This window comes from Streptomyces sp. NPDC086766 (assembly GCF_044746005.1).
Lineage (GTDB): Bacteria > Actinomycetota > Actinomycetes > Streptomycetales > Streptomycetaceae > Streptomyces.
The window spans coordinates 1-56,828 of the sequence record NZ_JBIVBI010000016.1 but is presented as its reverse complement, the minus strand read 5'-3'; the positions used below and the strand labels follow the sequence as shown (position 1 = coordinate 56,828).

The following is a 56,828-nucleotide window of genomic DNA, read 5'->3' as shown; positions in this document are numbered from 1 at the left end:
CGGGCGGTGGCCGGGCTGCAGCCGCTGGACTCCGGCCGGGTGCTGCTCGACGGACGGGACCAGGCCGGAGTGCCCGCACACCGGCGCGAGGTCGGGCTGATGTTCCAGGACCACCAGCTCTTCCCGCAGCGGGACGTAGGCGGCAACGTCGCGTTCGGGCTGCGGATGCGCGGCGCGGAGAAGAGCGAACGGGCCGCACGTGTGGGGGAGTTGCTGGAGCTGGTCGGGCTGCCCGGCGCCGGGTCGCGGGCCGTGTCCGCGCTCTCCGGCGGGGAGCAGCAGCGGGTGGCGCTGGCCCGGGCGCTCGCGCCCCGGCCCCGGCTGCTCATGCTCGACGAACCGCTCGGACAGCTCGACCGCTCGCTGCGGGAGCGGCTCGTCGTCGAACTGCGCGAGCTGTTCGGCCGGTTGGGCACTACCGTGCTCGCCGTCACCCACGACCAGGGCGAGGCCTTCGCGCTCGCCGACCGGGTGGTGGTGATGCGGGACGGGCGGATCGCCCAGTCCGGCACGCCGCTCGAGGTGTGGCAGCGGCCGACGGACGCGTTCGTGGCGCGCTTCCTCGGCTTCGACAACGTGGCCGACGCGACCGTCGGCGGCCAGGCCGCGGTCACCCCGTGGGGCAAGGTGCCCGTGCCCGAGGGCGCGCCGCAGGGCGTACGCACCCTCCTGATTCGGCCCGCCGGGGTCCGTCTCGTCCCGGCCGACCAGGGCCTGCGCTGCACGGTCGCCGCCCGCGCCTTCCGGGGCACCCATGTCGCGGTGCACCTCCAGCCCGGCGACGCGCCCAGGCTGGAGGCGGCCTGCGCGCTGCGGCACGCGCCGGAGGTCGGGGACGAGGTCGGCGTGGAGTTCGACGCGGCCGAAATCGTGGTGCTCGGCTGATCGACCGCCCGTAGGGTGCGGCCCATGACACGACTCGCACACGACCGCTACTGCGACGAGATCGGCCGTCAGGTCGAACTGCTGAGAACCGTGGTGACCTCCGGCGCGGACCTGGCGGCCACCGTGCCGACCTGCCCGGAATGGTCTCTGGAGTACCTGGTGCGGCACATGGGCGGCGCGCTGCGCTGGGTCGAGGCGCTGGTGCGGACCCGCGCCCGGGAGGACATCCCGGAGGAGCGGATCCCGCTCGTGCGGGGGCCCGAGGAGCAGGGCGATCCGGCGGCCCTGGACGCCTGGCTGGCGGAGAGCGGCCGGATGGTCGTCGACGCGCTCCGCGAGGCGGGACCGGAGGCGCGGGTGTGGTCGTGGGCCGGGGAGCCCGACGCGGGTTTCTGGGCCCGCCGCATGACCCATGAGATCACCGTCCACCGCGCCGACGCGACGCTTGCCGCCGGGCTGCCCTACGAAGTGGCTCCCGAAGTGGCCGCCGACGCGCTCGACGAGTGGCTGGAGATCGTGGAGTGGGTGCAGCGGACGAAGCCGGACAAGGACTCCGAGGAACTGCGCGGACCGGGCCGCAGCATCCATCTGCACGCCGTCGACACCGATCCCGGGCTGAACGCCGAGTGGATCGTCGAACTCACCGAGAAGGGCGTCGCCTGGCGGCGCGGCCACGAGAAGGCGACGGTCGCCCTGCGCGGACCGCTCACCTCCGTGCTGCTCGCCTTCTACAGCCGGCTGCCGCTGGACAGTCCCGAGCTGGAGGTGGCCGGGGACCGCGCCCTGCTGGAGTTCTGGCTCGAGCGGGCCACCTTCGGGTGAGGGGGAACGCCGGTGGCCCGTCCCCTCCTCGACCGAGGGGGCGGGCCACCGGCGGTGTGCGGGCGGGCGACGCGTCCGCCGCCCGCCGGGTGCGCCGGGCGTCAGCGTCCGCCGTTCGCCCCGCGACGGCGCAGGCCGAGGAAGACGGCACCGCCGCCGACGACGACCAGGGCCACCGCGATCCCGGCGATCAGGCCGGTGTTCGAACTCGCTCCGGTCTCGGCGAGGTTGGAGTCACCGGCCGCGGGCGACGGAGCGTTGCTCGCGGTGCCGGCCGGAGCGGTGCTGCTCTGCGAACCGGACGGCGTCGTGGCGCCGGCCGCGGGCGCGGACTTGGTCGGGGAGGGCGGCCTGCTCGTGGGCGTCGAGGGGGTCGGGGACTTGCTCTCCTGCGTCGTGCAGGCCGTGGACGGCGTGGTCAGGTTCGGCGCGATGTCCGCGTCGACCAGCGCCTTCTTCTTGCCCTTGCCCTTGCCGGCCGTGACGTGGACGCGGTAGATGGCGTTCGGCTGCCAGTCCTCCGTGAAGGTGACCGCGGTGCCCTTGAGCGAACCGGTGACCCGCTTCTGGCCGACCTTCCTCGCGTCCGCGCCGTTGTTCTCGAGGAACACGGAGACGACCGCCGGAGTGCCGGTGGGGTCCTTGTCGGTGACGACGACGACGCCCTTGCCGCCCTCGCACTTGGCCTCGGCGGAGAACTCGGTGATGTCGCAGGCGAGCGCGCTGCCCGCCGCGCCGAGCGCGAGGGCGGCGGACGCGGAGGCGACACCGAGGGCGCGCAGGGTGCGCGCGCTGCGTCGGGATATGGACAAGATGGCCACTTTGCCCTTCGGGGGATGTGCAATTGAGGGGGGTTGAAGGGGAGTTGAGGCGGCCGTTAGGTGACGCCCCGGCATCCCCAGGAGCTCACTTGTGTATTGGTGGGCCCCATCCAGTGTCAATGCATATGCGCCCCGGGCGTGTTGACTTTGCCTGCTTATTAACCACCCCCATGTTTCAACGCCTTGTGGACCTCAACTCTGCACGGCCGCCGGGTCCATCCACATGACCTCCCAGGTGTGGCCGTCGAGGTCGTCGAAGGCACGGCCGTACATGAAGCCGTGGTCCTGCGTCCGGCCCGTCGCCCGACCGCCGGCCGCGACCGCCCGGTCGACCAGCTCGTCCACCTTCTCGCGGCTCTCGGCGCTCAGGCAGAGCAGCACCTCGCTGGCCTTCGACGAGTCGACGATCTCCTTCTGGGTGAAGGTCGCGTAGTGCTCCCTGCTGAGCAGCATCGCGACGATGGTGTCGCTGATCACGACACAGGCGCACGCGTCGGTGCTGAACTGCGGGTTGATCGTGTAGCCGAGCTCCGTGAAGAACCTCCCGGACGCCTCGACGTCGTCGGTGGCCAGGTTCACGAAGATCATCTGCTGGTACATGCGAGGGCTCCCATCGGGTCCGTGCCGTTCGGTGGGGTAGACCGGAGACGTGCACGGAACTCATCGGCGGCCGCCGACTCTTCTCGCGCCGCGTCTCCGAACCGTCTCCGGACCATCTCCGTGCCGCCGCCGACCGTTCGCCGCGTGCCGCCCTCCGCGACGGCTCAGGGGGCCAGCGGCAGGGCGGCGAGGTCGGCGACGGCCAGGGTCAGCGGGCCGAACAAACCCAGCAGGGCGGCGGCGCGCAGGGCGGCGGCCGCGCGCAGGGTCGTGGCGGGCGCGCCGAGCCGCAGCAGCGCGGCTGTGGTGCCGGCGCGGGCCTGCCGCGCCTCGACGGCCGCGATCAGCAGGGTGGCCACCGAGCAGCCCGTCACGAGCAGCGTGCCGAGCAGGGTGAGCGGTCCGAAGGCCGGTGCGCCTTCGCGGTACAGCACGATCATGGCGTACGTTCCCGAGGCCACCGCGCAGACGACGCCCAGTGGGCGGCCGATGCGGCCCGCCTCCTCCATCAGGACCCGGCCGGCCAGCAGGCGCACGGCACCGGGACGCACCGCCTGGAGCAGCCGCCCGATCAGATGGGTCAGGCCGGGGCCCGCCAGGGCGAGGCCCAGGGCGGTCAGCAGCCAGCCGACGAGGGTGGGCGCGGTGCCCGCGACGAGACCGCCGGGCAGGGTGGGCCCCGAAGCGGCCGGCCCGTCGCCGGGCCGCGCGGGGCCGGACAGGGGGACGAACCGGTTCGCGTACGCCTCCACGGCCAGGCCGGCCGCGAGGACGGCGATGCCCCAGGGGAGGCCGGCGGGGGGCCGGCGCGGGGCCGGGGGGCGGTGCGGGTCCGGGTCGTCGTGCTCCGCATCGGCGAGCGCGCCGGCCCGGTCGTCCGCCGCCGCGGGGGAGCCGTCGGCCGTGGGGGAGCCCTCCGCGGCGGTGGGCAGGCCGGCCGCACGGCCCTCGGCCGCCGGAGCGCCCACCGCCGCGACGACCCGCGCCGCCTTGCCCGTACGACCGTCCGTGGACGGCGCGGAGGGGGTGGAGGGCGCGGCCGGGTCGGCGCTCGTCGCGGCTCCGGACGCGCCCGTGCCACCCCTCAGCCGGGACCCGAACCGTCCGTAGGCCCCGAACGTCTCCCGCGCCCCCGCCCGCCCGTACGCCCCGAACCGGCCGAACCCACGGGCCGCGCCCCGTGCCCCGGCCGCCCGCCCGCGCTCGCGCGGCCGCAGCACCAGGGCCGCCGCCACCGACGCGAGGGCGGGAACGAGCATCAGCAGGGTGAGCACGGCCGGCACCGGCAGCGGCTGGTGCGCGGCGAGAACCTCCTGGACCGCGCCGTGGAAGGGCAGCGTGGTGAGGTCGCCGCGCAGGAGCACGAAGGCGAGCAGCGCGAGCAGCGAGCCGAGCGTGCAGGACAGGGCCGTCGTGACCGCCGAGACGGCCATCAGACGGCCGGGGCCGAGTCCGAGCGCGGACAGGCCGGGGCGGGGCCGGGTGCCCGGGTCGGTGCGGGCGACCGCCACCGCGAGGTGGACCGTGGCGGCCAGCGGCACCGCGCACCAGGACAGCCGCAGCGCGGCGGCGGCGGAGTGCTCGGGCCGGCCGAGCGCGTAGCCGAGGGTGCACAGCAGGAGGAAGCCCGTGCCCGCAGACGCCGCCGCGACCGTCAGACGGCGCAGCTGGACGGCCGGGCGGGCGGCGCGGGTCAGACGGAGAGCGAGCACGCCGCCCTGCCCTCCGTCTCGCCGACGGGGGGCAGGTGCACGGTCCGCACGCGCCGCCCGTCGAGCAGCGCCACCGTGCGGTCGGCGAGGGCCGCGGTCTCCGTGTCGTGGGTGGCGAGCACGACCGTGATGCCGTGCGAGCGGGCCGCCGTGGTGAGCGTGCGCAGCACGTGGGCGCGGTCCGCCCGGTGCAGCGGCGCGGTGGGCTCGTCGGCGAACAGCACCGTCGGAGCGGGCGCGAGCGCGCGGGCGATGCACACGCGCTGCCGCTCGGCCTGGCGCAGCTGGTGCGGGCGCCGGCGCGTGAGCTCCCCGACGTCGAGGCGCTCCAGCCACTCCAGGGCGGCCGTCTTGGCGCGACGCCGGCTGGTGCCGCGCAGCATCAGGGGCAGCGCCGTGTTCTCCCAGACGTTCAGCTCCGGGACGAGCACGGGGGACGGGTCGATCCAGCCGAACCGGTCGCGGCGCATCCGCTCCCGGCTCAGCGGGCCCATGGTGTGCACGGGCGTGCTGTTGAACCAGACCTCGCCGCGCTGCGCGGGCACCAGCCCCGACAGGCAGCGCAGCAGGGTCGTCTTGCCGCTGCCGTTCGGGCCGCTCACGGCGAGGATCTCGCCCTGACGGACGCCGAGCGAGACACCGCTGAGCGCGGGCGAGCCGTCGTCGTGGGTGAAGTGCAGGGCGCGTGCCCAGAGCACGTCGTTGTCCGGCGGGGCCACCACCATGGCGTACACCTCGGTTCACATCGGAAATGCCGTGCGGGATCCGCGATTCCCCCGTCCGGGGGAACGAAGGCGAAGCCGGTCGGTCACTGGCACGCTAGGCAGCCGAGGGCGGGAGGCCGGACAGCACGCGGCCCCGGGCCGCCGTTTCTCACTCGAACGGGCGGCACCGGGGCCGTAGATGATCATCTGATCGGAGGTATGTGCCTCGCGTGATCGCGGGGTGGGGCGGTGGGCCCGCCCCGCGTCACACCTTGGTCCAGGCCTCCGTCAGCGTGGCGCGCAGGATCTGCTCGATCTCGTCGAAGGTCTCCTGGTTGGAGATCAGCGGGGGGGCGAGCTGGACGACCGGGTCGCCGCGGTCGTCGGCACGGCAGTACAGGCCGTTGTCGAACAGTGCCTTGGAGAGGAAGCCGTAGAGGACGCGCTCGGTCTCCTCCTCGGTGAAGGACTCCTTGGTGTCCTTGTCCTTCACCAGTTCGATGCCGTAGAAGAAGCCGTTGCCGCGGACGTCGCCGACGATCGGCAGGTCGTGCAGCTTCTCCAGGGTCGAGCGGAACGCGGCCTCGTTGTCCAGCACGTGCTGGTTCAGGCCCTCGCGCTCGAACAGGTCGAGGTTGGCCAGGCCCACCGCGGCGGAGACCGGGTGGCCGCCGAAGGTGTAGCCGTGCAGGAAGGTGTTGTCGCCCTTGTAGAACGGCTCGGCGAGGCGGTCGGAGACGATGCACGCGCCGATCGGGGAGTAGCCCGAGGTCATGCCCTTGGCGCAGGTGATCATGTCCGGGACGTAGCCGAACTTGTCGCAGGCGAACATCGTGCCGAGCCGGCCGAAGGCGCAGATGACCTCGTCCGACACCAGCAGCACGTCGTACTTGTCGCAGATCTCGCGGACCCGCTGGAAGTAGCCGGGCGGCGGCGGGAAGCAGCCGCCGGCGTTCTGCACCGGCTCCAGGAAGACCGCGGCGACCGTGTCCGGGCCCTCGAAGAGGATCTGCTGCTCTATCTGGTCGGCGGCCCAGCGGCCGAAGGCCTCCGGGTCGTCGCCGAAGATCGGCGCGCGGTAGATGTTGGTGTTCGGGACCTTGTGCGCGCCCGGCACCAGCGGCTCGAAGGGGGCCTTCAGGCCCGGCAGGCCGGTGATGGACAGCGCGCCCTGCGGGGTGCCGTGGTAGGCGACCGCGCGGGAGATCACCTTGTACTTGGTGGGCTTGCCGGTGAGCTTGAAGTACTGCTTGGCGAGCTTCCAGGCGGTCTCCACCGCCTCGCCGCCGCCGGTGGTGAAGAAGACCTTGTTCAGGTCGCCCGGCGCGTGGTGCGCGAGACGCTCGGCCAGTTCCACGGCTTTGGGGTGGGCGTAGGACCACACCGGGAAGAACGCCAGCTCCTGCGCCTGCTTGAAGGCGGTCTCGGCCAGCTCCGTGCGGCCGTGCCCGGCCTGGACCACGAACAGACCCGCGAGACCGTCCAGGTAGCGCTTGCCCTTGTCGTCGTAGATGTGCGTGCCCTCGCCGCGCACGATCGTCGGCACGGGGGAGTTCTCGTACGAGGACATGCGGGTGAAGTGCATCCACAGGTGGTCGTACGCGGTTCGGCTGAGGTCCTGGCTCACGGTTATCGGGTTCCCCACATGTAGGTCTGCTTCTTGAGCTTGAGGTAGACGAAGCTCTCGGTGGAGCGCACACCGGGCATGGTCCGGATGCGTTTGTTGATGACGTCCAGCAGGTGGTCGTCGTCCTCGCAGACGATCTCCGCGAGGATGTCGAACGAGCCCGCGGTCATCACCACGTACTCGACTTCCGACATGTCGGTCAGCGCGTCCGCGACGGCCTCCACGTCGCCCTGGACGTTGACCCCGACCATCGCCTGCCGGCGGAAGCCCACGGTGAGCGGGTCCGTGACGGCGACGATCTGCATCACGCCCTGGTCGAGCAGCTTCTGGACGCGCTGGCGCACGGCCGCCTCGGACAGGCCGACGGCCTTGCCGATCGCGGCGTACGGCCGGCGGCCGTCCTCCTGGAGCTGCTCGATGATGGCGAGGGAGACGGCGTCCAGGTGGGGGTTGCCGTTCCTGGACTCGCGGAGGTCCCTCTGGTCTGCGCTTCGACTGGCCACGACCTCACTGTGCACGACGTCTCGACACTTCCGCAAGGCCGCACCGATGAAATTCGTTGTTTACGAGACTGAGACCTGCGGATTTCGCAGCAGCGACGGGATCGGGGGTGTTGAAAACGTCGGCCTCCCCGCTAGGGTGGGCATGTCTCAGTGCGTGGACACCCCCCAGAGCCCGCCCCGAGACCTTCGTAAGCAGCCAAGACCTGACAGGAGGGCCGGCAGTGAGCACCGAGCTGCGTCGTCTGCGCAACTACATCGACGGTGAGTTCCGGGACGCCGCCGACGGACGGACCACCGAGGTGGTCAACCCCGCGACGGGCGAGGCGTACGCGAGCGCGCCGCTGTCCGGGCAGGCGGACGTGGACGCCGCCATGGCGGCCGCCGCCGCGGCCTTCCCGGCCTGGCGCGACACCACTCCCGCCGAGCGCCAGAAGGCCCTTCTGAAGATCGCGGACGCCTTCGAGGAGCGCGCCGAGGAGCTCATCGCGGCCGAGGTGGAGAACACCGGCAAGCCGATCGGGCTGACGCGGGACGAGGAGATCCCGCCGATGGTCGACCAGATCCGCTTCTTCGCGGGCGCGGCGCGCATGCTCGAGGGCCGCTCGGCCGGGGAGTACATGGAGGGGCTGACCTCCATCGTCCGCCGTGAGCCGGTCGGCGTCTGCGCCCAGGTCGCGCCGTGGAACTACCCGATGATGATGGCCGTGTGGAAGTTCGCCCCGGCGATCGCCGCGGGCAACACGGTCGTCCTGAAGCCGTCGGACACCACCCCGGCCTCCACGGTGCTGATCGCCGACATCATCGGCTCGATCCTGCCCAAGGGCGTCTTCAACGTCATCTGCGGCGACCGCGACACCGGCCGACTGATGGTCGAGCACCCGACCCCGGCGATGGCGTCCATCACCGGCTCCGTGCGCGCCGGCATGTCGGTCGCCGAGTCCGCCTCCAAGGACCTCAAGCGCGTCCACCTGGAACTGGGCGGCAAGGCCCCGGTCGTGGTGTTCGAGGACACCGACATCCCCAAGGCCGTCGAGGACATCTCGGTCGCGGGCTTCTTCAACGCCGGCCAGGACTGCACGGCGGCCACCCGCGTGCTCGTCCACGAGTCCATCCACGACGAGTTCGTCTCCGCGCTGGCCAAGGCCGCGGCCGAGACGAAGACGGGGCAGCCGGACGACGAGGACGTCCTCTTCGGCCCGCTCAACAACCCCAACCAGCTCAAGCAGGTCGCGGGCTTCATCGAGCGCCTCCCCGCGCACGCCAAGGTCGAGGCCGGCGGCCACCAGGTCGGCGACAAGGGGTACTTCTTCGCCCCTACCGTCGTCTCGGGCCTGAACCAGGACGACGAGATCGTGCAGAAGGAGGTCTTCGGCCCGGTCATCACCGTGCAGTCCTTCACCGACGAGGACCAGGCCGTCGAGTACGCCAACGGCGTCGAGTACGCGCTGGCCTCCTCGGTGTGGACCAAGGACCACGCCCGCGCCATGCGGATGTCCAAGAAGCTCGACTTCGGCTGTGTGTGGATCAACACCCACATCCCGCTGGTCGCCGAGATGCCGCACGGCGGGTTCAAGAAGTCCGGCTACGGCAAGGACCTGTCGGGCTACGGCTTCGAGGACTACACCCGCATCAAGCACGTGATGACGTCGCTGGACGCGTGACCGGCCCGGCGGGCACCGCCCGCCGGACGACCTGGCCCCGGACGGAGGACGGACCGTCCGGGGCCGTGTAGTGTCCCGGGAAACATTGCCCACGAGGTAACTAGTAGTGACGTGGGGGGCGGTTCCCTGTAACGTGCCTCGCACACTTTCGGCCTGCTGGCCGATATGCGACCAGGGACCGTGATGCAGGAACCTTTCACTCTGCCCGCACATGCCCCGCAGGAGGCGGCGGCCGTCGATACTCCGGCATGGCATGTTCCGGACATGAATGCGGCCGGATACGGCAGGGCGCTCACCCGCCCTCTGGTGCTGCTGGCGACGCTGCCCGCCGGGCTGGTCGCCGCCACCGGAGCCGTGGGCGCCGCCCTCTTGTACACCGCGGGCGTGGGCCACGTCGACCGGGCCGCCTTCTGGGGGCTGGTCACGGGCACGCTGGTGATCGTGTGCGCGATCCTCCTCGGCGCCGGGCTCTCCGCCGCCGCGAAGGCCCGGACCCTGCAACGCCGTTACGCCGAGGTGAGCGGCTTCGCGGCCCGTGGCCAGGCCGAACTGGCGCGGTTGCGCACGGAACTCCGGCGCGGCCAGGAACTGCTGGAGCGGCGGCGGCTCCAGGGCGCCCCGGTGCCGGACCGGGCGGCGGACGCGCTGGACCGGGCCGGCGAGGCGCTGGACCGGCTCGGCGGAGGGGCGGCGTCCGGACGGGCGCTGGACCCGTTCGCCGAAGAGGCCGCGTCCGGCCCGCGCGCCGCGGAGGCGACCGCGCGGGAAGCGGCACAACGGCCCGACGGCGGCGAGCACTTCGAGGTCTTCGCCAACATGGCCCGCCGGCTGGAGTCGCTGGTGCACCGCGAGATCGGGCTGCTGGACGACCTGGAGAACGAGGTCGAGGACCCGGCCCTGCTCAAGGGGCTGTTCCGGGTCGACCACCTGGCCACCCGCATCCGCCGCTACGCCGAGAACCTGGCCGTGCTCGGCGGGGCCGTCTCCCACCGCCTGTGGACCCAGCCGGTCGGCATGGCCGACGTGATGCGCTCCGCGGCCGCCGAGATCGAGCAGTACGCGCGGGTCAAGATGGTCCCCCCGGTGGAGGGGACGGTGCGCGGGCACGCCGTGGTGGACGTGGTCCACCTGCTGGCCGAACTGGTCGAGAACGCCACGGTGTTCTCCCCTCCCCACACCCAGGTGCTGCTGCGCGCCGAGCGCGTCACCGCCGGGCTCGCGATCGAGGTCGAGGACCGCGGCCTGGGCATGGACTCCGCCGAGCGCCACCGCATGAACTCCCTGCTCGGCTCGCCCGACGCGGTCACGCTCGGCGAACTGCTCACGGACGGCCGGATCGGCCTCTACGTGGTCTCCGCGCTCGCCCGGCGGCACGGCATCGCCGTACGGCTGCAGAACAACGTCTACGGCGGTACCCAGGCGGTCGTCGTGCTGCCGCACGAACTGCTGGGCGGACCGGAGGAGACGCCGGAACCGGAGCGGCAGCCGTCGGAGGCCGGCACCCCGGACCCGCACGGCCCGACGCCCCCACCCGCCCACGGCCGCGCGGCGGACGCGGCGGGCGCGGCGGAGCGGGTACGGGAGACGGTCGCGCTCGCCGCACGGACCTCGTCCTCCGCGGCGCGGGCGGAAACCCCGCGACCCGGCGCCGATCCCGCGGTCCGCGACGGCCATGAGGCCCCCGCGGACTACGGGATGCCCGAGCCGGAGGCCGCACGTCCGTCGCTGCCCAGACGCCGCCGTCAGGAGCACCTCGCCCCCGAACTGCGGCACGCCCCGCCCACCGACGCGGCGGCCGAGGAGGCCGACCACGACCCGGGCCTGATGGCCGCCTTCCGGACCGGCGTCCGCCGGGCCGAGGAAACCGAGCAGGCCGAGGACGCCGGGCCGGCGAAAGCGCCGACGGCAGCCCCGGACCCGGCCGGCTAGCAGTTACACGTCACTGAGGAGAAGTACGCGATCGTGGTGAGCGAAGACCTTTCCTGGCTGTTGACCGGCCTTCTGCAGCGTGTGCCGCACACGCGCAGCGCACTGCTGTTGTCCTCGGACGGCCTGGTGATGGCCCAGGACGGACTGGACAAGGACGCGGCGGACCACCTGGCGGCCCTGTCCAGCGGGCTCTACTCGCTGGCCCGCAGCGCCGGCAAACGCTTCGACGACGGCGGCGACGTACGGCAGATCGTCACCGAACTCAGCAACTCGCTGCTCTTCGTCTCCGCCGCCGGGCAGGGCGCCCTGCTGGCGGTGCTCGCCGGGCACGAGGCGGACGTGGCGGTGCTGGGCTACGAGATGACCATGATGGTCAAGGGCGTCCGCCGTCACCTCGGAGCCTCCCCGCGCCAGTCGGTGGGGCAGTGAGGGATGCCGGACGACCCGGGTGAAGCCCACCGGCCGCTGCTGGACGACGCCGTCGGACGGATGGTCCGGCCGTACACCGTCAGCGAGGGACGCACCCGGCCCACCTGCCACTTCGACCTGATGACCATGGTGGTGGCCACCGGCGCGACGCTCCGCGGCACCCTGGGACTGGATCACGCCCGGGTGCTGGAGCTGTGCCGGGCGCCGGTGGCGGTCGCCGAGATCGCGGGGCGCACCCGGATGCCGGCGACGGTGATCAAAGTGCTGCTGTCCGACCTGGTCGAGCGGGGCGCGGTCGTCGCGCGGCCCTTCAACCTGGCAACCGACGGGTCGACTTCGGCCCCCGATCTGGATCTATTGGAGGCCTTGCGGGATGGGCTCCTCAAACTACTCTGAGGCACCCGGCGCCGACTCCCTTCCGGCGGGGATCAAAATCCTGGTCGCCGGCGGCTTCGGGGTGGGCAAGACCACGTTCGTGGGAGCGGTCAGCGAGATCGAGCCGCTGAACACCGAGGAGCTGCTGACCGAGGTCAGCGCCGCCACGGACCGGCTGGACGGGGTGGAGTCGAAGGCCACCACCACGGTGGCCATGGACTTCGGCCGGATCACCCTCGGCCCCCGGCACGTGCTCTACCTGTTCGGCACGCCCGGTCAGGAGCGCTTCTGGTTCCTGTGGAACGAGCTGTCGGCCGGTGCGCTCGGCGCGGTCGTCCTCGCCGACACCCGCCGTCTGGAGCACTGCTTCCCGGCGGTCGACTTCTTCGAGTCACGGGGCATCCCCTTCGTCGTCGCGGTCAACGAGTTCGACGGGGCGCACCCCTACGAGCCGGAAGAGGTGCGGGCGGCGCTCGACCTCAAGCCCGAGGTGCCGGTGGTGCTGTGCGACGCCCGCCTGTCCAGCTCGGGCATCCGGGTCCTGCTTTCACTCGTGCAGCATCTGATCACTTCAAGGAGTTCCCATGGCATCGAGGGCGCCCCACACCACCTTCGGAGCGGAGACCGGGATCGCCGTGCGTCACCTGCTCCTGCCCCCGCAGGATCCTGAGGCGGCGGCCCGGGCGCGCCGGCTCCGGGAACTGGGCATCGGGGACAGACCGGTCCCGGAGTTCGACGAGTTCGCCCGGGAACTGGCCCGGCGCACCGGGGGGTGCTACGCGGGGGTCAACTTCTTCCTCGACGAGAACCGCCAGTACTTCGCGGGCCTGTACAGCGCGGCCTCGGACACCACCGTCGAGCTGGAGTCCCCGCTGCTGGAGGAGCCCGTGCCGGGCCGGGTGATGCCGCGCGACTTCGACATCGGCTTCTGCCCGCACGTGGTCCGGCGGCGCAAGGCCCTGGTGCTGGACGACGTCCGCGACTTCCCGCGCTTCGCCGGGAACCACGTCGTCGACGCCATCGGGATCCACTCCTACCTGGGCGCCCCGCTGATCGACCACACGGGCATGGTGCTGGGCACGGTCTGCGTGGTCGACCAGGACCCGCGTGCCTGGGGGCAGCAGGGCCTGGAGACCATCAAGTCGATGGCGGCCGAACTCGTGGAGCGCATCGAACGGCCGGGGCAGGGCCGCTGACGGCCGCGGGCGCGCCGTCCGGTGCCCGCGGGCACCCCGCGCCCCGCCACCCGCGCTCCGACGCCTCCGGCCGGGGCCACCCGCACTCCGAGGCGCCCCCGCTGTCGGGGACCCGCCGCGCTCCGAGGCGCCCCTGCCCGTCGGGGACCCGCCCGGGCTACGCGTCGCGGCCACGCGGCGCGCGAGTGCGACCGGCGCACCGGCTGACACCGTGGCCCGGCGCACCGGCCGGCGCCGTGGCCCGGCGCGTTCCCGCGGCCACCGCCGCATTCGGCCCGCCCGAGCCGGCCACCGTCGCTATCCTCGGCCCGTGTGACACACGCATCGAGTGATGAACGACCGGGCCCCGCCGTCACGTTGGGGCTGCTGGCGGCCTGGGCCCTGCACGACGCCGAGGAGTTGGCCCTGCTGCCGGGGTGGCTGCGCCGGAACGTGCCCGTGCTGCGGGAGCGGTTCCCGAGGGTGCCGGACGCGGTGTGGCGGCGGGCCGAGTCGCTCGAGGCGCGCGAATTCACCGTGGCCGTGGGGGTGATGGCCGCGATCGTCGCCGCCGCCTCGGCCGCGGGCCACGCGACCGGCGGGCGTTCGGCCGGCTACCAGGCCGCGCTGAACGGCTTCGGACTGCACGGCCTGGTGCACCTGGCCCAGGCGGCCGCCGTACGCGGCTACACACCGGGGTCGGCGACCTCACCCGTCCTGGTCGTCCCCTTCACCCTCTGGGCCCGCGGCCGACTGCGCCGCGCCGGTGTCCTGCGCCCGACCCGCCCGAGGGACCTGGCCGTCGGCCTGGGCCTGGCGGGCGCGGCCACGGTCGTGTCGCACGCGGTGGCGCGCAGGCTTCCGGACCGTCGGCTCCCGGGCGGGCGGGGAGATTTTTGAACGTGTTCAACCGAGGAGTACGCTCCTGCCATGAGCGACAGAGCCGCCCTCCTCAAGGGCATCCGCGCCTGGCTGGTTCTCTTCGTCGTGTGCCTGGTGCTCAGCGGGGTGACCGCCTTCCCGTTGGTCCACGAACTGCGCGGGTTCGAGAGCCTGTTGCGGTCCATGTCCGCACCGGAGCACCTGCCGGGGCTCATGGAGTGGGTCGAGCGTGTACGGCGCGGACTCGACGCCACCGACGCCGAGTACCCCTTCGTCCTGTACGGCACGGACTGGCTGGCCTTCGCGCACCTCGTCATCGCGGTCGCCTTCTACGGTCCCTACCGTGACCCGGTCCGCAACATCTGGGTCGTCGAGTTCGGGATGATCGCCTGTGCCGGGATCGTCCCGCTCGCACTCATCTGCGGGCCGATTCGCGGCATCCCCGTCTGGTGGTCGGTCGTCGACATGTCGTTCGGGGTCTTCGGGATCGTCCCGCTGCACGTCGTGCGGAAGAAGATCAAGCGGCTGGAGGCGCTGTCCGCCCCTCCGGCGGCCGCCGCTGTCGCCGTCAGCGGTTGAGGGCCGGGTAGGCGAAGCGCCGGGCGACGGCCGCGCACCGACCCCTCACGAAACAGGTGGCGTTGTCGGGGGCCGTCCCCTACAGAATCCCGCCCCTCGCCGTTCCCGTCGCCGTAGTCAGGCCGGTGGCGGGCGCCGCCGCTACCCCCGTTCCCGCCCCGCGTCGCCCTCGCGCAGGGTGCACAGCAGGTCGATGCGGTTCGTCGTGATCGAGTCGACGCCGGCGTCGAGGAGGCGGCGCAGGGAGCGGCGGGTGTCGGGGGTCCAGGCCGAGAGCAGGTAGCCGTCGCGGTGGACCCGGGCCGCGAGGGCCCGGGTCACCAGGGCGAAGCGGTAGTTCAGCCAGCGCGGCCGTACCGCGTCCAGGAGCCCGGCCCGCGGCGGGGCGACGGTCGCCCAGGTGAGGGCGATCTCCGCCGACCGGTCGGCCGCGCGGACCGCGAGCATCGCCTCGGCGCCCGCGCAGTAGTACACCCGGTCTCCCGCTCCGCACGCGCGGACCACCTCGACGATCCGCCGCACCGCCCGCGGGCCCGGCGCGCCGGGCAGGTCGATCATCACGCGGCTGCCGTCCGTCGCGCCGAGCGCGTCCTCCAGCGTCGGTACCCGGGTGGAGGTCAGCCCGCGCACCTCGTCCGCCGACAGCGCCCGCAGCGGCCGGTTGTGCTCCCACAGCCGCTTCAGCGTCTCGTCGTGCAGCAGCACGGGCACGCCGTCCCGGGTGAGCCGTACGTCGATCTCCACCGCGTCCGCGCCCTGGTCGAGCGCGGAACGCAGCGAGTCGATCGTGTTCTCACGGAAGCGGTAGGGGTCGCCGCGGTGGCCCACGGCTGTCACGGTCTGCATGACCCCATTGTGGACAAGGTCAGGCGGCGGCCGGGGTCAGGGCGCGAGCCAGGCCGAGGTGTAGGTGTCGATCTCCTGCTCGATACGGTCCTTGCCGGGCCGGTCGAGGAAGGACGCGCGCACGGCGTTCTTGGCGAGCTCGGCCAGGCCCCGCTCGTCGAGGTCGAGCAGGCGTGCGGCCACCGCGTACTCGTTGTTGAGGTCGGTGCCGAACATCGGCGGGTCGTCGGAATTGACGGTCACCAGCACCCCGGCGCGCGCGAACTCCTTGATCGGGTGCTCGTCGAGGGTGCGGACCGCGCGGGTGGCGATGTTGGAGGTGGGGCACACCTCCAGCGCGATCCCGTGCTCGGCGAGGTGCGCCAGCAGCTCCGGGTCCCGCGCGGAGCTGGTGCCGTGGCCGATGCGTTCGGCGCGCAGCTCGGTGAGGGCGTCCCACACCGTCTCCGGGCCGGTGGTCTCGCCCGCGTGCGGGACGGAGCGCAGTCCGGCGGCGATCGCCCGGTCGAAGTACGGCTTGAACTGCGGCCGCGGTACGCCGATCTCCGGGCCGCCGAGCCCGAAGGAGACCAGCCCCTCGGGGCGCAGCCGGTCGTCGGTGGCGAGCCGGGTGGTCTCCTCGGCCGCGTCCGCGCCGGCCTCGCCCGGGATGTCGAAGCACCAGCGCAGCACGGTCCCCAGCTCGGACTCGGCCGCCTTGCGGGCGTCCTCGATCGCCTCCATGAAGGCCAGCTCGTCGATACCGCGGCGGGTGGACGAGAACGGCGTGATCGTCAGCTCGGCGTAGCGCACCTGCTGGCGGGCCAGCTCGCGGGCCACCTCGTACGTCAGCAGCCGCACGTCCTCCGGGGTGCGGACGAGGTCCACGACGGACAGGTACACCTCGATGAAGTGGGCGAAGTCCGTGAACGTGAAGTAGTCGGCCAGGGCCTCCGGGTCGGTGGGCACCCTGGAGTCGGGGTGGCGGGCGGCCAGCTCGGAGACGATCCGGGGAGAGGCGGAGCCGACGTGGTGGACGTGCAGTTCGGCCTTGGGCAGTCCGGCGATGAAGGCGTGCAGGTCGCGGGGTGCGCGCTGGTCGGTCAAGGGATCCCTCCCCGGGGAAGGCGCCGCGGGCCACCGGGGCGCGGCGCGGGTGATCGGCTGATCAAACGGCACCGCACATCGTAGGCGCCCACCGTCCGGGGAGCGCGGGCCGGTCACCGGGCAGGCGCCGGGTGAGCGATCGACGAGCGATCGGGGATTGACCGGTGAGCGATCGGGTGCGCCCGCGTGCGGCGGGCGGAGCCCTCGGCGGGGGGCTTCGTCCGGGCGCGGGGCCTTCGTCCCGGGGCGGCGCGGCCTGCGTCGGGGAGGCGCCGTTCCGCCCCTTCCCGGAGGCGTGGCCCGTCCGTCCGGCGTGTCAGTACGAGGCCGTAGCATGGCGGGACGATCGAGCGAGGGGGACTGCGCGACATGACGGACGGAACGCGGCCGGGCGGGGGCGCCGGGGCCGAGCACAACCCCTGGGCTCCGCCGGAGAACGGGCCCTCGCTGGAGAAGCAGCCGCAGCAGCCCGCGGCCGGGCCGTGGGCCCCGCACCAGCAGGGGCCCGTGCCCGCGCAGGGCCAGCAGCCCCCGGCGCAGGACGGGACGCCGCCCGCGTGGCCTCCGGCGTACGGGCAGCCGACCCAGTCCGGACAGCCGTCCTACCCGCCGCCGTCCGTGCACGACCAGGCCACGATGGTCTCGATGCCGGCCGCCGGGACCACCCCGCCCGACCCGTCCGCCTTCGCTGCCCCCGGGGGCGAGTCCCCGATACCACCGCCGCCCCTCGCGCCCTCCGGCCCCGCCGCCCCCGGCGGCTACGGCTACCCCGCCTACCCGGGTTACGGCTGGCCCGGCGTGCCCATGGCCCCGCAGAACGGGCTGGGCACCGCGGCCATGGTGCTCGGCATCCTGGCGTGCTGCCTGTTCTGCCTGTACGGCGTGGTCTCGGTGGTGCTCGGCATCCTCGCCATCGTCTTCGGCGTCAAGGGCCGCCGTAAGGCCGACCGGGGCGAGGCCACCAACCCCGGCCAGGCCCAGGCCGGCCTGATCACCGGCATCATCGGCATCCTGCTCGGCATCGCGATGATCGTCCTCGTCGTCATCGGCATCACCAGGGCCATCAACGACAGGCACGCGGACTCGGACCCGTCCTACGGCGCGCACCGCCCCACCGCCACCGCCCTGGCCGCCCGCTGAGCCCAGCACCACGGCTGAGCCCGGCGGCCGGGGACCCCGCCGGAACGACGGGAACCAGGAGTACGGCGCCTCAGTCGACGCAGCCCAGGATCTCACCGGCCGGGCGCAGTTGTCGGGATCGTTGTCGCGCACGACGGACCGCCGCAGGTCCACTTGGCCGCCGGCGAGGTAGATGCCGCCCCCGCTGCCGGGGCCGCCGTTCGCGGTGTTGCGTTCGACCCGCGACGTGTCCAGCGTCACCGTGCCGCTGCTGACGTAGAGGCCACCGCCCTGGTTGTCGGCGGTGTTGTCCGCCACCCAGGTGCGGCTCAGACGGGTCGTGCCGCCCTCGGCGTTCTGGAGCCCGCCGCCGTCGACGGCGGTGTTGTGGTATAGCGCGGATTCCGAGACCGTCAGCGTGCTGCCGTAGTTGGCGAGGCCGCCGCCGCCGAAGGCGGTGGTCGCCGTGTTCTCGTGCACCGCCGAGCGACTCCGTCTGTCGCCCGAACGCCCGGCACTTGGCCTACGCATGTGCCGAGACCGGCCGCCGGCACGACAAGCCACAGGCAGCGCCCAGTCGCTGCCCGCGTGGCGGGTTTCAACGGGTTCTAAGCGGCGCCGAGCCGTTCCCGTGCCTCCATCAGGGCGAAGCCCAGCAGGTTGGGGCCCCGCCACTGCTCCGGATCGGCCGCCCGCTCGTCGTCCGCCGCCAGCCCGATGCCCCACACGCGGTCCACGGGGCTGGCCTCGACCAGCACGCGGTCGCCCGTGCCCAGCAGGAACGCCCGTAGTTCGGGGTGCGCGGCGAACTTGTGCACGCTGCCCTCGGCCACGACCCGGAACCGCTCGCGCTCCCATGCCGTCTCGTCGAAGCCGCGCACCAGCCGGCCCGCCTTCTTGGCGAGCGCGGGGTGGGGCGCCTCGACGGCGTGCCGCTCCGCCTCGGCGTCGCCGAAGAGCCGCGCCTTGGACGCCATCATCCAGTGCTCCGCCGTCGCGTACTCCACGCCGTCCACCGTGAACGGCGCCGGCCACCACTGGCTCAGACAGCTCGCGCCCACCCGCCCGTCGTGCCGCGGCCGGTGCCCCCAGAAGTACAGGTACGTGACCCTCGTGCCCGTCCGGGCCTCCCTGATCAGGGCGTCCCTGGAATCGATCCTCCCCATGCACGTGAGTGTGGCACGCGCCACTGGCAGTCCGTCCCGCCTTGTCCGGCTCGACTCGACACCTGGTCGACAGATTCCGTCGCGTAACCAAAAGGCAACAACGGAATCACTTGTTGAGGTCCCGTGGCTCTGTCAGGATCGGCACTCAAATCGAGCTGGAGCTACGCCAGCCGCCCCCGTGGAACGCGGGGCGACGGCGGAGGAGAGCGACATGCACAACCCGGGCAACGCCACCCCGGACCGATTCCCGGCACAGGAACGTTTCGCGGAGGGCGCGCAGTACATCGCGGGCCGCTTGACCCAGGGCACCTCGGGCCGCACCCACGCGGTGGTCGACCCGGCCACCGGAGCGGAGGTCCTCCGCTACGAGCTGGCCGGACCGGCGGACGTGGACGCCGCAGTCGCCGCCGCCCGCGCGGCGTTCCCCGGCTGGTCGGGCGCCACGCCCGGTGAGCGCTCGGACGCGCTGCACCGCTTCGCCGCCGTGCTCGCCGAGCGCGGGGAGGACCTCGCCCGCGCCGAGTCCCTCCAGTGCGGCAAGCCGCTGAAGCTGACGCGGGAGTTCGACGTCCCGGGCACGGTCGACAACACGGCCTTCTTCGCGGGCGCGGCCCGGCATCTGGCGGGCCAGTCCGCCGGGGAGTACTCCGGCGACCACACCTCGTACGTCCGCCGCGAGCCCATCGGCGTCGTCGGCTCCATCGCCCCCTGGAACTACCCCCTCCAGATGGCCGCCTGGAAGATCCTCCCGGCGATCGCCGCGGGCAACACCATCGTCCTGAAGCCCGCCGAGCTGACCCCGCTGACCTCGCTGATGTTCGCCCAGGCCGCCACCGAGGCCGGGATCCCGGACGGCGTCGTCAACATCGTCACCGGCACCGGCCTGGAGGCCGGCGAGCGTCTGGTCGCCCACCCCGACGTCGCCATGACCTCCTTCACCGGCTCCACGGCCGTCGGCAGGCGCGTCGCCGAGATCGCCACCGCCTCCGTCAAGCGCCTGCACCTGGAGCTCGGCGGCAAGGCCCCCTTCGTGGTCTTCGACGACGCCGATCTGGAGGCCGCGGTGCACGGCGCGGTCGCGGGCGCGCTCATCAACACCGGACAGGACTGCACGGCCGCCACGCGCGCGTACGTGCAGCGGCCGCTGTACGAGGAGTTCGTCGCCCGGACGGCCGCCCTCATGGAGACCGTCCGGCTCGGCGACCCCTTCGCCCCTGGTACCGATCTCGGCCCGCTGATCTCGCACGTCCAGCGCGACCGGGTCGCCGGCTTCGTCGACCGGGCCCGCGCCTACGCGCGCGTGGTCACCGGCGGCGAGGCCCCGCAGGGGGAGCTGAAGGAGGGCGCGTACTACCGCCCCACCCTGGTCGCGGACGCGGCCCAGGACAGCGAGATCGTCCAGGCCGAGATCTTCGGGCCGGTGCTGGTCGTTCTGCCGTTCGACAGTGATGATGAGGGTATCCGGCTGGCCAACGACACCCCCTACGGCCTGGCCGCCTCCGCGTGGAGCCGTGACGTCTACCGGGCGAACCGCGCGACCCGGGAGATCAAGGCGGGGTGCGTATGGGTCAACGACCACATCCCGATCATCAGTGAGATGCCGCACGGCGGCCACAAGCAGTCCGGCTTCGGCAAGGACATGTCAACGTACTCATTCGAGGAGTACACCCAGATCAAACACGTGATGTTCGACAACACCGCGGTGGCCCGGAAGGACTGGCACCGCACGATCTTCGGGGACCGGCCTTAGCCGACTCGGCTGCCGCCGGGTGGCACGACCGATTCGATCCACCCTCTCGAAAGGGCACCACGCGCATGGAGCAGTACGAGCCCGACCGCCTCTCACCGGCCCAAGTGGCCGCCGTACGGCGCAGCTTCCGCAACGGCCGGGCCTCCCTCACCCGCCGTTCGCTGCTGCGCGCCTCCGCGGGCGGCGCGCTCACGGTCGGCGGACTGGGGGCGCTGAGCGCCTGCGGCATTCCCGCGGCCGGCAAGACGCAGGGCAGCGGCACCACCCAGGACCACTCGGCCGAGGAGAAGGTCGTCGACTTCTCCAACTGGACCGAGTACATCGACGTCGACGACAGCGGCAAGCACCACCCGACGCTGCAGACGTTCGCCCGGCGGACCGGCATCCAGGTCAAGTACACCGAGGACATCAACGACAACAACGAGTTCTTCGGCAAGATCAAGCCGCAGCTCGCCGCGGGCCAGGACACCGGCCGCGACCTCATCGTCCTCACCGACTGGCTGGCGGCCCGCCTGATCCGCCTGGGCTGGGTCCAGAAACTGGACCCGTCGCACCTGCCCCACGCCTACAGCAACCTGTCGGCCCAGTTCCGCAACCCGGACTGGGACCCGGGCCGCGCCTACTCCTATCCCTGGCAGGGCATCTCCACGGTCATCGCCTACAACAAGAAGGCGCTGGACGGCATCGAGGTCAAGTCCGTCTCCGACCTGCTCGACAACCCCAAGCTCAAGGGGCGCGTCGGCTTCCTGTCCGAGATGCGCGACAGCGTCGGCATGACGCTGCTCGACATGGGCAAGGACCCGGCGAAGTTCACCGACGACGACTTCGACGCGGTGATAGCCCGGCTGCAGAAGGCCGTGGACAAGGGCCAGATCCGCCGCTTCACCGGCAACGACTACACGTCCGACCTCACCAAGGGCGACTTCGCCGCCTGCGTCGCCTGGGGTGGTGACATCGTCCAGCTCAAGGCGGACAGCCCGGACGTCGACTTCATCATCCCCGACAGCGGCTACATGACGTCGACCGACAACCTGCTGATCCCCAACAAGGCGCGCCACAAGACGAACGCCGAGCGGCTCATCGACTTCTACTACGAGCCCGAGCAGGCCGCCGCGCTCGCCGCCTACATCAACTACGTGTCTCCCGTCGACGGGGTGAAGCCCTACCTCGAGAAGATCGACAACGACGCGGCGAAGAATCCGCTCATCCTTCCCGACAAGGCCATGGCCGCCAAGTCCCACGCCTTCCGCTCACTGACGCAGAAGGAAGAGACGGCCTACGAAGAGAAGTTCGCGAAGCTCACAGGGGCGTGACGACCATGATGACGACAGAAACCAGCGGCGACGTCCGCCTCTCCGGGATCAGCAAGACCTACGGCAGCTTCACCGCCGTACACCCCCTGGAGCTCACCGTGCCGCAGGGCTCCTTCTTCGCCCTGCTCGGCGCCTCCGGCTGCGGCAAGACCACCACCCTGCGCATGATCGCCGGCCTGGAGGAACCCTCCTCCGGCACCGTGCACCTCGGCGATCAGGACGTGACCCACCTGCCGCCGTACAAACGGCCGGTCAACACGGTCTTCCAGTCCTACGCCCTCTTCCCGCACCTCGACATCTTCGAGAACGTCGCCTTCGGCCTGCGCCGCCGCGGCGTCAAGTCGGTGAAGAAGCAGGTCGAGGAGATGCTGGAGCTCGTCCAGCTCGGCGAGCAGGCCCGCAAGAAGCCGCACCAGCTCTCCGGCGGCCAGCAGCAGCGCGTCGCCGTGGCCCGCGCGCTGATCAACCACCCCAAGGTGCTCCTCCTCGACGAGCCGCTCGGCGCCCTGGACCTCAAGCTGCGCCGCCAGATGCAGCTGGAGCTCAAGCGCATCCAGACCGAGGTCGGCATCACCTTCATCCACGTCACGCACGACCAGGAGGAGGCCATGACCATGGCCGACACGGTCGCCGTGATGAACGCGGGCCGCGTCGAGCAGCTCGGCTCGCCCGCCGACCTCTACGAGAACCCGCAGACCACGTTCGTCGCCAACTTCCTCGGCACCTCCAACCTCATCGAGGCCGAGGTCGACGCCAAGAGCGGCGACGAGATCGTCCTCAAGGCCGGCGGCGGCAAGCTGACCCTGCCCGAGGCGCGCTGTTCCGCGCCGACGTCCGCCGGCGGCAAGGTGCTGGTCGGCGTCCGCCCGGAGAAAATCTCCCTCACCCACGCCGACGACGCGGGCGAGATCCCCACCGGCCGCAACCGGATCACCGGCCGGATCGCCGACTCCAGCTTCATCGGCGTCTCCACCCAGTACGTGATCGACAGCCCCGTCTGCCCCGAGTTCGAGGTCTACGCCCAGAACATCGACCGCGACGCCCGGCTGGCCCCCGGCGCCGAGGTCGTCCTGCACTGGAACCCGGCCCACACCTTCGGGCTCGACGCGGCGCAGGACATCGACGCGGGCGTCGAGACGGTCGAGGAGGACGCCGCCTGATGGCCGCCGTCACCGAGGCGCCGCCGCCCCTGGCGCCGGCCGCCCCCGCCAAGAAGCCCCCGCGCAAGCGGGGCCGCCTGACCCCGTACTGGCTGCTGCTGCCCGGCATCCTCTGGCTGCTGGTCTTCTTCGCGCTGCCGATGGTCTACCAGGCCTCCACGTCCGTGCAGACGGGCTCCCTGGAGCAGGGCTACAAGGTCACCTGGCACTTCGCCACCTACTGGGACGCGCTGTCCCAGTACTGGCCGCAGTTCGTGCGCTCGGTCCTCTACGCGGCCTCCGCGACGGTCCTGTGCCTGCTGCTCGGCTACCCGCTCGCGTATCTGATCGCCTTCCGCGCGGGCCGCTGGCGGAACCTGATCATGATCCTGGTGATCGCGCCGTTCTTCACCAGCTTCCTGATCCGCACCCTGGCCTGGAAGACGATCCTCGCGGACGGCGGCCCGGTCGTCGGCGCCCTCAACGCGCTGCACGTCCTGGACGTCACCAACTGGCTGGACTGGACCCAGGGCGACCGCGTGCTGGCCACCCCGCTCGCCGTGGTCTGCGGTCTGACGTACAACTTCCTGCCGTTCATGATCCTGCCGCTGTACACCTCGCTGGAGCGGATCGACCCGCGCCTGCACGAGGCGGCGGGCGACCTGTACGCCAAGCCGTCCACCGTCTTCCGCAGGGTCACCTTCCCGCTGTCGATGCCGGGCGTGGTCTCCGGCACGCTGCTGACCTTCATCCCGGCGGCCGGCGACTACGTCAACGCCGACCTGCTCGGATCCACCGACACCCGCATGGTCGGCAACGTCATCCAGACGCAGTTCCTGAGGATCCTCGACTACCCGACGGCCGCGGCCCTCTCCTTCATCCTGATGGCCGCGATCCTCCTCATGGTCACCCTCTACATCCGCAAGTCCGGCACGGAGGATCTGGTTTAAATGGCCTTCGTCAACTGGCTCAAGCGCCATCTCGTCGTCATCGCCGGACTGCTGACGCTCGGTTATCTCCTGCTGCCGAACGTCGTCGTCACGGTGTTCTCCTTCAACAAGCCCAAGGGCCGCTTCAACTACGAGTGGCAGCAGTTCTCCACCGCGGCCTGGCGGGACCCGTGCGGCGTCGCCGACCTGTGCGGCTCGCTGGCGATCAGCCTCCAGATCGCCGTGTGGGCGACGATCGGCGCCACCGTCCTCGGCACGATGATCGCCTTCGCGCTGGTCCGCTACCGCTTCCGCGCCCGCGGCGCCGTCAACTCGCTGATCTTCCTGCCGATGGCGATGCCCGAGGTCGTCATGGCCGCCTCGCTGCTCACCCTGTTCCTCAACATGGGCGCGCAGCTGGGCTTCTGGACGATCCTGATCGCCCACATCATGTTCTGCCTCAGCTTCGTCGTCACCGCCGTCAAGGCCCGCGTGATGTCGATGGACCCGAGGCTGGAACAGGCCGCGCAGGACCTGTACGCGGGACCCTTCCAGACCTTCGTCCGGGTCACCCTGCCGATCGCGGCACCGGGCATCGCCGCCGGCGCGCTGCTCGCCTTCGCGCTCTCCTTCGACGACTTCATCATCACCAACTTCAACGCGGGCTCGACCGTCACCTTCCCCATGTTCGTCTGGGGCTCGGCACAGCGCGGCACGCCCGTCCAGATCAATGTCATCGGTACGGCGATGTTCGTCGTCGCCGTCCTGTTCGTCCTGGCCTCGACGGTCATCGGAAACCGCCGCGCCCGGCAGAAGGCGTGAGCGGAAGGAACCCTGTGGGGAGTTGACATCATGGCCCCGAGCGCCATGAGCCGTACCAACGACTGGACCACCGCTCTCTCCGAAGCCCAGCCGGTCCCGTACTGGCTGGACGACCCCGGCCGGCCCCGCCCCGAGCCCGCGCTCACCGCCACCGAGACCTGCGACCTGCTGGTCGTCGGCGGCGGCTACAGCGGACTGTGGACCGCGCTCCTCGCCAAGGAGCGCGACCCCCGCACGGACGTGGTGCTGGTGGAGGCCCGCGAGGCGGGCTGGGCCGCCTCGGGCCGCAACGGCGGCTTCTGCGCCGCCTCCCTCACGCACGGCCTGGCCAACGGACTCACCCGCTGGCCCGGCGAGATCAGCACCCTGGAGGAGCTGGGCGCCCGCAACCTCGACGCCATCGAGGAGGCGGTCGCCCGCCACGGCATCGACTGCGACTTCGAGCGCACCGGCGAGATCGACGTGGCGACCGAGCCCTACCAGGCCCGGGAGCTGCGGGACTGGTACGCGCAACTGCGGCGCCGGGGGCTCGACGGGGGCGTCGAGTTCCTCGACCGGGACGCGGTCCGCGCACAGGTCGCCTCACCGACGTTCGAGGCCGGACTGTGGGACCGACGCGGTGTCGCCATGGTCCACCCGGCCAAACTGGCCTGGGGACTCAAACGCGCCTGCGCCCGGCTCGGTGTGCGGATCTACGAGCACACCCCCGCGCTCACCCTGAGGCCCTACGGCGCCGGCATGGCCGTACACACGCCGTACGGCCGGGTGCGCGCCCGCCGGGTCGCGCTCGGCACCAACGTCTTCCCGAACCTGGTCCGGCGGGTCCGTTCGTACACCGTCCCCGTCTACGACTACGCCCTGATGACCGAGCCGCTCACCGCCGAGCAGACGGCGTCGATCGGCTGGCAGAACCGCCAGGGGCTCGGCGACAGCGCCAACCAGTTCCACTACTTCCGGCTGTCCGCCGACAACCGGATCCTGTGGGGCGGCTACGACGCCGTCTACCCCTACGGCGGCCGGGTGCGCGCCGAGTACGACGACCGCCCGGAGACCTACGCCAAGCTCGCCGGGCACTTCTTCACCTGCTTCCCGCAGCTGGAGGGACTGCGCTTCACGCACGCCTGGGGCGGGGCGATCGACACCTGCTCGCGCTTCTCGGCCTTCTTCGGCACCGCCCACCAGGGGAGGGTGGCGTACGCGGCCGGGTACACGGGCCTGGGCGTCGGCGCCACCCGCTTCGGCGCGGACGTGATGCTCGATCTCCTCGCCGGGGAGCGCACCGAGCGCACCGCGCTGGAGATGGTCCGCAGGAAGCCGCTGCCCTTCCCGCCCGAGCCCTTCGCCTGGACGGGCATCGCGCTCACCAAGTGGTCGCTGGCGCGCGCCGACGCCCGCGGCGGGCGGCGCAACCTGTGGCTGAAGGCGATGGACCGGCTGGGCCTGGGCTTCGACAGCTGAGCGCGAAGGAACCGGCGATGCACGAGGCGGCCCGACCGGCCGCGGGGGAGGACCGGTGAGCGCGACGGGCCCCGCCGCGCTACCGCTCCTCGGGCCGGTCGACGCGGGAGTCGGTCGCGTCCGTCCGGCCCGGACCGGTGCGGGAGGGGACGGGGCCGCGGGACGGGCGACGGGGGTTCCGGCCGACGAGCAGCCACAGCGGGGACAGCAGCACCGCGCCCAGGCACCAACTGGCCACCACGTCCAGGGGCCAGTGGTAGCCGCGCCGGACCAGGCCGTAGGAGACGCCAAGCACGAGGACGGCGCAGACGGCGACGGCCGTGCGGCGGGTGCGCCGGGTGCGCAGCCGGGGGAGGAGGACCAGGACCGCGGACCCGTAGGCCACCGCGGCGGTGGCCGTGTGCCCGGAGGGGTAGTAGCCGACGCCGGGCGGCATGACCGGAGTGCCGTGGCGGGCCGTGAGGGCCTTGAGGGGGACGACGAACACCGGGACCAGGACCATCGCCGCGGCCGCCACGGCGGGCGCCGCCCACCAGCGGTCCGCCCCCGTGGCGCGGCCCCGCCGGGCGGCGTACGCCAGGACGGCCACCAGGACCGGGACCGCCACCTGGACGCCGCCGAGGTCCGCGAGGAGTTCCGAGAACCGGTCCGGGTGCAGCAGCGCCCGGCTGACCCGCTCGTCCACGCGGAGCAGCGGGCCGTCCGCGAAGACCTGCCAGGTGATCAGCGCGAAGAGGGCGGCCGGGAGGCCGAGGAGGAAGAGGGAGAGCACCGGGAGAAAGGTCGGCCGCCCCGGAACAGGGGGGGTGGTTCCGAGGCGGCCGTTCTGACCGGAACGCCGCGCGCCCCGGGGGGTCTGGGGCGGGCGACTGTCCGATCGGTGAGGAGACCCGGAGCCACGGGCCCCGGTTGTGTGCGCGAGGGCACGACCAGGCTGAAGCTGGGGAGGCCCCGGCCTGAGACCGTCCACAGTTCCCTGTGGACGGGGTGTATCTCTCATCTGGGTAGAAGCTACGGCAGCGGATCGCGGGAATCACGTCCCGTCATCCACCTCGCACACCTTCTTCACACGCTCTGCCGCTCACCCCGTCAGACGTGCGACAGGGCAGCTCAGATGCGCGCGAACGCCTGCTCGATGATGTCGAGACCCTCGTTGAGGAGGTCGTCGCCGATCACCAGCGGAGGCAGGAAGCGGAGCACGTTGCCGTAGGTGCCACAGGTCAGGACCAGCAGGCCCTCCTGGTGGCAGGCCTTGGCGAGCGCGGCGGTGGCCTCCGCGTTCGGCTCCTTCGTCGCCCGGTCCTTGACCAGCTCGATGGCGATCATGGCGCCGCGGCCGCGGACGTCGCCGATGATGTCGAACTTCTCGGCCATGGCGGTGAGGCGGGCCTTCATGATCGCCTCGATGTTCTTCGCCCTGGCGTTGAGGTCGAGCTCCTTCATGGTCTCGATGGCGCCGAGCGCGCCGGCACAGGCGACCGGGTTGCCGCCGTAGGTGCCGCCGAGGCCGCCCGCGTGCGCGGCGTCCATGATCTCGGCGCGGCCGGTGACGGCGGCCAGCGGCAGACCGCCCGCGATGCCCTTGGCGGTGGTGATCAGGTCCGGGACGATGCCCTCGTCCTCGCAGGCGAACCACTGGCCGGTGCGGCAGAAGCCGGACTGGATCTCGTCGGCGACGAAGACGATGCCGTGGTCGGCGGCGAACCGGCGGATCGCGGGCAGGAAGCCCTTGGCCGGCTCGATGAAGCCGCCCTCGCCGAGCACCGGCTCGATGATGATGGCGGCGACGTTGTCCGGGCCCACCTGCTTGGTGATCTGGTCGATGGCCTGCTGGGCGGCCTCCGGGCCCGCGTTCTCCGGGCCGGTCGGCCAGCGGTAGCCGTAGGCGACCGGGACGCGGTAGACCTCGGGGGCGAACGGGCCGAAGCCGTGCTTGTACGGCATGTTCTTGGCCGTCAGCGCCATGGTCAGGTTCGTCCGGCCGTGGTAGCCGTGGTCGAACACCACGACGGCCTGGCGCTTGGTGTACGCACGCGCGATCTTGACGGCGTTCTCGACGGCCTCGGCGCCCGAGTTGAACAGCGCGGACTTCTTGGCGTGGTCGCCCGGCGTGAGCTCGGCCAGCGCCTCGGCGACGGCCACGTAGCCCTCGTACGGCGTGACCATGAAACAGGTGTGGGTGAAGTCGGCGAGCTGCGCGGAGGCACGGCGTACGACGGCCTCGGCGGAGGCGCCGACGGAGGTCACCGCGATGCCGGAGCCGAAGTCGATCAGGCTGTTGCCGTCGACGTCCTCGATGACACCGCCGCCCGCGCGGGTGACGAAGACCGGCAGCGTGGAACCGACGCCCTGCGCGACCGCGGCGAGACGGCGGGCCTGCAGCTCCTGCGACTTCGGGCCGGGGATGGCGGTGACGACGCGGCGCTCCTGCGGAAGTGCGGTCATGGGGGCTCCCTGATGATCTTGCGTGCCGGACGGTCCGGTGTGCCCGGCACCGGCGGACCGGGACGTTCCGGGCGGGGCGTTTTGCGGACGCATACCTTCTTTTCTCGCAGGCTAGGTCGGTGGGAGAGGGGTGGGCATGCTCCATGTGGGCGTTGTCGGCGGCCGGGGTTGTCCGCCGTGGACATAGAGGTGCGGGGGGCCGGGCCGGACGGATCGACGCGCGGCTTGCCGCGCAATCGGTGAACTCCCCTTGCCCGGGCGTTAGATTGACTCGCTGACGGTGGACGGAACGGCAGCTCAGGGGGCAAGGGCGATGGACGACGGGACGCAGGAAGCCCGGGGTACGCACGCGAACCCCGTGCCGCGCCCGGCGGTGCCGCGGGACGCTCCCGCGATGCCGCCGCGGCCCGCGCGGCCCCCGGGCGCGCCGGACCCGGCGTACGGCCCGGGCTCGGCCGGGCAGGAGCACGCCCCGGGCGCGGCCGGGGCCGCTCGGCACCCGGCCCCGGTGTCGGCCGTGGCCGCCTGGCTGGACGAGCCCCGCCCCGACGCCCCGACCGGCGTCTGGCGCTTCGGCTACCGCCCCCCGAAGGGCGCGCGCACGCCCGACCGGCTCCCCGCGATCACGGTCGTCGGCCTCCTCGTCCCGCTGGTCGTGGCACTGTTCGTGTGGTCGCTGTGGCGGCAGGGCGCCCTCCCGTACGAGTGGGCCGTGCTGAAGCTGTTCACGCCGGCCGACTGGTGGTGGGGCGGCACCGTCTCGCCCAAGGGCGTGGAGGGCCGCGAGGCCCTGGTCGTCTACGACGGCGTCTTCTTCGGTGTGCTCGTGCTCGCCGTCGGCCGGCTGGGCAGCTGGGCCGACGTCCTGCGGCACTTCGTCGGCCGCCGCCCGCAGCCCGCGCGGGCCCTGTGCGCCGCGGCCGGCGCCCTGGTCGTGCTGAGCCTCGTCTTCCCGGGCGCCTTCCCGGGCGCCGGCTGGGACCCGCTGCCGGTCGTCGACCCGGTCTTCTCCCTCGTGGTCCTGCTCTCGGGCGGCTACGACCTGTTCGCCTCGCAAGTGTTCACCGACGGGCTCTACGCGGCCGTCACCCTGCTGGTGGTGTGGCCGTTCGCCCGGCTCGGCGGCTGGTGGGCCTACGCCAAGGAGGTCGCCGCGCGCCGCCGGAGCGCCGCGGACCCGGCGGCGGCGCCCGCCGCGGAGCTGCCCCGCTCCCAGTGGCCGGAGCTGAGGCGGGCCGGCCGGGACGAGGCGGCCGACGTGCTGACCGCCGAGGTGGCCGGCGGCCGGATGAACGACGTGGACTGCGCCCGCGTGGAGCGCGCCTGGACGCGGGCCCGGCGCGACGGCGACCTGGCCGCCTTCACGGACACGGTGCTGCGGCAGGGCGCGGCGGCCTGGACCCACCCCTCGGGAAGCCGGGACCTGCCCGGCCGCACCGCGCGGCACGACCTCCTCGGGGAGCAGGTGCGCATCGGACGGTGGGTGCCCGGGGAGCGGGCGCCGCGCGCCTACCACGGCGCCGGCGCCGCCCTCGGCCCCGACGTCCTCGGCACCTCCCTCCTGCTCGTGGGGCCGCCCGGCTCGGGCAAGACCCGCCAGGTCCTCGAACCGGTGACCGAGGGGCTCGCGCTGCAGGCCCTCACCGGGCGGTGCGCGGTCGTCGCCGTCTCCGCCGCCGGGGCCCCGCTGGGCCCGGACACGGCGTACGACGTCGTGGTGCGCATCGGCGACCCCGCCTCCGTCCACGACCTCGACCCCTACGCGGAGGCCGACGACCCGGACGAGGCGGCGGACTTCCTCGCCGAGGCGCTGGCGGGCGACCTGGACACCGTGAGCACCCAGGGCGCCGTCACCGCGCTCGCCCAGCTGCTCGGCCCCTACCGGGAGGTGCACGGGCACTTCCCGCCGCTGCCCGTGCTGCGCGAGCTCCTCGAGGGCGAGCCGGGGGCGCTCGCGGCCCTGCGCGCGGCGCTGGCGGACGACGGGCACACCGTGATGCGGCGCGAACTCGACGCCCGGATGCGGCAGGCCGGAACCGCCGCCGACGTGGGGCCCGCGCTGGCCGGCCGGCTGGCGCTGCTGGACCGGCCGGCCTTCGCCGAGTTCTTCGGCGTCGGGGGCGCGGGACGGTCCTTCTCGCTGCGGGCGGTCGCCCACCATCCGCTGCGGGTCCGCATCGACCTGCCCGAGCGCGGGCACGAGGAGGCGTGCCGTCTGATCACCCGGCTCGTCCTCGCGCAGTTCCACAGCGTCGTCCGGGACACGCGGCGCCCGCACTTCGCCTGCCTGGTCCTCGACGACGCCACCGGGACCGTGACCCCGGAGTCGGTCCGCCGCATCCAGCGGCTGCGCTCCCGGAACGCCGGTGTCGTCCTCGCCCTGCGCACCGTCTCCGACGTGCCCGAGGCACTGCACGGCCCGCTGCTCGGCGCCGTCGGCTGCCGCATGGCGCTGTGCGGCGTCACCACCTGGGACGGCAGCCGGTTCGCGCACGCCTGGGGCACCGCGTGGGTGGAGACGAAGGAGGTCGCCAAGCACACCGTCTTCGCCGACCAGCCCATGACTCGGGCCCTCCACGCGCTGCGCAAGCTGGTCACCGGCAAGGCCGTCACCACGGACGCCGTGACCACCAAGCAGGTCGAGCGGGAGCGCTGGTCCGCGTCCGAGCTGGCCCACGAGGTGCCGCCGGGCCACGCGGTGCTGTCGCTCACGAGCGTGCGGGGCGAGCACGCGCCTCCGCTGCTGGTGGATCTACGCGGGTGACGCCCGCCGGCGGGTGCACGGCGCCGAGGCGGTCCGGATCCGAAGTCGTACATTTTTGAACCGGACATCTGTACGTAGGGTCACACGACGACCGTACGGTGAGGCAGAATCGGCATGGGTCGTTCATACGTGACGGCCAAAAGATCACAATGATCACCCGATCTCCGCAGACCTGAAGGCCTCATGCCCCCGACGCTCGCCTCGCTCGTGCACCACTCGGCGCTGAAACTGACCGTGCGCGCGGGCGAGGACCGCCTGGACGTCCCCGTCCGCTGGGCCCATGTCAGCGAACTCGCCGACCCGGTGCCGTACATGGAGGGCGGCGAGTTGCTGCTGGTCACCGCGCTGAAACTGGACGCGGAGGACCCGGAGGCCATGCGCCGCTACGTGAAGCGGCTGGCCGGCGCGGGGGTCGTCGGGCTCGGCTTCGCCGTCGGCGTCAACTACGACGAGATCCCCGAGGCGCTCGTCGCCGCGGCCGAGGAGGAGGACCTGCCGCTGCTGGAGGTGCCCCGCCGCACCCCCTTCCTCGCGATCAGCAAGGCCGTCTCCGCCGCCATCGCCGCCGACCAGTACCGGTCGGTCACGGCGGGGTTCGCCGCCCAGCGCGAGCTGACCCGGCAGGCGCTGAACGCCGGGCCGGAGGGTCTGCTCGCCGCGCTCGCGGCCCAGGTCGACGGCTGGGCGGCGCTGTACGACGCCTCGGGCGCCGTCGTCGCGACCGCGCCGGAGTGGGCGGTGCGGCGGGCCGCCCGGCTCACGGCGGAGGTCGAGCGGCTGCGGGACCGGCCCGCGCCCGCGAGCGCGGTGGTCGGCGGCCCCGAGACGGAGGACCGCGTCGAGCTGCACTCCATCGGCACCGGGCGCCGCCCGCGCGCCGCGCTCGCCGTCGGCACGGCCGCGACCCTCGGCACCGCCGAGCGCTACGCCGTCCACTCCGCCATCGCGCTGCTGACGCTCACCACCGAGCGGTCGCGCTCGCTGCACGCGGCCGAGCAGCGGATCGGCGCGGCGGTGCTGCGGATGCTGCTCGCCGGGCAGCCCGACCACGCCCGCGCGGTCGCCGGCGACCTCTACGGCGGTCTGCTGGACGCGCCGTTCCGGGTGATCGTCGCCGAGTCCGCCTCGGCGTCGGCGGCCCGGGCGCGCGCGGACGTCCACGCACGCGTGCCGTCCTCCCCGCCCTCCGCCGCTTCCGCCCCGGCGGCCGTACCCGCCGCCCCCGCGCCGGGCCCAGCCGCGCCCGACTCCCCGGTGTCCGGCTCCTCCACCTCCCGTTCCGCGCGGGCCGGGTCGGCGCCGGCGGCCCCGGCCGGGGTGCTCGCCGCCGCGGGCGCGGCGGGCGACCCGCTCGCGGGACTCGCCGAGGTCGCGGAGGCGGCCGCCGCGCGGTCCGGCGAGACGGTGCTGGTGGTGCCCGAGGGGCAGCGGCTGGTGGTGCTGGCCGCGGACGGCGGCGCGGCGGTCGCGGCCTGCACGGAGTACGCGGCGGCGCTGGAGGCCGCCCGGGCCGCCGCGGTACGGGAGCAGTCGGGCGGCGGGGACGAGGACGAGCTCGTCGTGGGGCTGTCGGCGCCGGCCGGGCCCATCGCGGCCGCCGGGGCGTACAAGCAGGCCGAGCAGGCGCTGTCGGTGGCGCGGCGGCGCGGCCGGGTGTGCGTGGAGCACGAGCAGGTCGCGTCCGGTTCGGTGCTGCCGCTGCTGGCCGACGACGCGGTGCGCGCGTTCGCGGACGGGCTGCTGCGGGCGCTGTACGAGCACGACGCGACGGGCCGCGGGGACCTGGTGGCCTCCCTGCGGGCGTGGCTCTCCCGGCACGGCCAGTGGGACGCGGCCGCCGCCGACCTCGGCGTCCACCGCCACACCCTGCGGTACCGCATGCGCCGGGTCGAGGAGATCCTCGGCCGCTCCCTGGACGACCCGGACGTCCGGATGGAACTCTGGCTGGCCCTGAAGGCGACCTCGACGGAGTGAGCCCGGCCGCGCGGAGCGGCCGGCGCCCCGGCGGCCGTAGGCCAATTCGTAGCGTCCGCGCCCGCCACTGCTACGGGTCGGACAAACGACCCCCGGCCTGGCCCGCCCTACCGTGGAGCCCGCAAGCCGAGAACACCCCACTCAACGCGGAAGGGCCGGGACTCCTATGACTTCCAACCACGCCTTCTGGCTCGCCGGCCGCCAGGTCACCGGCGAGGACACCTTCGACGTCACCAACCCGTGGGACGGGCGCCTGGTCGGCACGGTGAGCGTGCCCACCGACGCCCAGGTCGAGGAGGCCGTGGCCGCCGCGTACGCCGTGCGGGACGAGTTCGCCGCCGCCCCGGCGCACGTGCGCGCCGCCGCCCTGACCCACGTCGCCACGCGGCTCGCCGAGCGCACCGAGGAGATCGCGCAGCTGATCTCCGCCGAGAACGGCAAGCCGATCAAGTGGGCCCGGGGCGAGGTCGGCCGTGCCGTCTCCGTGTTCCGGTTCGCCGCCGAGGAGGCCCGGCGGTTCAACGGCGGCGAGGCCCAGCGCCTCGACACCGACGCCGGCGGCCAGGGGCGCCTCGCGCTCACCCGCCGCTTCCCGAAGGGTGTCGTCCTCGGCATCGCGCCGTTCAACTTCCCGCTGAACCTGTGCGCCCACAAGGTCGCCCCGGCCATCGCCGCGGGCGCCCCGATCATCCTCAAGCCGGCCCCGGCCACCCCGCTCTCCGGCCTGATCCTCGGCGAGCTGCTCGCCGAGACCGACCTGCCCGCCGGCTCCTGGAGCATCCTGACCGTCGCCAACGACCGGATGCCCGCGCTGGTGCAGGACGAGCGCCTTCCGGTCATCTCCTTCACCGGGTCGGAGAAGGTCGGCTACGCGATCATGGACTCGGTGCCGCGCAAGCACTGCACCCTGGAGCTGGGCGGCAACGGCGCTGCCGTCGTCCTCGCCGACTGGGCCAGCGACGAGGACCTCGACTGGGCCGCGACCCGCATCGCCACCTTCTCCAACTACCAGGGCGGCCAGTCCTGCATCTCGGTGCAGCGCGTGATCGCCGACGCCGCCGTCTACGACCGGCTGCTGCCCCGCATCGTCGCCGCGGTCGAGGCGCAGGTCACCGGCGACCCCGCCGACGACAAGACCGACGTCGGCCCGCTGGTCAGCGAGGACGCCGCCCGGCGCGTGGAGTCCTGGGTGACCGAGGCCGTCGAGGCCGGAGCCACCCTGCTCACCGGCGGCGAGCGCGACGGCGCCACCTACGCGCCGACCGTCCTCACCGACGTGCCGGCCGAGGTGACGCTCTCCTGCGAGGAGGTCTTCGGGCCCGTCCTCACCGTGCAGAAGGTGGACGGCGAGGCCGAGGCGTTCGCCGCCGTCAACGACTCCAAGTACGGCCTGCAGGCGGGCGTGTTCACTCACGACCTGCAGAGCGCCTTCCGCGCCCACCGCGCCCTGGAGGTCGGCGGCGTGGTCGTCGGCGACGTCCCGTCCTACCGCGCCGACCAGATGCCGTACGGCGGGGCCAAGCAGTCCGGTGTGGGCCGCGAGGGCGTGCGGTTCGCGATGGACGACTACACCTACGAGCGGGTCCTCGTCCTGACCGGTCTCGCGCTCTGATCCCGCCTTCCGCCCCCGGCGCCCCGACGCGGATGTCATCATGACGGTCGCGTGGTGCCGGGGGCGGTGCCGCGCCGGGGGCACGGCGCAGACGCTACGGGGACGCGAGGGGGGCTCGTGGGGACGACGGTGCTGGGGGAGCTGCGCGGGGCGCAGAAGTCGGCGAAGGGCGTGTCGCTGTACTCGCGGTACGTCAACCGGCCGGCGGGCCGGTATCTGGCGGCCGGGGCGTACCGGCTCGGACTGACGCCCAATCAGGTCACCTTGATCAGCGGGGCGTTCACCTTCACCGGCATCGCGGCGGTGGCCCTGGGCCGCCCCTCCTGGCCGCTCGCGCTGGCGGTGTACGCCGCCCTGGTCGTCGGCTTCGCCTTCGACTCCGCCGACGGGCAGCTCGCCCGGCTGACCGGGAAGGGCGGTCCGGCCGGGGAGTGGCTGGACCACGTGGTGGACTGCGCGAAGATGGTCGCGCTGCACACGGCGGTGCTGATCTCCTTCTACCGCTTCTTCGGCCTTCCCGGCGCCGGCTGGCTGCTGCTGCCGCTCGCCTTCCAGCTCGCGGCCGTGCTCACCTTCTGCGCCGGCCTGCTGACCGAGCAGCTCAAGCGGGGCCGGACCCCGGCCGGCACCCCGGCGGCTCCGCCCTCCCGGCTGCGGGCGGTGGCCCTGCTGCCGGTGGACTACGGGGTGTTCTGCCTGGTGTTCCTCACGCTGGGCGAGCCGCGGCTGTTCCGCGGGGCGTACGCCGTCCTCGCCGCCGTGCACGCGCTGTTCCTCGTGGCGTTCCTCGCCAAGTGGTTCAGGGAGCTGTCCGCGCTTCCCCGGAACCCGGCGTGACCAGCGCGTCCAGGGCCCTGCTCAGCAGGGTGCTGGAGGTGTGGACGGTGTAGGGGAAGTAGACGACCTCCACGCCGACGGTCGCGAAGTCGCGCTCCAGCCGCTCGCCCTTCTCGGTGCCCCGCCAGTCGTCGCCCTTGAAGATGACGTCGAAGCGGACCTGCTGCCAGGTCTCCAGCTTGTCGGGGACGGTCTCGACGAACGCGGCGTCCACGTGCCGGACGCTGCGCACGATCTCCAGGCGCTCCGGCAGCGGGACCACGGGCGCGCGCCCCTTGGCGAGCCGGGCCATCTCGTCCGAGACCACGCCGGCGACCAGGTAGTCGCACTGGCTGCGGGCGTGCCGGAGGATGTTCAAGTGGCCGATGTGGAACAGGTCGTAGACCCCGGGTGCATAACCGACACGATGGACCATGCGTTCTCCCCCCACAGTGAACGTCAATCCGCCAAAGGCAGTTGATGGTCCACCGACCTTACTGTGAAGCCCACCTGGAGATCCCGTGAACGGTTAAGGTGGGCGAGGATCGCTTCTGGGGGGAAGGGGACCGGCGTTGACCGGATTCGAGCCCGCGCATGCCCGTACCGAGCACGGCGAACACCTGCACCTGACCGGCCGCTGTGTGCTGCTGGTGTCCACCAACTACGCGCCCGAGCACACCGGCATCGGCCCGTACGCCACCCAGCTCGCCGAGCACTGGGCGGCCCGCGGCGCCGACACCCACGTCCTCGCGGGCATGCCGCACTACCCGTCCTGGCGGCTCGACCCCGAGTACGCGGGCTTCTGGCGGACCACGGAGAGACGCGGCGGGGTCACCGTGCACCGGCGCAGACACACCGTGCCCGCCCGGCAGACCGCCGTGCGCCGGGCCCTGTTCGAGGCCTCCCTGCTCGCCCACCAGCTCGCCGCGCCGCCCCGGATGCCCCGCCCGCACGCGGTCGTCGCGCAGATGCCCAGCCTGGCGGGCGCGGTGGCCGCCGCCCGGATCGCGCGCCGCCACGGGGTTCCCTTCGTACCGGTCGTGCAGGACCTGATGGGCGCCGCGGCCGCGCAGAGCGGCATCAGCGGCGGCGACCGCGCGGCCGCGGCGGCGGCCCGCGCCGAGCGCTACGCGCTGGGCCGCGCCACGCTCGTCGGCGTGATTCACGACAGCTTCCGGCCCCGGGTGGAGGCGATGGGCGTCGACCCGTCCCGCATCCGGCTGGTGCCCAACTGGTCCCACGTGGCCCGCCCTTCACGGCCGCGCGCCGAGACGCGGGCCCGGCTGGGCTGGTCCGGCGACCGTCCGGTGGTGCTGCACTCCGGCAACATGGGCCTGAAGCAGGGCCTGGAGGTCCTCGTCGACGCGGCCCGCCTCGACCCCGGCGTCGACGTCGTGCTCATGGGCGACGGCAACCAGCGCGCGGCCCTCCGGGAGCGGGCCGGCGACCTGCCCAACCTGCGCTTCCTGCCGCCCGCCGAGGAGGCGGACTTCCCCGACGTCCTCGCCGCCGCCGACGTCCTCGCGGTCACCCAGCGGGCCTCCGTGCTCGACATGAGCGTGCCGTCCAAGCTCACCTCCTACTTCGCCGCGGGGCGTCCGGTCCTCGCCTCGGTCGCGGCCGAGGGCGGCACGGCAGACGAGGTGCGCCGCTCGGGCGCCGGGGTGCTGGTCCCACCGGAGGACCCGGACGCCCTGCTGAAGGCGGTACGGGAGCTCGCGGCGGACGCCGCCGCGGCGGACCGGCTGGGGGCCCGAGGCCCCGCGTACGTGGACGAACGGCTCAGCCGCGCGGACGGCCTCGGCCGCCTGGACGGCCTGCTCGCCGAGGCACTGGAACAGGGCACCACCGCGCACGAAGGAGCGGCACGCGCATGAACGAAGAGGCACGGGGGCAGCAGGACGAGCCGGAACTCCTGCGCGACCAGGTGCAGCAGGTCCTGCGGCACCGCGTCCTGGTGGCCGGCGGGCTGGCCGCGGGGCTGCTCGCCGGGAGCTGGTTCGCCTTCGGCTCGGCGCCGACGTACGAGTCCTCCAGCGAGGTGCTCGTCCGGGCGGCCACCATCAACCCGTACGCGGCGAGCGGGATCTCCGTCGACAAGCAGGTCAACATCGGCAGCGAGCGGCAGACGGCCGCCGGGAACGCGGTGGCCGCGCGCGCCGCGCTGAAGCTCGGCCGGGGCCCGGCGGACGTCGGTGACCTGCAGAGCCATCTGCAGGTCACCAACCCGCCGGACACGCTGGTGCTGAGGTTCAGCTACGTCGCCGGCAGCCCGCGGGCGGCCGCGCGGGGCGCCAACGCCTTCGCCGAGGCCTATCTCGACTACCGCGAGAAGCAGACCGCCGGCACCGTCGCCACGATGGTCAAGGGCTACCAGAACCAGCTGAACCCGCTCGCCAAGCAGCGCGAAGACCTGCTGAAGCAGATCGACCGGCTCCAGGGCGACACCGAGAAGAGCACCGTGCTGGCCGCCCAGGCCAATCTGCTCAGCCAGATCACCCAGCTCACCAACAGCATCAGCGAGCTCAAGGCACTGGACACCACGCCCGGTTACGTCACCGTCACCGCCGAGCCGCCGACCGGCGCCGAGGGCCTCGGCACCCCGCTGCTGATCGCGCTGGGCGGGGTGGTCGGCCTGGCCCTCGGCCTGCTCGGCGCCTGGCTGCGGATGATCTTCGACCCGGCGGCCCGCTCCGCGGAGACCGTGGCCCGCGCGCTGCGCGCCCCCGTGCTGGGCGTCCTGCCGAAGGCGCCCGAGGAGCCGCTGCTCGCCCCGGACGGCGCCCTCGCCGAGCAGTACCGCTCGGTGGCCTTCCGGCTGGCCTACGACCGGCACTTCGCCGACCGCCGGCGGCTGCTGGTGGTCGAGCCGAACGGCGAGGGCACGACCGCCGCCGCCGTCGCGGTCAACCTCACCGCCCGCTTCGCCGAGACCGGCATGTCGGCCCTGCTCGTCGAGGCGGACCTGCGCCGTCCCGGGCTCGACGGGCGGCTGCCCGAGGCGCCCGGGGCGCGCGCCGGCTGGGCCAACGGGCGCACCGCCGAGGGCAATCCGTGGCCCGGGGGCCGGCACATCACGGTGGACGCCGGGGAGTCCGGCACCTTCGAGCTCGTCCCCGGCACCCGGGTGCCGCACGTGGCCCGCGCACTCACCTCCGCGGCCACCACCCGCCTCATCGACCAGGCCGACGCCCCGAACACCACGGTCGTCGTCCTCGCCCCGCCCGTGCTGTCCTACGCCGACGCGCTCGCGCTCGTCGACCGCGTCGACGGAGTCGTCGTCGTGTGCGACCCGCGCACCACCGCGCGGACCGCGCTCGAGCGCGTCCGCGAGCTGATCGACGGGGCCGGCGGCCAGGTGCTCGGCGCCGTGCTGCACCCGGCCGGAAGCGGGCGCAGGGGCCGCCGCCGCCGGGGGGCCGGCGCCACCGCCGTCCCGGCCCGGGCGCGGGCGCTGCCCGCCGAGACCGTCCCCCGGGACACCCTGTCCTCGGGCACCCGGTGAGGGCGCGCACCGCCGTCCTGTGCTCGGTCCTCGACCAGGCGGTGAGCGCGCTCACCAACATCGCCGTCCTGGTTCTGGTCGCCCGGCACAGCGAGGCCGGCACCTTCGCCGTGTTCGCCACGGCGTACGTGGTCTTCACCGTGCTGCTCGGCGCCTTCGGGGCGTACGTCGGCCAGGAGCTGGTGCTGCGCCGGGGCGAGCCGGAGACGCTGGGGCGGGCCTGCCGCGGCGCGGCCGCGTTCACCGCGAGCGCCTCCGCCGTGCTGGGCGCACTGCTCGCGGGCGGCTCCGCCCTGCTGTCCTCGGACGCGGCGGTGTACGGGGCGCTCGGCCTCGTGCTGCCGGTGACCCTCACCCAGGACACCCTGCGCTACTGCTTCTCCGTGCTGCGCAGACCGCACCTGGCGCTCGCCACGGACCTGCTGCGGCTCGGCGCCGCGCTGCCGCTGCTGGCGGCGCAGCCGGGCGGCGCCTCCGCCGCCCGCGCCACCCTGGTGTGGGGCCTGTCCGCGCTGCCCGCCCTGCTGCTGGCCCTGGCCCTGCTGCGGCCGTACGTCCGGGGGGCCGGCACCGACCTCGGGCGCTACGTCGGCCGCGGCCACCTCGGCCGCCGCTTCCTGGTCGAGTTCGGCGTCGGCAACGCCACCAGCCAGCTCGCCGTCCTGGCCCTCGGCCTGTTCGCGACCCCGCTCGCGGTCGGCGCGCTGCGCGGCGCGACCACCCTGTTCGGGCCGCTGAACGTGGCCTTCAACGCGGCCACCGGGTTCGGTCCGCCGCTGCTCGGCCGGCACCCCGCGCCCCGGCGCGCGGCGCTGGCCGCCGGCGGGGCGCTGGCCGCCCTCGCCGCCGGATGGGCGGCCGTGCTGTACGCGCTGCCCACCCGCTACGGCCGGCAACTCCTCGGCGACACCTGGGAGTCGGCGGCCCGGGTCCTGCCGGCCACCGGCGCCCAGTACGCGGCGATGGCGTTCGGCGTGTGCGGGCTGCTCGCGCTGCGGGTGCTCGCCCCCCGCACCACCCTGCCAGTGCAGCTGGTGTTCTCGCCGGTGTCCGCCGGGCTGCTGCTCGCCGGGTACGCCTGGGCCGGGGTCGCGGGCGCCGCCTGGGGTCTGTGCGTGGGCTCGGTGCTCAAGGGCGCGGCGGCCTGGCTGCGGGCCGTGCGGGCGCCCGGCCGGCCCGCGGCCGTCAGTGCAGCTGCCGCCACCGCTCCGGACGCAGTGTCGTGATCAGCGCCAGGCACAGCACCGCGATCGCGATCCGCCCGGAGGCCTGCAGCAGCGGGCCGCGCAGCAGGATGAAGGAGTAGCCGGCCACCAGCGGGACGGCCAGGGTGAGAATGCTCGCCGGTCCGGCCCGCACCACCCGGTGCGCGTAGCGCCGGTCCACCCGGGCCGCCACCCAGCCGATCAGCCCGAACCCGGCGACCATGCCCACCGCCCCGAAGTCCAGCCACAGTTCGGCCCACAGCGGTGAGGAGCGGTTGGTGTTGGCCGCCGCCATCCACTCGCTCACCATCACCCCGGTGTCCCGCGGCTTCGCCGTCCACACCGACCGGGGCACGAAGAACAGGGCGGAACCGGTCAGCTGGCGCCCGTAGGTGTGGCCGTTGCCCGCGTCGGCGTACGTGATGGTGTTGGCGAACATCGCCATCTGGTCGTAGTCCTTGAGCACCAGCGGGTCGAGGACCGACGACGTCCGGGCGGCGGCGGGGGTGTTGGCGCTGTCGTAGCGGAACCGGTCGGCGAACGGGAAGATCAGCACGGCCGCGGCGACACCCAGCGACAGGGCCGCCCGGTACATCGCGGGGCTCTGCGGGAAGACGGTGAACAACAGGGCGAGCAGGACGGTCAGGAACCAGTAACGCGGGTTGGAGATCGGGTTGTTGACGATCGCGTTCAGACCGGCCAGGGCGGCCAGCGTGAGCCAGGGCAGCGGACGCCGCCGGGCTCGCGGCGAGGTGATCAGCCAGCGGGTCACCACCATGAGCGCGAGGAGCGCCGGGACCGTGCCGAAGCCGCGCAGCATCGCCGTGCCCGCCTGCGAACCGCCGTCGCCCACACCGCTGTTCCCGATCGACTGGGTGATCTCCATCCGGCTGGCGAAGAAGACCCCGAGCCCGCCGAGCTTGGCCACGAACAGCCCGCTGCCCGCGAACGCCAGCGCCACCAGGACCGCCAGCCGCCGCCGCGCCACCGTGGCGGGCCGGAACACCGTGCGCGCGGTCGGCCGCACCCCCGGCCGCACCAGCAGCGCCCCGGCGTCGAACGCGGCGCACGCCACCAGCACCAGGCCGACGGCCAGCGCCAGGTCCGACCGTGAACCGGCCACCGGCACCGGGTACTTGCCCATGACGGCCTGGGCGAGCGGGGCGATGCCCATGGCCATGTAGACGAACAGCCAGAAAGTGCCTTGCAGCAGCTTGCGGTGCCGGCCCAGGATCATCGCGGACAGCCGGGCCGCCGCGTAGACGGTGAGGACCAGTTGCAGCCAGTACGCCTGGTCGCGCAGGCCCGCCCCCTGGCGCAGGGTGACGAACGCCGGCAGCAGCACGGTCAGCCCCAGGACCAGCGGCAGCGCCAGCACCCGCCGCAGGGCCCCGCGCCGTGAACCGCGCCGCGCCTCGGCCGGGTCGGTCCGCAACGGCCGTACGGCAGCCGGTGATCCGGCAGCCGGTGTTCCCGCCGCCATAAGCCCCCCCCTCCGCCCTTCGTTCACAGAGTCTACGGATTTGTGTGCGGGCCGCGGGGGGAATCCCTAGGGTGGAGCGCGGAGGAGGGGGAACTCTTGCGCGATCTGCGAACGTTCACACTGTCCGGCTACGACAAGGGGCGCGGGATCGTCGCCCAGGCACTGTGGTTCTGCGTGCTGAACACGCTCTTCATGGCCTGGTTCTGCCCGGCGCGGCTGCGTGTCGCGCTGCTGCGGGCCTTCGGCGCGAGGATCGGCGAGGGCGTGCTGATCCGGCACCGGGTCCGCGTGCTGTGGCCGTGGAAGCTCACCGTCGGCGACCACACCTGGATCGGGGAGGGCGCCTGGCTGCTCAACCTGGAGCCGGTCACGATCGGCGCCCACGTGTGCGTCTCCCAGGAGGCGCTGCTGTGCACCGGCAGCCACGACCACCGCACCACCGACTTCCGGTACCGCAACGCGCCCATCCGCGTCGAGGACGGCGCGTGGATCGCCGCGCGGGCCACGGTGCTCGCGGGCGTGACGGTGGGACGGCACGCGGTGGTGTCCGCGGGCACGGTCCTCGCCCGGGACCTGCCCGACCTGACCCTCCACACGGCGCAGGGCACCCGCCCGCTGAAGGAGCCCGTGCGGGAACCGGCCGCGAAGGAGCGCACCCCGTGAGAGCCCTGCACGCCGTCACCCTGCACACTCCCACGCAGGCCTTCGGCGGCCCGGTCCGGGTCGCCGTCAACCTCACCGCGGGCCTCGCCGCGCGCGGCGTCGACAGCCGTATCGTCGCCCTCGGCTCCGGCTTCGACGGGCCGCTCCCGTCCGACGTGGACGGCCGCCCCGCCCGCCTCTACCCGGCCCGCCGCGTCCTGCCCGGCGCCGGTTTCAGCGGGATCACCTCGCCGGCGCTGCTGGCCGGCGCCCGCCGCCTGGTGCGCGCCGCCGACGTCGTCCACGTGCACCTCGCCCGCGACCTGGTCACCCTGCCGGTCGCACTGGCCGCGCTGAGCGCCGGGCGCCCGCTGGTGGTGCAGACCCACGGCATGGTCGACCCCAGCGACAAGGTCCTCGCCAGACTGCTCGACGCCGTGGCGGTCCGCCGCGTGCTGCGCCGCGCGGACGCGCTCCTGCACCTGACGTCGTACGAGCGCAAGGCCCTGGACGCGGTCCTGGGCGGCACCGGTCCCGGCAACCACGTACGGCTGGTCAACGGCGTGCCCGCGCAGGAGCGCCGCCCCCGCCCGGACGGCCCGCCCCGGCTGCTCTACCTGGCCCGGATGCAGGCCCGCAAACGTCCCGCGGACTTCGTCGCCGCCGCCCCCGAGGTGCTGCGCCGGCACCCCGGAGCCCGCTTCGTGCTGGCCGGGGCGGACGAGGGCGAGCTGGACACGGCGCTGAAGCTGGCCGCGTCCCTCGGCGTCGCGGGCTCCGTCGACTACCTCGGCACCCTCGCCCCGGGCGCGGTCCTCGGCGAACTGCGCCGCAGCCATGTGCACGTACTGCCCTCGGTCGACGAGCCGTTCCCGATGTCGGTGCTGGAGGCGCTGTCGGTGGGCGTGCCCTCGGTGGTCACCCCGACCAACGGGCTCGCCGACGACCTCGCCCGCTGCGGCGCCGGCCGCGTCGCCCGCACCTCCGACCACCTCGCGGCGGAGATCCTCTCCCTGCTGGACCCGGACGCCAACGACCGGGCCTCACAGGCGGCTTGGCAGCTCTCCCGCACGTCCTTCTCCCTGGACGCGGTCACCGACCGCCTCCACACGCTGTACGGCTCCCTCTCCCACCCCTGACGTCCGCCACCGCGCGCGGGACCCGCCGGACACGGCCCGCGCGGGCCCGAGCGGAGGTGGCGGGACGGCCGGGCACCGCCGTGCGCCCGTCATGCGGGGGCCGCCGGGCGGCGGCCCCCACGGTGGGACGGGGTCAGGCGCGGGCCCAGGCGTAGCACCCGGTGGACGTGAAGGTCCTGGTGCCCTTCCGCACGGTGATGGTGTGCGTGCTGCCGCCGGCGCCGTCGAGGGACCAGGAGCAGTCCTTCGACGGGGTCAGCGCCCGGTAGGTGCCCGGCGCCGGAGCGGCGTGGGTGCCGTCCGGATAGCCGCCCCGGGTCGCCGCGACGAGCGGCTTCAGCTCCGGGCAGAGGCCGTCCACAGCGGCCTCTGCCCCCTTGATGTCGCCGGCGATGACCGCGCCGACGGCCGCGTCCCGGTCGATCTTGGCCGTGTACGCGAGCCGGTCGCAGGTGTCCTGCCCGGCCTGCAGGATCGCCGCCGGATCGGTGCCCTCGGGCACCCGGCCCGCCAGGTACTTCTTCTCCTTCTTCGTGAACGACCCGGTGGCCGGGGTGATCTTCCCGTCGGGCACGGTGTTCCGCGGGCCCCGTGCGGCGCCGCCCGCCGGCGCCTTGCCGGACGGCGTCGCCGCGGAGGCGCCGGCCGCCGGGGCGGACACCGCCGGAGCGGCCGGGAGCGGGGTGCCGCTCGCGGCCGCCGCGGGGCGCGGCCCGCCTCCGCCCGAGCTGCCGCAGGCGGCTAGCAGCGGCAGGAGGGAAAGTACCGCGAGCGCACTTCTCTTCATGAAGCGCCCGTCCCGAGCTTGTAGTGGGCGAGCACCTGACTCGACGACAGGACCTTGCCGTACACGGCCACCTCGTCGATCAGGCCGGTGTAGTACCGGCTCGTCGGCTTGCTCGTCCAGGAGTCCAGGTTGTCACCGCCGACCCGCCAGTAGCCCGAGCCCGCCTGGTTGCCCGTGACGAGGGGGTTGGAGGCGCGCAGCGAGCCGTCGACGTACAGCTTCATGCCGTCGCCGCCCTCGGTGGCGACCACGTGGTGCCACTTGCCGTCGTTGTACGCCTGCAGGGTGCTGATGGTGCGGACCGACCCGGGGTAGACGCCGAAGACGAGCTGCCCGCCGTCGGTCATGTAGACGTGCTTGTCGTAACGGGTGGAGGCCAGCTGCACCTTGTTGGCGAAACCGATGAGCTTGCCGCCGTTGGTGGACGTGGTCTTGAACCACAGCTCCAGCGAGAACGCCGACGGAGCGCTGTGCAGCTTGTCGCTGTACGTCCACTCGCTCTGCGAGCCCGTGTAGCCGACCGACGAGCCGGACCCGGTCGCCGAGTCGGCGACCGCCTGGCTCGGCGCGTTCCAGTGCACACCGCTGTCGTCGCCGCTGGAGCTGTCGGCCGCGTACGCCCCCGACGTCTCGTTGAAGCGCCAGTACAGCGAGGCGCCGTCACCGCGGACGGCCGAAGGGTACGCGGCCGCGGCGGACGCCACCTGCACCGACTGCGCGGCCGACTTGCCGGAGGTGTTGGTGCCGTCGGAGGCGCTGATCCGGTACGAGTGGGTCTCCCCGGCCGACACGTCCGTGTCCGTCCAGGTCAGCTGCGGGCGCGACCACGGCAGGGAGGACGCCGGGATCTCCTGGACCGGGGTGGTGCCCCCGTCCTTGTAGATCCGGTACGTCAGGTCGCTGTCGTCGGTGTCGTAGCTGGAGCGCCAGTGGACGGCGACCTTGCCGGGATCGAGGCTCTCCACCCGCACCTGCGGCACGGTCGGCGCGCCGGTGTCCGGCCCGGAGGAGACCCGGGTCAGCGACTGCTGGGCGGTGCCGTTGACGGTGGTGAACTCGCCGCCCACCCACAGGTAGTCCGTCCCGCCCTTGGGGGCGAGGGCGAACACGCGCGGGCCGATGCCCTCGCCGATGCCGTCGTTGGTGTCCGGGGCCCAGCCCACCAGGCGCGGGTCGCTCACGCCCTCGGCGAGCAGATGGCGGCGCTGTCCGTCCGGGTACTCGCCCATCGAGGAGCAGTCGTGCGCGTGCGAGGCGCTGTAGACGAGGCCCTTGTAGAGCTGCAGGGCCTGGGTGGCGCCCAGGCAGGTGTCGCGCCAGCGCTGCGCGAACGTGTCCGGCTCGAACGCCGTCCGCCCGTCGAACACGCCGCCGCCGGTGCCCTCGTTGGCGGTGTAGACGCCGGTGGCGTCGGCGGTGATGTCCTTGACGACGGAGGTGTCCGGGAAGAAGCCCCGCGGGTAGGCCCGGGTCACCGCGCCGCTGGTGGCGTCGGTGATGGCCAGGGCGTGCGAGTCGCTGCCGTTGACGGTGAAGAAGTCGCCGCCGACCGCCACGTGCTGCCCGTCCGCGGTGACCTCCACCGCCCGCCCCGGAGCGTCCGCGTTCGCGGTCCAGGGGGTGAGGTCGCCGGCGGTGTCGACGGCGGCGAACCGCTGCCGGGTGCTGCCCTGGACGCTGGTGAAGTCGCCGCCGAAGTACACCGTCGAGCCGGTCACGGCGAGCGCCCGCACGGTCGCGGGCACCGAGGGGCGGAAGTCGGCGCGGGGCGTGCAGGTGGCGATGTCGATGGCGGCCAGGCTGCTCGCGCCGACCCCATTGACGGCGCCGAAGTACCCGCCGACGTACAGCGTTCTGCCGTCCGGGGACACCGCGAGCGCCCGGACCGTGGCGGTGCCGCTGCCGACCGTGAACGACAGCGAGCAGCCGGTGGGCGCGCCGGTCGCCGCGTCGAACGCGGCGAAGTTCACCGCCGACCGCTCCGCGGCGTCCCCGGCGTCGGTGCCCTCGGGGCGGATCGCCGAGAAGGTGCCCCCGGCGAACACGGTGCCGTTCGCCTGGGCGAGGGCGTACACGACGCCGTTCGTCTGCCAGGTGGAGAGGTCGTCGGCGGTCAGGGACACCGGCGGGGTGAGCGCGCCGGCGTCGGTGGCGGTGAGCGGCAGGCAGAGCAGCGGAGCGGCGCACGCGACGGCGAGCGCGGTGAGGCTCCGGCGGTGTCTGGACCCGCGGCCGGGGAGTCCGGGCTGTTTGGATCTGCGGTGCATTCCTTCTCCTAGCGGTGCGAGCGGGTGGTACGTGGTGCTGCGTGGGGGGCGTCCCTGGTGTGGGGTGGGGTGGGGGGAAGTGGCGCGCGCGGGGCGCCGGGCATCCGTGCCTCAGCGGTCCACGCGGACGGCGGTGCCGGCCAACTCGTCCTCCAGTCGCGCCACATCGGCGTCGACCATGATCCGGGCCAGTTCCCGCACCCTCACCGAAGGCGTCCAGCCGAGCAGTTCGGCCGCCTTGGAGGCGTCCCCGATCAGCGCGTCGACCTCACTGGGCCGCTCGTACTTGGGGTCGTAACGGACGAACTCCGTCCAGTCCAGGCCCGCGTGGGCGAAGGCGACCTCCAGGAACTGCCGGACGCTCGCCGCCTCGCCGGTCGCCACCACGTAGTCGTCGGGCTGGTCGCGCTGGAGCATCCGCCACATCGCCTCGACGTACTCGGGCGCGTAGCCCCAGTCGCGCACCGCGTCGAGGTTGCCGAGATAGAGACGGTCCTGCAGACCGGCCTTGATCCGGGCCACCGCACGCGTGATCTTGCGGGTCACGAAGGTCTCGCCCCGGCGCGGGGACTCGTGGTTGAACAGGATGCCGTTGACCGCGAACATGTCGTACGCCTCGCGGTAGTTGACGGTCGCCCAGTAGCCGAACACCTTCGCGCAGCCGTAGGGGCTGCGCGGGTGGAACGGCGTCCGCTCGTTCTGCGGGGGAGGGGTCGCGCCGAACATCTCCGACGAGGAGGCCTGGTAGAGCCGGGTCTCGATGCCGCTGGCCCGCACCGCCTCCAGCAGCCTGATCGTGCTGAGTCCCGTGACGTCCCCCGTGTAGAGCGGCGCGTCGAAGGAGACGCGGACGTGGGACTGCGCGCCCAGGTTGTAGACCTCGTCCGGTCTCAGGTCGCGCAGCAGGTTCACCAGCGCCACCCCGTCCGACAGATCGGCGTGGTGCAGGACGAAGGACCGTTCCGGCTCGTCGGGGCCCTGGTAGATGTGGTCGATCCGCTCGGTGTTGAAACTCGACGAACGGCGGATCAGTCCGTGCACGGTGTAGCCCTTGCTCAGCAGCAGCTCCGCGAGATAGGAGCCGTCCTGCCCGGTCACCCCGGTGATGAGTGCCGACTTGCCCATGCAGTACCCCCTCCGACGCGACCAACAGGTCGCGTTTTCCTATGAATTGACCTGACTTCCCGTGGAAAGTCCCCCGGGGCCGCCGACCGCTGGCACAATCCGCGCATGACAGCTGACGCTTCGCTCAAGCCCACGACCTCGTTGCTCCCGCGTCCGGCGCGGGTGTTCGTCGCCGGTCACCGCGGCCTCGTCGGGTCCGCGGTGGTCCGCCGGCTCCAGGCCGACGGACACGAGGTGGTCACCCGCGGCCGGGAGCAGCTCGACCTGCGCGACGCGGCGCGCACCGAGGCCTTCCTGCGCGACGTCCGTCCGGACGCCGTCGTGCTGGCCGCCGCCAAGGTGGGCGGCATCATGGCCAACAGCACCTCTCCGGTGCAGTTCCTGGAGGACAACCTGCGCATACAGCTGAGCGTCATCGCCGGGGCCCACGCCGCCGGGGTGCCGCGCCTGCTGTTCCTCGGCTCGTCCTGCATCTACCCGAAGCTCGCCGAGCAGCCGATCCGCGAGGAGTCGCTGCTCACCGGCCCGCTGGAGCCGACCAACGAGGCCTACGCCATCGCCAAGATCGCCGGTATCGCCCAGGTCCAGTCCTACCGCCGCCAGTACGGCGCCTCGTACGTCAGCGCCATGCCGACCAACCTCTACGGCCCCGGCGACAACTTCGACCTGGCCACCTCGCACGTGCTGCCGGCACTCGTCCGCCGCTTCCACGAGGCCCGCGAGACCGGTGCCCCCGAGGTCGTGCTGTGGGGCACCGGAACCCCGCGCCGCGAGTTCCTGCACGTCGACGACGTCGCCTCGGCCTGCGCGCTGCTCCTGGAGCGCTACGACGGCGACACCCCGGTCAACATCGGCTGCGGCGAGGACCTGCCCATCAGCGAACTGGCGTCGATCGTCCGGGAGGTGACGGAGTACCAGGGAGAGATCGTCTGGGACACCGGCAAGCCCGACGGCACCCCGCGCAAGCTCCTGGACGTCTCCCGCCTGACCGCCCTCGGCTTCAAGCCCGCCGTCTCCCTGCGCGACGGCATCGCCTCGACCTACGCGTGGTGGCTGGAGCACCGGCACGGCACCTGACCGCCCCCCTCCGGGGCCCCGCCCGGCGGCCGGGGCCCCCAAGCGGCTGCTCGTGGACGTGATCCCGGAGCGGGTGCGTGCGGCCACGGCCTCGGGGCCGGCCGGGCGCGCGGCCGTGGCTCCGATTCGCACGGGGTCTACGGCCGTGACCTCAGCGTCGGTCGGGCGCGCGGCGATCCCCCCGGGCCGGGTCGGGCGCGTGCCCGGGTACCCGGCGCCGGTGCGCGGGGCGCGCGGCGGCCCGGAAAGGGCGCGGGGCACCGGCCGCCCCCTCAGTACGCCCCGCGGCCGTCGACGACGGCGCGCAGGGTACGGGTCATGATCTCCACGTCGGTGGCGACCGACCAGTTGTCGACGTACCAGAGGTCGAGCGCGACCGTCTCGTCCCAGGAGAGGTCCGAGCGCCCGCTGACCTGCCACAGCCCGGTCATGCCCGGCTTGACGGCCAGCCGCCGCAACTCCGTCGGGCTGTAGTGGGCCACCTCGTCGGGCAGCGGCGGACGCGGCCCAATCAGGGACATGTCACCACGAAGCACGTTGAGCAGTTGCGGCAGCTCGTCCAGGGACAGCCGGCGCAGCACGGCGCCGAGCGGGGTGACCCGGGGATCACGGCGCATCTTGAACATGTGCCCGTCGTGCTGGTTGGCCCCGGAGCGCGCGAGTTCGGCCCGGCGGGCCTCCGCGTCGGCGACCATGGTGCGGAACTTCCACATGGTGAACGGCCGTCCGCCGGTCCCGCAGCGCGTCTGCCGGTGGAAGACCGGTCCCGGCGACGAGCCGCGCACGGCCAGCGCCAGCGCCCCGAACACCGGGGAGAGCACCAGCAGCCCGAGCGCGGCCCCGAGCCGGTCGAGCAGCGACTTCAGCCACGGCTGCCCGAACTGCTGTGCGGGCGGCGCCACCTGGAGCACCGTCAGCCCGGCCGCCGTGGTGGGCCGCACCCGCGCCTCGGCGACCTCCGTGAGACCCGGCACCACCGCGAGCTGGAGCCCGGCGCCGTGCAGCGCCCAGCCCACGTGCCGCAGCCGCTCGCCGGTCATCCGCAGACCCGGCGCGACCAGCGCCACGTCCGCCCCGGAGTCCGCCACGGCCCGCAGTACCGCGTCCGCGTCCTGCACCTCGTCCGCGGCGGTGTCCGCCAGCCGGCCCGCGACCGGCATCCCGCACCGCACGGCCCGGTCGCCGACCGGCACCACGCCCACCACCACGTACGCGTGGTCGGTGCGCGAGGCGAGCCGTCCGACGACATGGTCCACGGCGGCCGGCTCGCCCACCACCAGCGCCCGGCGCACCGCGCGTGCCTCGCGCCGCTGCCGGTTCAGGTGGATCTTCGTCATCGGCGCCACCGCTACCGCGGTCAGCAGCCCCGGCACCAGCGCGGCCAGCGTCAGGCTCGGCCGCGGCCCGTTCTCGACACCGGAGAGCACCAGTGCCAGCGCCAGGACCCCGGCCAGCAGCACCCAGTCGCGTAAGGCGGCCAGCACGCCCCACGACTCCCCGAGGCGCTGGACGGCATAGCGGCGCCGCATCGCCCGGATGGCCGTCCACACGGCCGCGCCCAGCAGCCCGCCGACGAGCGGCAGGTCCCGGCCGTCGGCGTCCAGGGCCACGGCCAGCGGGACCCCGATCCCGCAGGTGTCGGCGAGCACGGCGAGCGGCCGGTACCAGCGGGCCTTGCCGTCCCCGGGACGGTGCCGGCGGGCCGTGCCGTCACCCATTCGGTCCCAGTCGGCCGCACCCTCGCCCGTCCGATGCCAGTGGGCCGTGCCGTCACCCGTTCGGCCTCTTCGCCGAATCGTTTCCCTGCCGAGTCCGTTCTGCCCGGTCGTTCTGGCCGTCCGCGTCGTCCCGGTCCCGTTCCCGGACGCCTGAGCCCCCGGTTCCCCGGCAGACTCCGACACGCCGACATCCCGCATGTGCCCCCCAGCCATACGTCGCCGTCACGGGCCCGTCCGTCTCCTGCCGTTCCCCACCGAACGGACGTGCCCAAGTGATCGAGGACCCTATGGCACAACTGCGCACGCTCACCGGCGTTTTCGAGAAATTCATAGGAATCCGGTGAAGAAGTTCACAACTGGCCTTCACGTCACGGTCACGTGATGCTGGGTGAAACCACCCCGAAACAGACGGCCGACCGCGAGCGGCCCGCGCGAGGGGTGGTGGGTCCACACGGTATCGGGTACATACGATCCAGTAGGACCGGTCAGTAACGTACCGCCCCCAGATCCCTATTCGCGGCGAGGTGAGCCTCATGCCCGCACCAACGAGCAACCGGCCCAGCGTCACCGAGCGTGAGGCCCGCCAGGTGGCCGAGGCCGCCCGGGAGCAGGACTGGCGCAAGCCCAGCTTCGCCAAGGAACTGTTCCTCGGCCGCCTGCGGCTGGACCTGGTCCACCCGCACCCGCTGCCCGCCGACGAGGACGTCCAGCGCGGCGAGGAGTTCCTGGCGAAGCTGCGCGACTTCTGTGAGACGAAGATCGACTCGGCGCGCATCGAACGCGATGCGCGGATTCCCGACGAGGTCATCACCGGGCTCAAGGAGCTCGGCGCCCTCGGCATGAAGATCGACACCAAGTACGGCGGCCTCGGCCTGACCCAGGTCTACTACAACAAGGCCCTGGCCCTGGCCGGCTCGGCGAGCCCCGCGATCGGCGCGCTGCTCTCCGCGCATCAGTCGATCGGCGTACCGCAGCCGCTGAAGATGTTCGGCACCCAGGAGCAGAAGGACACCTTCCTGCCGCGCTGCGCCCGCACCGACATCTCGGCTTTCCTCCTCACCGAGCCCGACGTGGGCTCCGACCCGGCACGCCTGGCCACCTCGGCGGTCCCGGACGGGGACGACTACGTCCTCGACGGGGTCAAGCTGTGGACGACCAACGGGGTCGTGGCCGACCTCCTCGTCGTCATGGCGCGGGTGCCCAAGTCCGAGGGGCACCGCGGCGGCATCACCGCCTTCGTCGTCGAGGCCTCCTCCGAGGGCGTCACGGTCGAGAATCGCAACGCCTTCATGGGCCTGCGCGGCATCGAGAACGGCGTCACCCGCTTCCACCGGGTCCGCGTCCCGGCCGCGCACCGCATCGGCGAGGAGGGGCAGGGCCTGAAGATCGCCCTGACCACCCTGAACACCGGCCGGCTGTCGCTGCCCGCGATGTGCGCCGGCGCCGGCAAGTGGTGCCTGAAGATCGCCCGCGAGTGGTCCGCCGCCCGGGAGCAGTGGGGCAAGCCGGTCGCCCTGCACGAGGCGGTCGGCTCGAAGATCTCCTTCATCGCGGCCACCACCTTCGCGCTGGAGGCCGTGCTCGACCTCTCCTCGCAGATGGCCGACGAGAACCGCAACGACATCCGCATCGAGGCCGCCCTCGCCAAGCTCTACGGCTCCGAGATGGCCTGGAAGATGGCCGACGAGCTGGTCCAGATCCGCGGCGGCCGCGGCTTCGAGACCGCCGAGTCCCTCGCGGCCCGCGGCGAACGCGCGGTCCCCGCCGAGCAGATGCTGCGCGACCTGCGCATCAACCGCATCTTCGAGGGCTCCACCGAGATCATGCACCTGCTGATCGCGCGCGAGGCGGTCGACGCGCACCTGTCGGTCGCCGGCGACCTCATCGACCCCGACAAGTCGCTGTCGGACAAGGCGCGGGCCGGCGCCAACGCCGGTGTCTTCTACGCCAAGTGGCTGCCGAAACTGGTCGCCGGCCCGGGCCAGCTCCCGCGCTCGTACGCCGAGTTCCACCCGGCGGGCCACGCCGACCTCTCCACGCACCTGCGGTACGTCGAGCGTCACGCCCGCAAACTCGCCCGCTCCACCTTCTACGCCATGTCCCGCTGGCAGGGCCGGATGGAGACCAAGCAGGGCTTCCTGGGCCGGGTCGTCGACATCGGCGCCGAACTGTTCGCGATGAGCGCTGCCTGCGTCCGCGCCGAACTCCTGCGCGGCCAGGACGACCACGGACGCGAGGCCTACCAGCTCGCCGACGCCTTCTGCCGCCAGGCCCGCATCCGCGTCGCGGAACTCTTCGACCGGCTGTGGACCAACACCGACGACATCGACCGCAAGGTCGTCAAGGGCGTCCTCGGCGGCGCCTACGAATGGCTGGAGCAAGGCGTCATCGACCCCTCCGGCGACGGCCCCTGGATCGCGGACGCCACCCCCGGCGCCAGCCGGCACGAGAACCTGCACCGCCCCATCCCGTAGCGGCCCCCGCACCCCGACCTCGCGCTCACCACCGCCCCCGCCCCCGGGCGCCCCGCCACGGGCGCCGGGGGCGGCCCGGTCCCGGCGGCGCCCGCCACCCTCCTGGGGGACGCGCTGTCCTCCCGGGCCGCGGATGCGGCCACAATGGGGGGATGAGCGACAGCCCATCCCCTCTCGCCGACCCGCACCTCGTCTTCGACCCCGTCGCCGGAGACGGCCCCAAGGACGTGGTGATCCTCGGTTCCACCGGGTCCATCGGCACCCAGGCCACCGACCTCGTGCTGCGCAACCCGGACCGTTTCCGGGTCACCGGACTCTCCGCCAACGGCGGACGGGTCGGCCTCCTCGCCGAGCAGGCGTACCGGCTCCGCGCGCGGACCGTCGCCGTCGCCCGCGAGGACGTCGTACCGGCGCTGCGCGAGGCGCTCGGCGCGCAGTACGGGACGACGGAGCCGCTCCCCGAGATCCTCGCCGGACCGGACGCCGCGACCCGGCTCGCCGCCTCCGACTGCCACACGGTCCTCAACGGCATCACCGGCTCCATCGGTCTCGCCCCGACCCTCGCCGCCCTGGAGGCGGGCCGCACCCTCGCGCTCGCCAACAAGGAGTCGCTCATCGTCGGCGGCCCGCTGGTCAAGGCCGTCGCCAAGCCCGGCCAGATCATCCCGGTCGACTCAGAGCACGCCGCCCTCTTCCAGGCCCTCGCCGCCGGAACCCGCGCCGACGTGCGCAAACTCGTCGTCACCGCCTCCGGCGGCCCCTTCCGCGGCCGGACCGGGGAGGAGCTGGCGGACGTCACCGTCGAGGACGCCCTCGCCCACCCCACCTGGGCCATGGGCCCGGTGATCACGATCAACTCCGCCACCCTGGTCAACAAGGGGCTGGAGGTCATCGAGGCGCACCTGCTGTACGACATTCCCTTCGACCGCATTGAGGTCGTCGTGCACCCGCAGTCGTATGTCCACTCGATGGTTGAATTCACCGACGGATCGACACTCGCCCAGGCGACGCCCCCCGACATGCGCGGGCCCATCGCCATCGGCCTCGGCTGGCCCGAACGCGTCCCCGACGCCGCGCCCGCCTTCGACTGGAGCACCGCCTCGACCTGGGAGTTCTTCCCCCTCGACACCGACGCCTTCCCCTCGGTCGGCCTCGCCCGGCACGTGGGCGGGCTCGGCGGCACCGCCCCGGCCGTGTTCAACGCGGCGAACGAGGAATGCGTCGACGCGTTCCTGTGCGGAGCGCTGCCCTTCAACGGGATCATGGACACCGTGACACGAGTGGTCGAGGAGCACGGCACACCCGGTACGGGAACTTCCCTGACCGTGCCGGACGTCCTCGAGGCGGAGACCTGGGCACGGGCCCGGGCCCGCGAACTGACAGCGCAGACGGCGACCGCGGAGGCGCGTGCATGACGTCCCTGATGATGATCCTCGGCATAGTCGTCTTCGTGATCGGCCTGCTGGTCTCCATCGCGTGGCACGAGCTGGGGCACCTGTCCACCGCCAAGCTCTTCGGCATCCGCGTGCCCCAGTACATGGTCGGCTTCGGCCCGACCGTCTGGTCGCGGAAGAAGGGCGAGACGGAGTACGGCGTCAAGGCCGTCCCGCTCGGCGGCTACATCCGCATGATCGGCATGTTCCCGCCGGGCGAGGACGGGCGGATCACCGCACGCTCCACCTCGCCCTGGCGCGGCATGATCGAGGACGCCCGGTCGGCGGCCTTCGAGGAGCTCCAGCCCGGCGACGAGTCCCGCCTGTTCTACACACGCGCTCCGTGGAAGCGGATCATCGTGATGTTCGCGGGCCCCTTCATGAACCTGATCCTCGCCGTCGCGCTGTTCCTCACCGTCCTCATGGGCTTCGGCCTCCAGCAGCAGACCACCACGGTCAGCTCCATCTCCCCGTGCGTCATCGCGCAGAGCCAGAACCGCGACACCTGCAAGAAGTCCGACCCCGCCTCCCCGGCCGCGGCCGCCGGCATGAAGCCGGGGGACAGGATCGTCTCCTTCGACGGGGTGCGCACCGAGAACTGGAACACGCTCTCCGACCGCATCCGCGTCAGCGCGGGCAAGGACGTCCCGATCGTCGTCGACCGCCACGGCCGCGAGCTGACCCTGCACGCCAGGATCGCCACCAACCAGGTGCCGAAGAAGGACTCCAGCGGCGCCTACGTCCAGGGCCAGTACGTCAAGGCGGGCTTCCTCGGGTTCGGTGCGGCCACCGGGGTGGTCAAGCAGGACTTCGGGCAGTCCGTGACCTGGATGACCGACCGGGTGGGCGACGCCGTCGACTCGCTCGCGGCGCTGCCGTCCAAGATCCCCGCCCTGTGGAACGCGGCCTTCGACGGCGCCCCCCGGGCGCCCGACTCCCCGATGGGCGTCGTCGGCGCGGCCCGGGTCGGCGGTGAGATCTTCACCCTGGACATCCCGCCCAGCCAGCAGCTCGCGATGGCCGTCATGCTGGTCGCCGGCTTCAACCTCTCGCTGTTCCTCTTCAACATGCTCCCGCTCCTCCCGCTCGACGGCGGGCACATCGCGGGCGCCGTGTGGGAGGCCCTGCGCCGGCAGGTGGCCAAGGTCCTGCGCCGCCCGGACCCGGGCCCGTTCGACGTGGCGAAGCTGATGCCGGTGGCCTACGTGGTGGCCGGGATCTTCGTCTGCTTCACCCTCCTCGTCCTGATCGCGGACGTGGTGAACCCCGTGCGCATCTCGTAGTCACGCGGCGTTCGCGGCGGCCGGGCGGGGTTCCCGCCCGGCCGTCTTCCATTGAGCGGGTCTGCCGGGGCGGGATGTGCTCGGGCGACCCGCCGTGCCGTAATCTCGAAGCCTGGAGCCCGCTGCTGACGGGGCCGGATCCTGATCCACGACTTGGGGTTGCACAGCAGATGACTGCGATTTCTCTCGGCATGCCGTCCGTTCCGACCAAGCTCGCCGAGCGCCGCAAGAGCCGGCAGATCCAGGTCGGATCCGTGGCGGTCGGCGGGGACGCGCCGGTGTCGGTGCAGTCGATGACGACGACGCGTACGTCGGACATCGGTGCGACGTTGCAGCAGATCGCGGAGCTGACGGCGTCGGGGTGCCAGATCGTGCGGGTGGCGTGTCCGACGCAGGACGACGCGGACGCGTTGGCGACGATCGCGCGGAAGTCGCAGATCCCGGTGATCGCGGACATTCACTTCCAGCCGAAGTACGTGTTCGCGGCGATCGAGGCGGGCTGTGCCGCGGTGCGGGTGAATCCGGGCAACATCAAGCAGTTCGACGACAAGGTGCGGGAGATCGCGCGGGCGGCGAAGGAGCACGGGACGCCGATCCGGATCGGTGTGAACGCGGGGTCGCTGGACCGGCGTCTGCTGCAGAAGTACGGGAAGGCGACGCCGGAGGCGCTGGTGGAGAGCGCTTTGTGGGAGGCGTCGCTGTTCGAGGAGCACGACTTCCGCGACATCAAGATCTCGGTGAAGCACA

48 protein-coding genes (1 of these 48 running past the window's edge) are annotated in these 56,828 nt (G+C 73.1%); 31 read left to right on the top strand and 17 right to left on the bottom strand.

Annotated features, from left to right (window positions below):
• Both ACIPM1_RS26360 and ACIPM1_RS26355 read left to right on the top strand, forming a co-directional pair.
• Positions 1–885, top strand: the 3' portion of a protein-coding gene (locus ACIPM1_RS26360; RefSeq protein ID WP_402438786.1) for an ABC transporter ATP-binding protein. It extends 135 nt beyond the left edge of the window; the window shows 885 of its 1,020 coding nt (coding positions 136–1,020); its start codon lies beyond the left edge, outside the window; its stop codon occupies positions 883–885.
• A gap of 24 nt (positions 886–909) precedes the next feature.
• Positions 910–1,707 (top strand): maleylpyruvate isomerase family mycothiol-dependent enzyme, encoded by a 798-nt coding sequence (locus ACIPM1_RS26355; RefSeq protein ID WP_402438785.1) that lies wholly within the window; start codon positions 910–912, stop codon positions 1,705–1,707.
• 101 nt (positions 1,708–1,808) lie between these two features.
• Here ACIPM1_RS26355 and ACIPM1_RS26350 read toward each other — a convergent pair whose 3' ends face one another.
• The 6 genes from ACIPM1_RS26350 to ACIPM1_RS26325 all read right to left on the bottom strand — a co-directional run bounded on the left by ACIPM1_RS26350 (position 1,809) and on the right by ACIPM1_RS26325 (position 7,689).
• On the bottom strand, positions 1,809–2,519 hold the full coding sequence (locus ACIPM1_RS26350; protein ID WP_402438783.1) for an LAETG motif-containing sortase-dependent surface protein: 711 nt from the start codon (positions 2,517–2,519) through the stop codon (positions 1,809–1,811).
• A gap of 201 nt (positions 2,520–2,720) precedes the next feature.
• On the bottom strand, positions 2,721–3,128 hold the full coding sequence (locus ACIPM1_RS26345) for a VOC family protein (protein WP_402438781.1): 408 nt from the start codon (positions 3,126–3,128) through the stop codon (positions 2,721–2,723).
• Between the two features lie 164 nt (positions 3,129–3,292).
• On the bottom strand, positions 3,293–4,840 hold the full coding sequence (locus ACIPM1_RS26340; protein ID WP_402438779.1) for a hypothetical protein: 1,548 nt from the start codon (positions 4,838–4,840) through the stop codon (positions 3,293–3,295).
• Complete coding sequence (locus ACIPM1_RS26335; protein ID WP_356191322.1) at positions 4,822–5,562, bottom strand: ATP-binding cassette domain-containing protein; 741 nt, start codon at positions 5,560–5,562, stop codon at positions 4,822–4,824. Before ACIPM1_RS26335 ends, ACIPM1_RS26340 begins: the two co-directional genes overlap by 19 nt.
• A gap of 247 nt (positions 5,563–5,809) precedes the next feature.
• Positions 5,810–7,189, bottom strand: a complete 1,380-nt coding sequence (locus ACIPM1_RS26330; protein ID WP_402438777.1) for an aspartate aminotransferase family protein — start codon at positions 7,187–7,189, stop codon at positions 5,810–5,812.
• The gene (locus ACIPM1_RS26325; RefSeq protein ID WP_402438776.1) at positions 7,174–7,689 is read right to left on the bottom strand and encodes an Lrp/AsnC family transcriptional regulator; all 516 of its coding nucleotides are present in this window, start codon (positions 7,687–7,689) and stop codon (positions 7,174–7,176) included. Before ACIPM1_RS26325 ends, ACIPM1_RS26330 begins: the two co-directional genes overlap by 16 nt.
• Before the next feature lie 206 nt (positions 7,690–7,895).
• Between ACIPM1_RS26325 and ACIPM1_RS26320 the strand changes: the two genes are divergently transcribed.
• The 8 genes from ACIPM1_RS26320 (at position 7,896) to ACIPM1_RS26285 (ending at position 14,704) form a co-directional block, all read left to right on the top strand.
• The gene (locus tag ACIPM1_RS26320) at positions 7,896–9,335 is read left to right on the top strand and encodes a gamma-aminobutyraldehyde dehydrogenase (RefSeq protein ID WP_402438774.1); all 1,440 of its coding nucleotides are present in this window, start codon (positions 7,896–7,898) and stop codon (positions 9,333–9,335) included.
• A 264-nt stretch (positions 9,336–9,599) separates the two neighbouring features.
• Positions 9,600–11,264: an ATP-binding protein gene (locus tag ACIPM1_RS26315; RefSeq protein ID WP_402438773.1), complete on the top strand. Its 1,665-nt coding sequence runs from the start codon at positions 9,600–9,602 to the stop codon at positions 11,262–11,264.
• Positions 11,265–11,297: 33 nt separating this feature from the next.
• Entirely contained in the window at positions 11,298–11,693 is a 396-nt protein-coding gene (locus ACIPM1_RS26310) for a roadblock/LC7 domain-containing protein (protein WP_356191224.1), read from the top strand.
• A gap of 3 nt (positions 11,694–11,696) precedes the next feature.
• Entirely contained in the window at positions 11,697–12,089 is a 393-nt protein-coding gene (locus ACIPM1_RS26305; protein WP_356191227.1) for a DUF742 domain-containing protein, read from the top strand.
• Positions 12,067–12,738 (top strand): GTP-binding protein, encoded by a 672-nt coding sequence (locus tag ACIPM1_RS26300; RefSeq protein ID WP_402438770.1) that lies wholly within the window; start codon positions 12,067–12,069, stop codon positions 12,736–12,738. The genes ACIPM1_RS26305 and ACIPM1_RS26300 overlap by 23 nt, the downstream gene beginning before the upstream one ends.
• Positions 12,653–13,264, top strand: a complete 612-nt coding sequence (locus tag ACIPM1_RS26295; RefSeq protein WP_402438769.1) for a GAF domain-containing protein — start codon at positions 12,653–12,655, stop codon at positions 13,262–13,264. Before ACIPM1_RS26300 ends, ACIPM1_RS26295 begins: the two co-directional genes overlap by 86 nt.
• Before the next feature lie 312 nt (positions 13,265–13,576).
• Entirely contained in the window at positions 13,577–14,143 is a 567-nt protein-coding gene (locus ACIPM1_RS26290; protein ID WP_402438767.1) for an HXXEE domain-containing protein, read from the top strand.
• Between the two features lie 30 nt (positions 14,144–14,173).
• On the top strand, positions 14,174–14,704 hold the full coding sequence (locus tag ACIPM1_RS26285) for a hypothetical protein (RefSeq protein WP_402438766.1): 531 nt from the start codon (positions 14,174–14,176) through the stop codon (positions 14,702–14,704).
• Positions 14,705–14,845: 141 nt separating this feature from the next.
• On the opposite strand, the gene ACIPM1_RS26280 is transcribed toward ACIPM1_RS26285, so the two are convergent.
• Together ACIPM1_RS26280 and ACIPM1_RS26275 are read right to left on the bottom strand one after the other, a co-directional pair.
• Positions 14,846–15,550 (bottom strand): glycerophosphodiester phosphodiesterase, encoded by a 705-nt coding sequence (locus ACIPM1_RS26280; RefSeq protein ID WP_402438764.1) that lies wholly within the window; start codon positions 15,548–15,550, stop codon positions 14,846–14,848.
• 36 nt (positions 15,551–15,586) lie between these two features.
• On the bottom strand, positions 15,587–16,690 hold the full coding sequence (locus tag ACIPM1_RS26275) for an adenosine deaminase (RefSeq protein ID WP_402438894.1): 1,104 nt from the start codon (positions 16,688–16,690) through the stop codon (positions 15,587–15,589).
• A gap of 315 nt (positions 16,691–17,005) precedes the next feature.
• Between ACIPM1_RS26275 and ACIPM1_RS26270 the strand changes: the two genes are divergently transcribed.
• A complete protein-coding gene (locus ACIPM1_RS26270) occupies positions 17,006–17,776 on the top strand; it encodes a DUF4190 domain-containing protein (protein WP_402438762.1) in 771 nt (256 codons plus the stop codon).
• Between the two features lie 587 nt (positions 17,777–18,363).
• On the opposite strand, the gene ACIPM1_RS26265 is transcribed toward ACIPM1_RS26270, so the two are convergent.
• Complete coding sequence (locus tag ACIPM1_RS26265; protein ID WP_402438760.1) at positions 18,364–18,921, bottom strand: NADAR family protein; 558 nt, start codon at positions 18,919–18,921, stop codon at positions 18,364–18,366.
• A gap of 211 nt (positions 18,922–19,132) precedes the next feature.
• Here ACIPM1_RS26265 and ACIPM1_RS26260 point away from each other — a divergent pair, with 211 nt between their 5' ends.
• From ACIPM1_RS26260 to ACIPM1_RS26235, 6 genes are all read left to right on the top strand, one after another.
• Positions 19,133–20,671, top strand: coding sequence for a gamma-aminobutyraldehyde dehydrogenase (locus ACIPM1_RS26260; protein WP_402438758.1), 1,539 nt, complete (start codon positions 19,133–19,135; stop codon positions 20,669–20,671).
• Between the two features lie 65 nt (positions 20,672–20,736).
• The gene (locus ACIPM1_RS26255; protein WP_402438756.1) at positions 20,737–21,984 is read left to right on the top strand and encodes a spermidine/putrescine ABC transporter substrate-binding protein; all 1,248 of its coding nucleotides are present in this window, start codon (positions 20,737–20,739) and stop codon (positions 21,982–21,984) included.
• Complete coding sequence (locus ACIPM1_RS26250; RefSeq protein ID WP_402438754.1) at positions 21,981–23,144, top strand: ABC transporter ATP-binding protein; 1,164 nt, start codon at positions 21,981–21,983, stop codon at positions 23,142–23,144. Before ACIPM1_RS26255 ends, ACIPM1_RS26250 begins: the two co-directional genes overlap by 4 nt.
• Positions 23,144–24,073 carry an ABC transporter permease gene (locus ACIPM1_RS26245; protein ID WP_356191261.1) on the top strand — a complete coding sequence of 310 codons (930 nt, stop codon included), beginning with the start codon at positions 23,144–23,146 and terminating at the stop codon, positions 24,071–24,073. The genes ACIPM1_RS26250 and ACIPM1_RS26245 overlap by 1 nt, the downstream gene beginning before the upstream one ends.
• Positions 24,074–24,874: an ABC transporter permease gene (locus tag ACIPM1_RS26240; RefSeq protein WP_356191264.1), complete on the top strand. Its 801-nt coding sequence runs from the start codon at positions 24,074–24,076 to the stop codon at positions 24,872–24,874.
• 30 nt (positions 24,875–24,904) lie between these two features.
• Positions 24,905–26,332, top strand: coding sequence for an NAD(P)/FAD-dependent oxidoreductase (locus tag ACIPM1_RS26235; protein ID WP_402438752.1), 1,428 nt, complete (start codon positions 24,905–24,907; stop codon positions 26,330–26,332).
• 79 nt (positions 26,333–26,411) lie between these two features.
• Here the strand turns inward: ACIPM1_RS26235 and ACIPM1_RS26230 are convergent, their stop codons facing one another.
• Together ACIPM1_RS26230 and gabT are read right to left on the bottom strand one after the other, a co-directional pair.
• Positions 26,412–27,332, bottom strand: a complete 921-nt coding sequence (locus ACIPM1_RS26230; RefSeq protein ID WP_402438750.1) for a phosphatase PAP2 family protein — start codon at positions 27,330–27,332, stop codon at positions 26,412–26,414.
• A gap of 110 nt (positions 27,333–27,442) precedes the next feature.
• A complete protein-coding gene (gene gabT, locus ACIPM1_RS26225) occupies positions 27,443–28,777 on the bottom strand; it encodes a 4-aminobutyrate--2-oxoglutarate transaminase (protein WP_402438748.1) in 1,335 nt (444 codons plus the stop codon).
• A gap of 313 nt (positions 28,778–29,090) precedes the next feature.
• On the opposite strand from gabT, the gene ACIPM1_RS26220 reads away from it, so the two are divergent.
• The 4 genes from ACIPM1_RS26220 (at position 29,091) to ACIPM1_RS26205 (ending at position 35,964) form a co-directional block, all read left to right on the top strand.
• Positions 29,091–31,541 (top strand): ATP/GTP-binding protein, encoded by a 2,451-nt coding sequence (locus ACIPM1_RS26220; protein WP_402438746.1) that lies wholly within the window; start codon positions 29,091–29,093, stop codon positions 31,539–31,541.
• A gap of 183 nt (positions 31,542–31,724) precedes the next feature.
• On the top strand, positions 31,725–33,515 hold the full coding sequence (locus tag ACIPM1_RS26215) for a PucR family transcriptional regulator (RefSeq protein ID WP_402438744.1): 1,791 nt from the start codon (positions 31,725–31,727) through the stop codon (positions 33,513–33,515).
• A gap of 166 nt (positions 33,516–33,681) precedes the next feature.
• The gene (locus ACIPM1_RS26210; protein ID WP_402438742.1) at positions 33,682–35,127 is read left to right on the top strand and encodes an aldehyde dehydrogenase family protein; all 1,446 of its coding nucleotides are present in this window, start codon (positions 33,682–33,684) and stop codon (positions 35,125–35,127) included.
• A 117-nt stretch (positions 35,128–35,244) separates the two neighbouring features.
• Positions 35,245–35,964, top strand: a complete 720-nt coding sequence (locus ACIPM1_RS26205; RefSeq protein WP_402438740.1) for a CDP-alcohol phosphatidyltransferase family protein — start codon at positions 35,245–35,247, stop codon at positions 35,962–35,964.
• On the opposite strand, the gene ACIPM1_RS26200 is transcribed toward ACIPM1_RS26205, so the two are convergent.
• Positions 35,927–36,379 carry an adenylyltransferase/cytidyltransferase family protein gene (locus ACIPM1_RS26200; RefSeq protein ID WP_356191283.1) on the bottom strand — a complete coding sequence of 151 codons (453 nt, stop codon included), beginning with the start codon at positions 36,377–36,379 and terminating at the stop codon, positions 35,927–35,929. The genes ACIPM1_RS26205 and ACIPM1_RS26200 overlap by 38 nt on opposite strands.
• A gap of 211 nt (positions 36,380–36,590) precedes the next feature.
• Between ACIPM1_RS26200 and ACIPM1_RS26195 the strand changes: the two genes are divergently transcribed.
• From ACIPM1_RS26195 to ACIPM1_RS26185, 3 genes are read left to right on the top strand one after another with little or no spacing between them, the layout of a single operon-like run.
• Positions 36,591–37,820 (top strand): glycosyltransferase, encoded by a 1,230-nt coding sequence (locus ACIPM1_RS26195; RefSeq protein ID WP_402438892.1) that lies wholly within the window; start codon positions 36,591–36,593, stop codon positions 37,818–37,820.
• Complete coding sequence (locus ACIPM1_RS26190; protein ID WP_402438737.1) at positions 37,817–39,448, top strand: lipopolysaccharide biosynthesis protein; 1,632 nt, start codon at positions 37,817–37,819, stop codon at positions 39,446–39,448. Before ACIPM1_RS26195 ends, ACIPM1_RS26190 begins: the two co-directional genes overlap by 4 nt.
• Positions 39,445–40,674, top strand: a complete 1,230-nt coding sequence (locus ACIPM1_RS26185) for a hypothetical protein (protein ID WP_402438736.1) — start codon at positions 39,445–39,447, stop codon at positions 40,672–40,674. The genes ACIPM1_RS26190 and ACIPM1_RS26185 overlap by 4 nt, the downstream gene beginning before the upstream one ends.
• Here ACIPM1_RS26185 and ACIPM1_RS26180 read toward each other — a convergent pair.
• On the bottom strand, positions 40,634–42,136 hold the full coding sequence (locus ACIPM1_RS26180) for a hypothetical protein (RefSeq protein WP_402438734.1): 1,503 nt from the start codon (positions 42,134–42,136) through the stop codon (positions 40,634–40,636). The genes ACIPM1_RS26185 and ACIPM1_RS26180 overlap by 41 nt on opposite strands.
• Positions 42,137–42,232: 96 nt before the next feature.
• Between ACIPM1_RS26180 and ACIPM1_RS26175 the strand changes: the two genes are divergently transcribed.
• Both ACIPM1_RS26175 and ACIPM1_RS26170 read left to right on the top strand, forming a co-directional pair.
• Positions 42,233–42,799 carry a WcaF family extracellular polysaccharide biosynthesis acetyltransferase gene (locus ACIPM1_RS26175; protein ID WP_402438732.1) on the top strand — a complete coding sequence of 189 codons (567 nt, stop codon included), beginning with the start codon at positions 42,233–42,235 and terminating at the stop codon, positions 42,797–42,799.
• A complete protein-coding gene (locus ACIPM1_RS26170; RefSeq protein ID WP_402438730.1) occupies positions 42,796–43,917 on the top strand; it encodes a glycosyltransferase in 1,122 nt (373 codons plus the stop codon). Before ACIPM1_RS26175 ends, ACIPM1_RS26170 begins: the two co-directional genes overlap by 4 nt.
• 133 nt (positions 43,918–44,050) lie before the next feature.
• On the opposite strand, the gene ACIPM1_RS26165 is transcribed toward ACIPM1_RS26170, so the two are convergent.
• The 3 genes from ACIPM1_RS26165 to gmd form a co-directional block, all read right to left on the bottom strand.
• On the bottom strand, positions 44,051–44,704 hold the full coding sequence (locus ACIPM1_RS26165) for a hypothetical protein (protein ID WP_402438728.1): 654 nt from the start codon (positions 44,702–44,704) through the stop codon (positions 44,051–44,053).
• Positions 44,701–46,971, bottom strand: a complete 2,271-nt coding sequence (locus tag ACIPM1_RS26160) for a LamG-like jellyroll fold domain-containing protein (RefSeq protein ID WP_402438726.1) — start codon at positions 46,969–46,971, stop codon at positions 44,701–44,703. The genes ACIPM1_RS26165 and ACIPM1_RS26160 overlap by 4 nt, the downstream gene beginning before the upstream one ends.
• Before the next feature lie 111 nt (positions 46,972–47,082).
• Entirely contained in the window at positions 47,083–48,096 is a 1,014-nt protein-coding gene (gmd, locus tag ACIPM1_RS26155) for a GDP-mannose 4,6-dehydratase (RefSeq protein WP_356191304.1), read from the bottom strand.
• A gap of 105 nt (positions 48,097–48,201) precedes the next feature.
• Between gmd and ACIPM1_RS26150 the strand changes: the two genes are divergently transcribed.
• Positions 48,202–49,173: a GDP-L-fucose synthase family protein gene (locus tag ACIPM1_RS26150; RefSeq protein WP_402438724.1), complete on the top strand. Its 972-nt coding sequence runs from the start codon at positions 48,202–48,204 to the stop codon at positions 49,171–49,173.
• Between the two features lie 272 nt (positions 49,174–49,445).
• On the opposite strand, the gene ACIPM1_RS26145 is transcribed toward ACIPM1_RS26150, so the two are convergent.
• Positions 49,446–50,891: a sugar transferase gene (locus ACIPM1_RS26145; RefSeq protein WP_356191309.1), complete on the bottom strand. Its 1,446-nt coding sequence runs from the start codon at positions 50,889–50,891 to the stop codon at positions 49,446–49,448.
• A 533-nt stretch (positions 50,892–51,424) separates the two neighbouring features.
• Here ACIPM1_RS26145 and ACIPM1_RS26140 point away from each other — a divergent pair.
• The 4 genes from ACIPM1_RS26140 to ACIPM1_RS26125 form a co-directional block, all read left to right on the top strand.
• Entirely contained in the window at positions 51,425–53,365 is a 1,941-nt protein-coding gene (locus tag ACIPM1_RS26140; RefSeq protein ID WP_356191311.1) for an acyl-CoA dehydrogenase family protein, read from the top strand.
• 152 nt (positions 53,366–53,517) lie between these two features.
• Complete coding sequence (gene dxr / locus ACIPM1_RS26135) at positions 53,518–54,780, top strand: 1-deoxy-D-xylulose-5-phosphate reductoisomerase (protein WP_402438722.1); 1,263 nt, start codon at positions 53,518–53,520, stop codon at positions 54,778–54,780.
• Positions 54,777–56,081: a M50 family metallopeptidase gene (locus ACIPM1_RS26130; protein ID WP_402438720.1), complete on the top strand. Its 1,305-nt coding sequence runs from the start codon at positions 54,777–54,779 to the stop codon at positions 56,079–56,081. The genes dxr and ACIPM1_RS26130 overlap by 4 nt, the downstream gene beginning before the upstream one ends.
• Before the next feature lie 170 nt (positions 56,082–56,251).
• Positions 56,252–56,828: flavodoxin-dependent (E)-4-hydroxy-3-methylbut-2-enyl-diphosphate synthase (locus ACIPM1_RS26125; RefSeq protein WP_402438718.1), on the top strand; the 577-nt coding region annotated here is incomplete at its 3' end.

Excerpts from the sequence above, each read along its gene's own strand:
- ACIPM1_RS26245 (WP_356191261.1), top strand. The coding sequence starts at position 23,144 with ATGGCCGCCGTCACCGAGGCGCCGCCGCCCCTGGCGCCGGCCGCCCCC.
- gabT (WP_402438748.1), bottom strand. The coding sequence starts at position 28,777 with ATGACCGCACTTCCGCAGGAGCGCCGCGTCGTCACCGCCATCCCCGGC.
- ACIPM1_RS26200 (WP_356191283.1), bottom strand. The coding sequence starts at position 36,379 with ATGGTCCATCGTGTCGGTTATGCACCCGGGGTCTACGACCTGTTCCAC.
- ACIPM1_RS26180 (WP_402438734.1), bottom strand. The coding sequence starts at position 42,136 with ATGGCGGCGGGAACACCGGCTGCCGGATCACCGGCTGCCGTACGGCCG.
- ACIPM1_RS26190 (WP_402438737.1), top strand. The coding sequence starts at position 37,817 with ATGAACGAAGAGGCACGGGGGCAGCAGGACGAGCCGGAACTCCTGCGC.
- ACIPM1_RS26300 (WP_402438770.1), top strand. The coding sequence starts at position 12,067 with ATGGGCTCCTCAAACTACTCTGAGGCACCCGGCGCCGACTCCCTTCCG.
- ACIPM1_RS26315 (WP_402438773.1), top strand. The coding sequence starts at position 9,600 with ATGAATGCGGCCGGATACGGCAGGGCGCTCACCCGCCCTCTGGTGCTG.
- ACIPM1_RS26215 (WP_402438744.1), top strand. The coding sequence starts at position 31,725 with ATGCCCCCGACGCTCGCCTCGCTCGTGCACCACTCGGCGCTGAAACTG.
- ACIPM1_RS26345 (WP_402438781.1), bottom strand. The coding sequence starts at position 3,128 with ATGTACCAGCAGATGATCTTCGTGAACCTGGCCACCGACGACGTCGAG.
- ACIPM1_RS26280 (WP_402438764.1), bottom strand. The coding sequence starts at position 15,550 with ATGCAGACCGTGACAGCCGTGGGCCACCGCGGCGACCCCTACCGCTTC.
- gmd (WP_356191304.1), bottom strand. The coding sequence starts at position 48,096 with ATGGGCAAGTCGGCACTCATCACCGGGGTGACCGGGCAGGACGGCTCC.
- ACIPM1_RS26210 (WP_402438742.1), top strand. The coding sequence starts at position 33,682 with ATGACTTCCAACCACGCCTTCTGGCTCGCCGGCCGCCAGGTCACCGGC.
- ACIPM1_RS26220 (WP_402438746.1), top strand. The coding sequence starts at position 29,091 with ATGGACGACGGGACGCAGGAAGCCCGGGGTACGCACGCGAACCCCGTG.
- ACIPM1_RS26270 (WP_402438762.1), top strand. The coding sequence starts at position 17,006 with ATGACGGACGGAACGCGGCCGGGCGGGGGCGCCGGGGCCGAGCACAAC.
- dxr (WP_402438722.1), top strand. The coding sequence starts at position 53,518 with ATGAGCGACAGCCCATCCCCTCTCGCCGACCCGCACCTCGTCTTCGAC.
- ACIPM1_RS26160 (WP_402438726.1), bottom strand. The coding sequence starts at position 46,971 with ATGCACCGCAGATCCAAACAGCCCGGACTCCCCGGCCGCGGGTCCAGA.
- ACIPM1_RS26285 (WP_402438766.1), top strand. The coding sequence starts at position 14,174 with ATGAGCGACAGAGCCGCCCTCCTCAAGGGCATCCGCGCCTGGCTGGTT.
- ACIPM1_RS26260 (WP_402438758.1), top strand. The coding sequence starts at position 19,133 with ATGCACAACCCGGGCAACGCCACCCCGGACCGATTCCCGGCACAGGAA.
- ACIPM1_RS26295 (WP_402438769.1), top strand. The coding sequence starts at position 12,653 with ATGGCATCGAGGGCGCCCCACACCACCTTCGGAGCGGAGACCGGGATC.
- ACIPM1_RS26305 (WP_356191227.1), top strand. The coding sequence starts at position 11,697 with ATGCCGGACGACCCGGGTGAAGCCCACCGGCCGCTGCTGGACGACGCC.
- ACIPM1_RS26255 (WP_402438756.1), top strand. The coding sequence starts at position 20,737 with ATGGAGCAGTACGAGCCCGACCGCCTCTCACCGGCCCAAGTGGCCGCC.
- ACIPM1_RS26355 (WP_402438785.1), top strand. The coding sequence starts at position 910 with ATGACACGACTCGCACACGACCGCTACTGCGACGAGATCGGCCGTCAG.
- ACIPM1_RS26140 (WP_356191311.1), top strand. The coding sequence starts at position 51,425 with ATGCCCGCACCAACGAGCAACCGGCCCAGCGTCACCGAGCGTGAGGCC.
- ACIPM1_RS26235 (WP_402438752.1), top strand. The coding sequence starts at position 24,905 with ATGGCCCCGAGCGCCATGAGCCGTACCAACGACTGGACCACCGCTCTC.
- ACIPM1_RS26150 (WP_402438724.1), top strand. The coding sequence starts at position 48,202 with ATGACAGCTGACGCTTCGCTCAAGCCCACGACCTCGTTGCTCCCGCGT.
- ACIPM1_RS26230 (WP_402438750.1), bottom strand. The coding sequence starts at position 27,332 with ATGAGAGATACACCCCGTCCACAGGGAACTGTGGACGGTCTCAGGCCG.
- ACIPM1_RS26130 (WP_402438720.1), top strand. The coding sequence starts at position 54,777 with ATGACGTCCCTGATGATGATCCTCGGCATAGTCGTCTTCGTGATCGGC.
- ACIPM1_RS26265 (WP_402438760.1), bottom strand. The coding sequence starts at position 18,921 with ATGGGGAGGATCGATTCCAGGGACGCCCTGATCAGGGAGGCCCGGACG.
- ACIPM1_RS26145 (WP_356191309.1), bottom strand. The coding sequence starts at position 50,891 with ATGGGTGACGGCACGGCCCGCCGGCACCGTCCCGGGGACGGCAAGGCC.
- ACIPM1_RS26240 (WP_356191264.1), top strand. The coding sequence starts at position 24,074 with ATGGCCTTCGTCAACTGGCTCAAGCGCCATCTCGTCGTCATCGCCGGA.
- ACIPM1_RS26165 (WP_402438728.1), bottom strand. The coding sequence starts at position 44,704 with ATGAAGAGAAGTGCGCTCGCGGTACTTTCCCTCCTGCCGCTGCTAGCC.